At 45.2% G+C, this 57671-nt stretch carries 50 protein-coding genes and 3 rRNA genes (2 of these 53 only partly in view); 51 read left to right on the top strand and 2 right to left on the bottom strand.

Translation table 11 applies throughout. From position 1 onward, the window contains the following. The 43 genes from hslU to rrf all read left to right on the top strand — a co-directional run. Window positions 1–865: the 3' portion of an ATP-dependent protease ATPase subunit HslU gene (gene hslU, locus DESDI_RS12535; protein WP_015262987.1), read on the top strand. It extends 512 nt beyond the left edge of the window; the window shows 865 of its 1377 coding nt (coding positions 513–1377); the start codon falls outside the window, past its left edge; the stop codon is at window positions 863–865. Window positions 866–946: 81 nt separating this feature from the next. After that, window positions 947–1735, top strand: coding sequence for a GTP-sensing pleiotropic transcriptional regulator CodY (codY, locus tag DESDI_RS12530; RefSeq protein ID WP_015262986.1), 789 nt, complete (start codon window positions 947–949; stop codon window positions 1733–1735). Between the two features lie 32 nt (window positions 1736–1767). Next, entirely contained in the window at window positions 1768–2211 is a 444-nt protein-coding gene (locus DESDI_RS12525) for a hypothetical protein (protein ID WP_015262985.1), read from the top strand. 154 nt (window positions 2212–2365) lie between these two features. After that, window positions 2366–3103, top strand: coding sequence for a 30S ribosomal protein S2 (rpsB, locus tag DESDI_RS12520; protein WP_015262984.1), 738 nt, complete (start codon window positions 2366–2368; stop codon window positions 3101–3103). Window positions 3104–3263: 160 nt separating this feature from the next. Beyond that, window positions 3264–3917 (top strand): translation elongation factor Ts, encoded by a 654-nt coding sequence (gene tsf / locus DESDI_RS12515; protein WP_015262983.1) that lies wholly within the window; start codon window positions 3264–3266, stop codon window positions 3915–3917. Between the two features lie 95 nt (window positions 3918–4012). Next, window positions 4013–4735, top strand: coding sequence for a UMP kinase (gene pyrH / locus DESDI_RS12510; protein ID WP_015262982.1), 723 nt, complete (start codon window positions 4013–4015; stop codon window positions 4733–4735). Continuing rightward, window positions 4735–5292 carry a ribosome recycling factor gene (frr, locus tag DESDI_RS12505; protein ID WP_015262981.1) on the top strand — a complete coding sequence of 186 codons (558 nt, stop codon included), beginning with the start codon at window positions 4735–4737 and terminating at the stop codon, window positions 5290–5292. The genes pyrH and frr overlap by 1 nt, the downstream gene beginning before the upstream one ends. 80 nt (window positions 5293–5372) lie before the next feature. Then, window positions 5373–6143, top strand: coding sequence for an undecaprenyl pyrophosphate synthase (gene uppS, locus DESDI_RS12500; RefSeq protein WP_015262980.1), 771 nt, complete (start codon window positions 5373–5375; stop codon window positions 6141–6143). Between the two features lie 10 nt (window positions 6144–6153). Continuing rightward, window positions 6154–6936, top strand: coding sequence for a phosphatidate cytidylyltransferase (locus DESDI_RS12495; RefSeq protein WP_015262979.1), 783 nt, complete (start codon window positions 6154–6156; stop codon window positions 6934–6936). 4 nt (window positions 6937–6940) lie between these two features. Further along, complete coding sequence (gene ytvI / locus DESDI_RS12490) at window positions 6941–8038, top strand: sporulation integral membrane protein YtvI (RefSeq protein WP_015262978.1); 1098 nt, start codon at window positions 6941–6943, stop codon at window positions 8036–8038. Between the two features lie 107 nt (window positions 8039–8145). After that, window positions 8146–9288: a 1-deoxy-D-xylulose-5-phosphate reductoisomerase gene (locus DESDI_RS12485; protein WP_015262977.1), complete on the top strand. Its 1143-nt coding sequence runs from the start codon at window positions 8146–8148 to the stop codon at window positions 9286–9288. A 105-nt stretch (window positions 9289–9393) separates the two neighbouring features. Next, window positions 9394–10458, top strand: coding sequence for an RIP metalloprotease RseP (gene rseP, locus DESDI_RS12480; RefSeq protein ID WP_015262976.1), 1065 nt, complete (start codon window positions 9394–9396; stop codon window positions 10456–10458). 12 nt (window positions 10459–10470) lie between these two features. Further along, a complete protein-coding gene (gene ispG / locus DESDI_RS12475) occupies window positions 10471–11556 on the top strand; it encodes a flavodoxin-dependent (E)-4-hydroxy-3-methylbut-2-enyl-diphosphate synthase (RefSeq protein WP_015262975.1) in 1086 nt (361 codons plus the stop codon). Beyond that, the gene (locus DESDI_RS12470) at window positions 11556–13283 is read left to right on the top strand and encodes a proline--tRNA ligase (protein ID WP_015262974.1); all 1728 of its coding nucleotides are present in this window, start codon (window positions 11556–11558) and stop codon (window positions 13281–13283) included. The genes ispG and DESDI_RS12470 overlap by 1 nt, the downstream gene beginning before the upstream one ends. 208 nt (window positions 13284–13491) lie before the next feature. Continuing rightward, a complete protein-coding gene (locus DESDI_RS12465; protein ID WP_015262973.1) occupies window positions 13492–14799 on the top strand; it encodes a putative DNA modification/repair radical SAM protein in 1308 nt (435 codons plus the stop codon). After that, window positions 14778–15599 (top strand): TIGR03915 family putative DNA repair protein, encoded by an 822-nt coding sequence (locus DESDI_RS12460; RefSeq protein ID WP_015262972.1) that lies wholly within the window; start codon window positions 14778–14780, stop codon window positions 15597–15599. The genes DESDI_RS12465 and DESDI_RS12460 overlap by 22 nt, the downstream gene beginning before the upstream one ends. 273 nt (window positions 15600–15872) lie before the next feature. After that, the gene (gene rimP, locus DESDI_RS12455) at window positions 15873–16331 is read left to right on the top strand and encodes a ribosome maturation factor RimP (RefSeq protein WP_015262971.1); all 459 of its coding nucleotides are present in this window, start codon (window positions 15873–15875) and stop codon (window positions 16329–16331) included. A gap of 61 nt (window positions 16332–16392) precedes the next feature. Beyond that, complete coding sequence (gene nusA / locus DESDI_RS12450) at window positions 16393–17841, top strand: transcription termination factor NusA (protein ID WP_015262970.1); 1449 nt, start codon at window positions 16393–16395, stop codon at window positions 17839–17841. A 9-nt stretch (window positions 17842–17850) separates the two neighbouring features. After that, window positions 17851–18117, top strand: coding sequence for an RNase P modulator RnpM (gene rnpM, locus DESDI_RS12445; protein WP_015262969.1), 267 nt, complete (start codon window positions 17851–17853; stop codon window positions 18115–18117). Further along, entirely contained in the window at window positions 18114–18410 is a 297-nt protein-coding gene (locus DESDI_RS12440; protein WP_015262968.1) for a L7Ae/L30e/S12e/Gadd45 family ribosomal protein, read from the top strand. The genes rnpM and DESDI_RS12440 overlap by 4 nt, the downstream gene beginning before the upstream one ends. A gap of 43 nt (window positions 18411–18453) precedes the next feature. After that, complete coding sequence (gene infB / locus DESDI_RS12435) at window positions 18454–21273, top strand: translation initiation factor IF-2 (protein WP_015262967.1); 2820 nt, start codon at window positions 18454–18456, stop codon at window positions 21271–21273. Between the two features lie 23 nt (window positions 21274–21296). Continuing rightward, window positions 21297–21674, top strand: a complete 378-nt coding sequence (rbfA, locus tag DESDI_RS12430; RefSeq protein ID WP_015262966.1) for a 30S ribosome-binding factor RbfA — start codon at window positions 21297–21299, stop codon at window positions 21672–21674. After that, window positions 21664–22638 carry a DHH family phosphoesterase gene (locus tag DESDI_RS12425; protein WP_015262965.1) on the top strand — a complete coding sequence of 325 codons (975 nt, stop codon included), beginning with the start codon at window positions 21664–21666 and terminating at the stop codon, window positions 22636–22638. Before rbfA ends, DESDI_RS12425 begins: the two co-directional genes overlap by 11 nt. Next, entirely contained in the window at window positions 22625–23509 is an 885-nt protein-coding gene (gene truB, locus DESDI_RS12420) for a tRNA pseudouridine(55) synthase TruB (protein ID WP_015262964.1), read from the top strand. The genes DESDI_RS12425 and truB overlap by 14 nt, the downstream gene beginning before the upstream one ends. Before the next feature lie 81 nt (window positions 23510–23590). Then, window positions 23591–24547 carry a bifunctional riboflavin kinase/FAD synthetase gene (locus DESDI_RS12415; RefSeq protein WP_015262963.1) on the top strand — a complete coding sequence of 319 codons (957 nt, stop codon included), beginning with the start codon at window positions 23591–23593 and terminating at the stop codon, window positions 24545–24547. Window positions 24548–24709: 162 nt separating this feature from the next. Then, window positions 24710–24976: a 30S ribosomal protein S15 gene (rpsO, locus tag DESDI_RS12410; RefSeq protein ID WP_015262962.1), complete on the top strand. Its 267-nt coding sequence runs from the start codon at window positions 24710–24712 to the stop codon at window positions 24974–24976. A 175-nt stretch (window positions 24977–25151) separates the two neighbouring features. Then, entirely contained in the window at window positions 25152–27302 is a 2151-nt protein-coding gene (locus DESDI_RS12405) for a polyribonucleotide nucleotidyltransferase (RefSeq protein ID WP_015262961.1), read from the top strand. A 72-nt stretch (window positions 27303–27374) separates the two neighbouring features. Beyond that, window positions 27375–28127, top strand: coding sequence for a polysaccharide deacetylase family protein (locus DESDI_RS12400; RefSeq protein WP_015262960.1), 753 nt, complete (start codon window positions 27375–27377; stop codon window positions 28125–28127). Window positions 28128–28148: 21 nt separating this feature from the next. Further along, the gene (locus DESDI_RS12395) at window positions 28149–29315 is read left to right on the top strand and encodes a D-alanyl-D-alanine carboxypeptidase family protein (protein WP_041219468.1); all 1167 of its coding nucleotides are present in this window, start codon (window positions 28149–28151) and stop codon (window positions 29313–29315) included. A gap of 5 nt (window positions 29316–29320) precedes the next feature. Beyond that, entirely contained in the window at window positions 29321–30595 is a 1275-nt protein-coding gene (locus DESDI_RS12390) for a M16 family metallopeptidase (RefSeq protein ID WP_041219466.1), read from the top strand. A gap of 105 nt (window positions 30596–30700) precedes the next feature. Next, complete coding sequence (gene dut, locus DESDI_RS12385) at window positions 30701–31159, top strand: dUTP diphosphatase (protein WP_015262957.1); 459 nt, start codon at window positions 30701–30703, stop codon at window positions 31157–31159. Window positions 31160–31286: 127 nt separating this feature from the next. After that, window positions 31287–31589: a hypothetical protein gene (locus tag DESDI_RS12380; RefSeq protein WP_015262955.1), complete on the top strand. Its 303-nt coding sequence runs from the start codon at window positions 31287–31289 to the stop codon at window positions 31587–31589. A 12-nt stretch (window positions 31590–31601) separates the two neighbouring features. Further along, window positions 31602–31883 carry a YlmC/YmxH family sporulation protein gene (locus DESDI_RS12375; protein ID WP_015262954.1) on the top strand — a complete coding sequence of 94 codons (282 nt, stop codon included), beginning with the start codon at window positions 31602–31604 and terminating at the stop codon, window positions 31881–31883. A gap of 107 nt (window positions 31884–31990) precedes the next feature. After that, entirely contained in the window at window positions 31991–32794 is an 804-nt protein-coding gene (gene dapB / locus DESDI_RS12370; RefSeq protein ID WP_015262953.1) for a 4-hydroxy-tetrahydrodipicolinate reductase, read from the top strand. Window positions 32795–32877: 83 nt separating this feature from the next. Continuing rightward, a complete protein-coding gene (gene dpsA, locus DESDI_RS12365) occupies window positions 32878–33813 on the top strand; it encodes a dipicolinate synthase subunit DpsA (protein WP_015262952.1) in 936 nt (311 codons plus the stop codon). Beyond that, window positions 33810–34397 carry a dipicolinate synthase subunit B gene (locus DESDI_RS12360; RefSeq protein ID WP_015262951.1) on the top strand — a complete coding sequence of 196 codons (588 nt, stop codon included), beginning with the start codon at window positions 33810–33812 and terminating at the stop codon, window positions 34395–34397. Before dpsA ends, DESDI_RS12360 begins: the two co-directional genes overlap by 4 nt. 92 nt (window positions 34398–34489) lie before the next feature. Continuing rightward, window positions 34490–35479 (top strand): aspartate-semialdehyde dehydrogenase, encoded by a 990-nt coding sequence (locus DESDI_RS12355; protein ID WP_015262950.1) that lies wholly within the window; start codon window positions 34490–34492, stop codon window positions 35477–35479. Between the two features lie 38 nt (window positions 35480–35517). After that, window positions 35518–36744 carry an aspartate kinase gene (gene dapG / locus DESDI_RS12350; protein WP_015262949.1) on the top strand — a complete coding sequence of 409 codons (1227 nt, stop codon included), beginning with the start codon at window positions 35518–35520 and terminating at the stop codon, window positions 36742–36744. A 30-nt stretch (window positions 36745–36774) separates the two neighbouring features. Continuing rightward, window positions 36775–37650, top strand: a complete 876-nt coding sequence (dapA, locus tag DESDI_RS12345) for a 4-hydroxy-tetrahydrodipicolinate synthase (protein ID WP_015262948.1) — start codon at window positions 36775–36777, stop codon at window positions 37648–37650. A gap of 298 nt (window positions 37651–37948) precedes the next feature. Further along, on the top strand, window positions 37949–39613 hold the full coding sequence (locus DESDI_RS12335; RefSeq protein WP_015262946.1) for a ribonuclease J: 1665 nt from the start codon (window positions 37949–37951) through the stop codon (window positions 39611–39613). A 478-nt stretch (window positions 39614–40091) separates the two neighbouring features. Then, window positions 40092–41755: ribosomal RNA gene (locus DESDI_RS12330) — 16S ribosomal RNA — on the top strand. Between the two features lie 396 nt (window positions 41756–42151). Further along, window positions 42152–45222 (top strand): 23S ribosomal RNA (locus DESDI_RS12325). A gap of 138 nt (window positions 45223–45360) precedes the next feature. Further along, window positions 45361–45477: ribosomal RNA gene (gene rrf, locus DESDI_RS12320) — 5S ribosomal RNA — on the top strand. The 16S, 23S and 5S rRNA genes sit together here, the layout of an rRNA operon. A 1012-nt stretch (window positions 45478–46489) precedes the next feature. On the opposite strand, the gene DESDI_RS12310 is transcribed toward rrf, so the two are convergent. Both DESDI_RS12310 and DESDI_RS12305 read right to left on the bottom strand, forming a co-directional pair. Next, complete coding sequence (locus DESDI_RS12310) at window positions 46490–46807, bottom strand: DUF6951 family protein (protein ID WP_015262944.1); 318 nt, start codon at window positions 46805–46807, stop codon at window positions 46490–46492. A gap of 88 nt (window positions 46808–46895) precedes the next feature. Beyond that, window positions 46896–48893, bottom strand: coding sequence for a hydantoinase/oxoprolinase family protein (locus DESDI_RS12305; protein ID WP_015262943.1), 1998 nt, complete (start codon window positions 48891–48893; stop codon window positions 46896–46898). Window positions 48894–49415: 522 nt separating this feature from the next. Between DESDI_RS12305 and DESDI_RS12300 the strand changes: the two genes are divergently transcribed. The 8 genes from DESDI_RS12300 to DESDI_RS12265 form a co-directional block, all read left to right on the top strand. Beyond that, window positions 49416–50225 (top strand): methyltetrahydrofolate cobalamin methyltransferase, encoded by an 810-nt coding sequence (locus DESDI_RS12300; RefSeq protein WP_015262942.1) that lies wholly within the window; start codon window positions 49416–49418, stop codon window positions 50223–50225. Window positions 50226–50290: 65 nt separating this feature from the next. Next, window positions 50291–50926, top strand: a complete 636-nt coding sequence (locus DESDI_RS12295; protein ID WP_015262941.1) for a corrinoid protein — start codon at window positions 50291–50293, stop codon at window positions 50924–50926. A gap of 105 nt (window positions 50927–51031) precedes the next feature. Next, a complete protein-coding gene (locus DESDI_RS12290; RefSeq protein WP_015262940.1) occupies window positions 51032–52183 on the top strand; it encodes a uroporphyrinogen decarboxylase family protein in 1152 nt (383 codons plus the stop codon). 497 nt (window positions 52184–52680) lie between these two features. After that, window positions 52681–54072 (top strand): sigma-54 interaction domain-containing protein, encoded by a 1392-nt coding sequence (locus DESDI_RS12285; RefSeq protein ID WP_015262938.1) that lies wholly within the window; start codon window positions 52681–52683, stop codon window positions 54070–54072. Window positions 54073–54315: 243 nt separating this feature from the next. Next, a complete protein-coding gene (locus tag DESDI_RS12280; protein ID WP_015262937.1) occupies window positions 54316–54987 on the top strand; it encodes a DUF1638 domain-containing protein in 672 nt (223 codons plus the stop codon). 56 nt (window positions 54988–55043) lie between these two features. Then, on the top strand, window positions 55044–56177 hold the full coding sequence (dctP, locus tag DESDI_RS12275; protein WP_015262936.1) for a TRAP transporter substrate-binding protein DctP: 1134 nt from the start codon (window positions 55044–55046) through the stop codon (window positions 56175–56177). 73 nt (window positions 56178–56250) lie between these two features. Further along, window positions 56251–56766, top strand: coding sequence for a TRAP transporter small permease subunit (locus DESDI_RS12270; RefSeq protein ID WP_015262935.1), 516 nt, complete (start codon window positions 56251–56253; stop codon window positions 56764–56766). Further along, a protein-coding gene (locus DESDI_RS12265) for a TRAP transporter large permease (RefSeq protein WP_015262934.1) crosses the window boundary here: on the top strand, window positions 56763–57671 show its 5' portion. Its footprint extends 414 nt past the window's final position; 909 of the gene's 1323 nt are visible here — the first part of the coding sequence; its start codon is at window positions 56763–56765; its stop codon lies beyond the right edge, outside the window. The genes DESDI_RS12270 and DESDI_RS12265 overlap by 4 nt, the downstream gene beginning before the upstream one ends.

Raw genomic sequence — 57671 nt, 5'->3', positions numbered from 1 at the left:
TAACCTTGTGCGAGAACGCCTGCGCCGTGGCGAACTTGAGGAACAGGTCATTGAAGTCGAAGTGGAAGATAATCAGCCTCTATTTCCTGATATGTTAGGTGCGGGAATGGAGATGAACTCCAATCTTCAAGATATGATGGCAGGGATGCTTCCCAAAAAACGTCATAAACGCAAAGTCACGGTCAAAGAAGCTCGTCGCATCTTAACTACGGAAGAGGCACAGAAGCTCATTGACCAAGATGAAGCGGTGCAAGAAGCCATTCGTCGGACGGAACAAGAAGGAATGGTTTTTCTCGATGAAATCGATAAAATTGCCGGAAGAGACGGAACTTCAGGCCCGGATGTTTCCAGAGGCGGTGTACAAAGAGATATCCTACCGATAGTAGAAGGCTCGACCATTAATACAAAATATGGGCCTATTAAGACGGATCATATCCTCTTTATAGCGGCCGGCGCCTTTCATGTGGCGAAACCCTCAGATCTTATTCCGGAACTCCAAGGCCGGTTTCCCATTCGTGTCGAGCTAGAATCTCTGAGTATTGAGGACTTTAAACGAATACTCACTGAGCCTCAATCCTCACTTATTAAGCAATACAGTGCTTTGCTGGAAACAGAGGGAATAAAGGTCGAATTTACAGAGAATGCTATCGATGAATTGGCAAAGGTTGCTTATGAAGTGAATTCAAATACCGAAAACATCGGAGCGAGAAGACTTCATACCATTGTGGAGCGAGTTCTTGAGGAACTATCTTTTGAGGCTTCAGAGCTTCCTGAAGATTATAAAGTCACGATCAATCGTGAATATATTCAGCACCGTTTAGGAAATATCGTAAGAAATCAAGATCTCTCACGATATATTCTTTAAAAGAAAAGCGAAAAGAAACAGTGTGAAGCAAGAGTAAAGTAAAAAGAAAACAGAGTGTTCCAAAATAAAGGAGGATTTTTTGTGAAAAGCTTATTAGAAAAAACCAGAGGAATTAGTAAACTTATTCAAAAAGCGGCTGGTCATGATGTGGATTTCGACGAAATGGCCAGAGTGCTGAGCGAATCGATTAAATCCAACTGCTATATTGTTGGGCGACGCGGTAAAATTCTCAGTTATCACTTTATGGAAGCCTTCGGCTGTGACACGATGCAAGATATCGTCATCCAGACCGAACGGTTCCCGGAAAGTTATAATGAAGGTTTGTTGAAGGTAACGGAAACACGCACCAACACAGCCCAGGTTGCCAATGGTTGCGTATTTAATGATAAGGAACGCTGCCAATTCAACAATAAGATCACAACGATTGTCCCCATCCTTGGTGGTGGTGAGCGAGTGGGGACCCTGGTGTTGGCTAAGTTTGATCAAGATTTTAGCGAAGGAGATTTAATCCTTGCTGAATATGGCGCTACGGTCGTTGGCATGGAGATTCTTCGCAATAAAGCGGAACGTGCTGAAGAAGAAGCACGTAAAAAAGCAGCTGTGCAAATAGCTGTGGGGACTTTATCCTATTCCGAACTAGAAGCTGTTGAACATATCTTTGCTGAACTAGGTGGCGGTGATGGCCTATTGGTTGCTAGCAAGATAGCTGATCGTGTGGGAATCACCCGTTCAGTGATTGTCAATGCCCTTCGTAAATTTGAATCAGCTGGTGTTATCGAATCCAAATCCTTAGGAATGAAAGGTACTTATATTCGGGTACTGAATGATCATCTCCTCGAGGAATTAGACAAGATTAGTCATAATAAGTAAATAAGTACGGACGCAAAGGTGGAGGGATGGTTATGGAAGATCAAGTGTATTCCTACCAATTAAAACCTTTAGTGATTCCGGGTGTTCTCTATCTCGCGATGGCTCCGATTTTATATGCCGTGTTATATTATGGTCTCAAGATAGCTGCTCTGGAGACTGACATCCTGCTCTGGGTCTATAGTATCACTGCCGTAGGGATTATCGCGATTTGGATGTATGGTCGGAGCAAGAAATTTCGCGTCACTGACAATCAGTTGGTTTTTAGCTCGCTGAGAGGAGAGTATCGTCTCTCTTCAGCAGAGATTCGTAGAATTGCACTCTTTACGACCAAACAGGGGAAGGAAATTGTCCAGATTAAAACCAAGAGTCAGGATTATTATCTAAGCGACCTTTACTTTCCGTTTCCGGAGTTGATGACGGAATTGGAACAGTATATCAAAGAAAACGATATTCGGACAAACTTCTCGCTGACGTAAGCTTTTTGTTGCAATGAAGTCCCAATTATGATATTCTATTCGCAGTGTGAAATTATAACACACGCAGAGGGATTGAAGCTTAGGTTCCCGAGGAATCGGGTAAGTGGAGAGATGAACCTGCGGAGGGAAAAAACAAGAAAGGAGGTGCAACACAATGGCTGTAATTTCTATGAAGCAATTACTAGAAGCCGGTGTTCACTTCGGTCATCAAACTCGTCGTTGGAATCCTAAAATGGCTCGTTACATTTTTACGGAGCGCAATGGTATTTATATCATTGACCTGCAAAAAACCGTAAGAAAGGTAGAGGAAGCCTACAATTACGTTCGGAACTTGGCTGCCGATGGTGGCACGATTCTGTTCGTTGGCACCAAGAAGCAAGCTCAAGAGTCCGTGAAGGAAGAAGCTGAACGTTGTGGCATGTACTATGTCAATGAGCGTTGGCTCGGCGGTATGATGACCAACTTCCAAACCATTCAGAAGCGTGTTAGTCGTCTTCGTGAATTGGAGAAAATGGAAGCTGAAGGAGTCTTCGACGTTCTTCCCAAGAAAGAAGTCGCTGCTCTTCGCCATGAGATGGAGAAGCTCGAGCGTTTCTTAGGCGGAATCAAGAACATGAAGAAACTTCCTGATGCCTTATTTATTGTGGATCCTCGCAAAGAGCGGATTGCAGTAGCAGAAGCTCATCGCCTGAATATTCCTATCGTGGGTATTGTCGATACGAACTGCGATCCTGACGAAATCGACGTAGTCATTCCTGCGAATGATGACGCCATTCGTGCAGTGAAGCTTTTAACCGGTCGCATGGCTGATGCAATCATGGAGGGACAACAAGGAAGCATGGATGAAGCAGCAGAAGCTGAAGCGGCTGCTGAAGAAGTCGTTGCTGAATAATTATCCCCCATACGGGCAAAGGTAGATTAGTAGAGGGGCAGGGTGAAGAAGGGGTGGTTAAAGCTTCCCGGATGCTCATCCTGCTCCTTTTGTATGATGCTTAATAACGTGAATTCTATTACTCAGAGGAATACATATATTTGTTTGGAGGGTTTTATTCATGGCAGAGATTAGTGCAGCTCAAGTAAAGGAGCTCCGTGAGCGGACCGGGGCTGGAATGATGGATTGCAAGAAGGCGCTTAATGAAGTCGGTGGTGACATGGACAAGGCGATTGATTACCTTCGTGAAAAAGGTCTCGCCGCAGCAGCGAAAAAAGAAGGTCGTATTGCAGCTGAAGGTATTGTTGAAGCCTATATTCATGGTGGCGGAAGAATTGGCGTTTTGCTTGAAGTCAACTGTGAAACAGACTTTGTTGCTAATACCGATGATTTTAAACAGTTTACAAGAGACATTGCTCTGCATATTGCTGCAGCAAAACCTCTTTACCTTACCAAAGAAGAAGTTCCTGCAGATGTTATAGAGCATGAAAAGAATATTCTCAAAGCCCAAGCTTTGAATGAAGGCAAACCAGAAAAGATTGTTGAGAAAATGGTTGAAGGAAGAATCTCCAAATACTACAAAGAAGTATGTTTATTGGAGCAAGAATTTGTAAAAGATCCAGATAAGACCATTAACGACCTTGTACTGGAGAAGACAGCTAAAATTGGCGAACGTATTGTTATTCGCCGCTTTACCCGTTATGAAATGGGCGAAGGCATCGAAAAGCGTCAAGAAGATTTTGCGGCAGAAGTTATGAAAGAAATGAACCGCTAAGGTAAGCAAAAAGAGGACACTTAGGTGTTCTCTTTTTAGGATAACGAAGAGGATTATTTTTCATCATGTAGAAATATATAGTTGGAGGTTCATCAATGGAAACACCACGATATCGCCGGGTTGTCTTGAAACTTAGTGGGGAAGCGTTAGCCGGAAGTCAGGGCTATGGAATTTCCCACGACATGCTTGTTAACGTTGCAGAGCAAGTTGCTGAAATACAAAAACTTGGGATTGAAGTGGCATTAGTAGTCGGTGGTGGAAATATCTGGAGAGGGATAGCGGGGAGCAAGCAAGGTATGGATCGAGCGAATGCCGATTACATGGGAATGCTCGCTACTGTAATGAATGCTTTAGCCTTGCAAGACTCCTTGGAAAAGACCGGTGTTGCCACGCGAGTGTTATCGGCTATTGAAATGAGACAAGTGGCAGAGCCCTATATCCGCAGACGTGCAATTCGTCACCTGGAAAAGGGTCGCATTGTCATTTTTGCGGCAGGTACCGGTAATCCATATTTTTCAACAGATACCACTGCAGCCTTACGTGCAGCTGAGATTGAAGCTGAAGCAATACTTATGGCCAAACGTGTGGACGGAGTATATGATTGTGATCCTGAGAAGAATCCGGAAGCAAAAAAATACGATAAGCTGACGTTTCTAGATGTTCTTAATCAGGGTTTGGGAGTGATGGATTCTACAGCAGCTTCGTTGTGTATGGACAATAACATTCCCCTTATCGTATTTGACTTAAATAGACAGGGCAATATCTTAAGAGCTATAATGGGTGAATCCGTTGGGACATATGTAGGGAGGGACAAATAATGATTTCTGACGTTTTAAAGGAAGCCGAAGATCGGATGGTAAAAGCCGGTGAATCGCTCAAGCGAGAGTATACTACCATACGTGCAGGACGAGCTAATCCGAATATGTTAGACAGAATCAGTGTAGAGTACTATGGTACTCAGACTCCCGTAAATCAATTAGCCAATATTTCCGTACCAGAACCTCGTATTTTAGTCATTCAACCCTGGGATAAAACCAGCCTTCCCATGATTGAGAAAGCCATCCTAAAATCTGATTTAGGCTTAAATCCATCCAGCGATGGAACGGTCATTCGCTTAATCATTCCCCAATTAACTGCTGAGCGCAGAACGGAAATTGTTAAAACCGTTAAGAAGAAGGCCGAAGAAGCTCGAGTTGCCGTGCGTAATATTCGTCGCGACGGTAATGACAGCCTGAAGAAGGTTGAGAAGGACCATGCGGCTTCTGAAGATGAGGTTAAAAGGGCTCAAGATGACGTTCAAAAAATGACGGATAAGCACATCAAAGAAATTGATCGTATTATGGATGCCAAGGAAAAGGAAATCATGGAAGTTTAACTTCAGCAGATGTTTTGACCCCCTTGAAACCGAAGGGGGTCTTTAGCCTCTTTACAGGTCTGCCCATTGGAGGTGTGATAATGTGGCATAGATTTTGGGATAAAAAAGAACCTGCCAAAAAGTTAGTTGAGCAAATTGATAAAAACAGGTTGCCACGGCATATCGCCATCATCATGGACGGGAATGGAAGATGGGCTAAAAAACGTGCCTTGCCCCGTTCCCTAGGCCATAAAGCGGGGGTTGAGGCACTGCGCGATATCGTAAAAGCCTGCTCTAATTTAGGTGTTGGAGTCTTGACTGTTTATGCGTTTTCCACTGAGAATTGGAGTAGACCCAGAGAAGAAGTGAATATTCTTATGAGTCTTCTAACCGATTATTTGCGACGTGAACTGGATGAACTTCATGAGAACCAAGTGCGCGTGCAAATGATTGGCAATCGGGACCAGCTTCCTTTAGAAGCTCAGAAGGAATTAGAACGTTCGATGGAAAAAACGAAGCAAAATAAGGGGCTTATCCTGAATTTGGCCTTGAATTACGGTGGTCGTGCTGAAATAACCAGTGCGGTACAACGGCTTTGTGAAAAAGTCGCCCAAGGGCAGATCAAGCCCGAGGAGATTTCAGAAGCTATGTTTGCAAACCATTTATTTACTTTCGACCTGCCTGATCCAGATTTACTCATTCGTACCTCTGAAGAACTTCGTATCAGTAATTTTTTGCTCTGGCAAATTGCCTATACCGAAATAGTTGTCACAGATTGCTTGTGGCCTGACTTTAATCCGGAGCGCCTGACAGAAGCCATTCTTGATTTTCAGAAACGAGATCGTCGCTTTGGCGGGTTGAACAAGCAGTAAGGAGAAGCATATGCTAATTAGAACGCTAAGCGCACTAGTTCTAGTCCCAATTCTGTTGGGGTTAACGTATTTGGGAGGACTATATATTGCGTTGCTAGTGACGATTATATCCCTCTTAGCGCTTAAGGAAACCTTAGCCATTGGACAAAGAATGGGATACAAAGCATGGTATATTAGCACGGGAGTGTTTTCCATTGTCTGGCTTTTGCTGATTTTTCAAGGTGGGACCCAGTGGTTGTTGCCTTTATTGTTGGCATGGTTACTTTTTGCTATGGGAAAAATCGCGATATATTACCCGAATGTGAATCTTGGCGAAGCAGCTTACAATTGCTTTTCCCCTCTGTATACAGTTGCTTTATTATCGCACCTCTATCTCATTCGCGGCTTGACGGAAGGAATGGCTTGGGCTTTATTTACTTTTATTATGGTATGGGCGACGGATACCTTTGCATACCTTATAGGGAGAGCCATGGGGAAACATTTGCTAGCTCCGCAAGTCAGCCCCAAGAAGACCATCGAGGGATCTCTGGGCGGACTTTTCTTTTGTATATTAACCGGTATTATTGGCTGGAAAATCATCGGTGGGGCCCCCTGGAGTGCCTATTTGGTTGTAAGTATTATCGTTGGAATCAGTGCCCAAATTGGTGATTTATTTGAGTCTGCTTTAAAACGCAGTGTAAGCATTAAAGATTCGGGGAACCTTATTCCTGGACATGGAGGAATTCTTGACCGATTTGACAGTCTCATTTTCGTGATTCCTATTATGTATTATTGGGCATTGATTGTGGGGTGATTGTGTGGACCTTCAGGGTGAGCAGAAATTAAAGCAAAATATTAATCGCTTAGCGGTGATTACTTTTGTGTTAGTGTTGCTTAAAGTTGTTACCTTCTTCTTTAAAGAGTTTATGCCAGTCTTTAGTGAACTCATGAGCAGTCTTATATCGGCATTTTTGCCATTTTTGATTGCGTTCTTTATAGCGCTTTTGCTGGAACCTCTGGTCGTAAGGTTTATGCTTAGCTTGAAAGTTCGCAGACCCATCGCAACCCTATTTGCCCTGCTGATTGCCATATTGGGCATAGGCAGTGTGCTCTTTTTAATCGTTGTTCGTCTTTATACGGAGCTATCGGATTTGGCTGTTTCTCTACCAAGCTATGGCCATATGGTAACTATCTTTAATAATATTCTTGATACGGTTGAGAACTTTATCCAGCTCAACCCACAAGTCCAAATTACCCTTAATAATACAACGCAAGGACTCATGGATTCCTTGCAGGGTTGGGCGCTCACCGGAAGCCTGCTTCTGCTGAATTTCATATCTGCCTTGCCTGGAGTGTTTATTGTCTTAGTAATTTCCGTTGTGGCCACCTTCTTTATGAGTGCAAGTTATCCGGTGGTGAAGAGCTTCTTTGGTAGTTTGCTTCCCGGTCGTTGGAGGCCCGGTGCCCAATCCGTAAGTCGTGATTTGGGTGTAGCAGTTGTGGGATTTGTTCGTGCCGAAGCTATTCTCATATCGGTGACAGGTGTTATACTGACGGTTGGCTTAGTGTGGATGGGAAATCCCTATGCCTTTACCATTGGCTTCATTTCAGCTTTCTTAGATTTGCTTCCCATTGTCGGAACGGGCATGGTATTTATACCATGGATCGTTGGCTTATTTATTTTAGGGTCGGTATCAGAGGGTATTAAGCTCTTAGTACTCTATCTAATCGCCACGGTAATCCGACAATTGTTGGAGCCCAAAGTCATGTCTCAAAATATTGGCATCCATCCTTTGGCCACCCTCATTTCCATGTATGTGGGCTTAAAGCTATTGGGTGGTTTGGGTTTGATCCTAGGGCCGGGGTTAGTGATTGTTTATGAGGCCATCAGAAAAGCAGGTTTTCTCAAGAAATAATGTATTGAGCGGGACTTAGACGCATATGGGCCCCGTCCATAGGAGCGGTGGGGCTTAGGTACATAGTTTAGATAAATAATTAGGAATGACTCCCAAGGAGTGATCGTGTGAAGAGGTTGACAATTTTAGGCTCTACGGGGTCTATAGGAACACAAACCCTAGATATTGTCCGTCAAAATCCAGGGAAATTTGAGGTTTATGCATTGGCAGCGGGCAGAAATGCCGAGGAAGTTGAACGCCAGGCCCGGCAGTTTAAACCTCGAGTTATCGGTTTAATGGATGATAAAGCAGCCCGAGAATTAAAACAAAGGGTGGCAGATTTAGATGTCGAAGTCGTTCAAGGAATGGAGGGACTTCTGCGCTCAGTTACCGATGAAGCACCGGATACGATTGTCACGGCCATCAGTGGCCGCATTGGTTTAGAACCTACTTTAGCGGCACTTCAGGCGGGGAAAGATATTGCCTTAGCCAATAAAGAAACCTTAGTTGCTGGTGGGGAATTGGTCATGGAGACGGCTAAGAAGCTTAAGCGACGTATTCTTCCCGTGGATAGTGAGCACTCTGCTATTTTCCAATGTTTAGAAGAAGATGAGCGTACTCTGGAAAAGATCATTTTGACGGCTTCCGGCGGCCCTTTTCGTGGTTGGTCTGCAGAGAAATTAAAGGAAGTAACTCCTGAGGTAGCGTTGAAGCACCCTAACTGGGCCATGGGAGCAAAGATTACCATCGACTCAGCGACGATGATGAATAAGGGGCTAGAGGTTATTGAGGCTCATCATCTTTTTAACATGACCTACGAACAGATTGAGGTGCTCATCCATCCCCAAAGCGCGATTCATTCTATGGTGCAATACTGTGACGGGAGTGTCTTAGCTCAACTGGGCAGACCCGATATGCACCTGCCTATTCAATATGCTTTAAGTTATCCTACCCGCTGGTCTAATCCATTCGAGCGACTTGATTTAAGAGGAAAAACCCTGACATTTTTTGACCCGGATGAATACGATTTTCCTGCTTTAAAGCTTGCTTATGCGTGTGGACGCCGTGGCGGGACCTTGCCCGCGGTCATGAATGCCGCCAATGAAGTTGCGGTTCATGCCTTCTTAGCTCGTCGTATACCCTATCTTGAAATCATACGTCTCGTAGAACGGGTGTGTACAGAGCATGATGTGTTAGATGCCACGGATTTGGAAACCATACTTAGTGCTGATCATTGGGCCAGGATGCGCACGGAAGAGTTCATTGGGTAAGACAAAGTATGATATTTCGGTCATTCTTTCCTTAGGATGACAGATATAAAACTCGTATGACCTAGAAACTGAATGCAGTAAGATAAGGATGGAGGAGGGATAAGTTTGCTTAGTGCGTTATCTGTCGTATTCGCCTTCGGGCTTTTGGTTATTATTCACGAGTTGGGCCATTTTATTGTGGCGCGCCTGAATGGGATCAAGGTACTGGAGTTTGCCTTCGGCTTCGGGCCAAAGATTATCGGCTTTAAAGGAAAAGAGACCAACTACTCCCTGCGCCTTATTCCTTTAGGTGGATTTGTAAAACTCTATGGCATGGACGCCGAGTTCGACGAGAATGGGAATCAAAATATTGCTCCCTCCAATGATCCACGTAGTTTTAATAATAAAAAAGTATGGCAACGGATGTCAGTGATTGCTGCCGGTCCGATCATGAATTTAGTTTTGGCTATTTTTCTTTTTATCATTGTCTTTGCCTATTTCGGAATTGCCACTGCTAATAATACAAATGTGGTGGGTACCTTGATTGAAGGGATGCCGGCTCAAGCGGCAGGGATTCAACCGGGTGATAAAGTGGTATCGGTCAATGGGGTAGATACTACCACCTGGAATGATTTGACTCAAGCCATACATACGATGCCGGAAAAAGATATTACCTTGGTGATTGAACATGAAGGACAACAAAGAGCCTTAACCCTCAAGACGGAGTTAGATGCCGCTTCAGGTCGTGGCCTGGTTGGTATTAGCCCTGAGGTCATCTATGAGAAAGCCTCCCTTTCAGAAGCGGCTCAATATGGATTTAAGCAAACAGTTAGCTTCACGCGCTTGATTCTTGTCACTTTAGCCCAGATGGTTACGGGTGAAACAAAAGCAGAATTGGGAGGACCGGTGGCTATCGTTCAAGCTATCGATCAAAGTGCAGAGTCAGGTTGGGAGAACTATCTGGGCTTTATCGGTATTCTAAGTATTCAGTTGGGGCTACTCAATCTTTTTCCCATCCCAGCCCTTGATGGCAGTCATCTGGTTTTTCTGCTTATCGAAGGTTTAAGGGGTAAACCCATGAATCCGGAACGACAGAGCTTTATTCATTTCTTGGGATTTATTTTCTTGATGGGTTTAATGCTAGCAGTGACCTATCAAGATATCGTAAAACTCTTTTCGGGTAAAGGCTAAGGAGGCCTAGATGTGAATCGAAAAATGACAAAAGCAGTGAAAATTGGTGACGTCACAATAGGGGGAGGAGCTCCAGTCGTCGTCCAATCCATGACCAATACAGATACCCGAGATATTCCTAGTACCCTAGCTCAGATTCACGCCTTAGCTAAAGCAGGGTGTGAGGTTGTACGTCTTGCGGTCTTGGATCGTGATGCAGGATATGCTCTCCAAGAAATTGCATTGCAGAGCGCACTGCCTGTGATAGCTGATATCCATTTTGATTATCAGTTAGCGTTGCTGGCCATAGAACAAGGCGTTCATGGCTTAAGGTTAAATCCCGGCAATATTGGTGCTCGTTGGAAGGTGCAAGAAGTCGTCCGAGCCTGTAAGGAGAGAGAAATACCCATTCGGATTGGGGTTAACGCTGGGTCGCTGGAGAAAGAAATCTTAGCGAAATATCAGGGTGTAACAGCTGAGGGCATGGTGGAAAGTGCTTTAGGACATATTCACCTGCTCGAAGAAGAAGGCTATGACAAAATCAAAGTATCGTTAAAGGCTTCCCATGTGCCCCTGATGTTGGGGGCTTATCGGAAGATGGCGGAGTGTGTTGATTACCCCCTTCATGTGGGAGTCACCGAAGCTGGAACCGTACGCTCGGGGGTTGTGAAGTCGGCCGTGGGAATCGGCAGCCTCCTAGCTGAAGGCATTGGCGATACACTCCGTGTTTCCCTGACGGGAGATCCCGTTCAAGAAATCCCAATGGCATTAGAGATTCTTAGGGTCCTTGGTTTAAGAAATAGGGGAGTGGACCTGATAAGCTGTCCTACCTGTGGTCGGACGCAGGTTAATCTCGCTGAACTCGCCGAGAAGGTGGAGGACAAGCTCTCCAATTTACCTCCCTTGGATCGACCTTTGAAAGTTGCGGTCATGGGATGTGCGGTGAATGGACCCGGTGAAGCACGGGAAGCAGATTTTGGTATTGCCGGCGGCAAAGGAATGGGGTTGCTCTTTAAAAAAGGAGAAATTGTCGCCCGTTTATCGGAAGAAGAACTACTACCCGCTTTGCTCCAAGAAATCGAGAATTATGTGAAACAGTATGGAAAGGATGAACATTGATGCGTGTAAGCCAAATCCTTAATCCGACCCTGCGGGAGGTTCCTGCCGAGGCGGAAGTTGTTAGTCATCAGATGCTGGTAAGGGCAGGGTTAATTCGTAAAGCCGCTGCCGGTATCTATACCTACTTGCCCTTAGGCTTACGTGTATTGCGTAAAATTGAGCAAATCGTTAGAGAAGAAATGGATGTTAAGGGAGGACAAGAAGTCTTACTCCCAATTATTCAGCCAGCCGAGCTCTGGCGGGAGAGCGGTCGCTGGGATATTTACGGACAGGAACTTATGCGCCTTAATGACCGCCATAATCGGGAATTTTGCCTTGGACCAACCCATGAAGAAATCATCACCGATCTAGTGCGGGGAGAAATCCGTTCCTATAAGCAATTGCCCCTGCTTCTCTATCAGATACAAAACAAATACCGGGATGAGCGACGTCCTCGCTTTGGCTTAATGCGTGGTCGGGAATTTATTATGAAGGATCTCTATTCCTTCGACCGGGACGAAGCAGGCTTGGCCGAGAGCTATAAAAAAATGTACGACGCTTATACTCGTGTCTTTACCCGTTGCGGCTTAACCTTCCGCCCAGTTGAGGCAGATGCCGGAGCCATCGGTGGTACAGGTGGCACGCATGAATTCATGGTTTTGGCTGAATCAGGAGAGGCTGCCGTTGTCTATTGCCCAGATTGCGATTATGCTGCCAATGTGGAGAAGGCTGAATGCAAGCCCACGACTGTAGCCAGTGATGCTCCGATCGGTGATTGCCGAAGTGTAGATACACCAGGAACAAAGACCATTGAGCAGGTGGCAGAATTCCTGGGTGTGAAAAAGAGCGATCTTGTAAAATCTCTTCTTTATCAAGGTGATGATAAGCTCTTCCTCGTCCTCGTTCGCGGCGACCGGGAAATCAACGAAATCAAAATGAACAACGCCCTTGGCCCCTTTATCAACTTGCAGTTGGCCAGCCCCGAAGCTGTACTCGAAAAACTGGGTTGCGAACCGGGCTTTGTTGGCCCCATAGGCGCACCGAAGGGTTTAAGGGTCGTGGCTGATTTGGAAGTGCCGCTGATGACTAAGGCTGTTTGTGGTGCCAATGCAAAGGACAAGCATTATGTGGATGCTGTGCCAGAGAAGGATTTTCGTTTCGATCAGGTTCTTGATCTGCGCATGGTGGAAGCAGGGGAGCCCTGTCCCAAATGTGGTAGCCCGCTCAAAGAAGCACGAGGCATCGAAGTCGGTCAAGTCTTTAAGCTGGGAACAAAGTATTCGAAAGCCCTCAACGCCGTATTCTTGGATGAGAATGGTGCCGAGCACCCTTGTGTCATGGGTTGCTACGGTATCGGAGTCAGCCGTACCATGGCCGCAGCCATCGAGCAAAACAATGATAAAGATGGAATCATCTGGCCTATCCCTATCGCTCCTTATCATGTGATTGTGGTCCCAGTGAGTATGAAGGATGAGCAAGTTCGTGAAACCGGCGAAAAGCTATACCAAGAGCTTCAAAAACTCGGGGTAGAGGCTGTTCTTGATGATCGGGATGAGCGTCCGGGCGTGAAATTCAAGGATGCGGACCTTGTCGGCTATCCCCTGCGGGTCACCGTGGGAAGCAAAACTCTCGCCAATGGGGAAGTTGAGCTCCGTGATCGCAAGACCGGAGAAATGCAACTCGTCAAGGTCGAAGAGCTAGCGAAACGAGTGCAGGGGATTATTCAAGAAGCAGTAAGTAAAATGTAAGTCCTTCGTAGAATATCAGATTCAATAGAAATAGCTCCAACATCTTGATGTAGGAGCTATTTTTTTTATTAGGATATGTTCCTATACTTTTTAGAGCACCAGCAGTCTGCTGATAGTACTCGCCTTTAAAAACGCTAAAAGAACACACAATCCCCCCTTGAAAGAATATATGTTCTGGTATATTCTTATCTTGATGGAGGGGATGGAGATGGACATATTTGATAAACTGACCATACTGGCAGATTCGGCAAAATATGATGTGGCTTGTACCTCCAGCGGGGTGGAGCGGAAGGGTAGCTCAGGAAGCATTGGCAGTGCAGCTGCCGCTGGAATCTGCCATAGCTTTGCGGCCGATGGACGGTGCATCTCTCTTCTCAAAGTTTTACTGACCAATTTCTGCGTTTATGATTGTAAATACTGCATCAACCGCAGCTCCAATGATATTCCTCGAGCATCCTTTACCCCCCGTGAGCTTGCAGAGCTTACGATTAACTTTTATCGTCGCAACTATATTGAGGGGTTATTTTTAAGCTCGGCAGTCATTAAAGATTCTAACTATACTTCTGAGCTTTTGATTCGTACTTTAGAACTGTTGCGCGAAGAATACCGATTTGCCGGATATATTCACGTCAAGGTGATCCCCGGTACCGATAATGAAGTTTTGACCCGGCTGGGGTATCTGGCAGACCGGGTCAGTATCAATATCGAGCTTCCCTCACAGGAAAGCTTAAGACTTTTGGCGCCCGACAAAAGCAAGGAGTCTATTCTCCGACCGATGGGCCTTATTAAAGGTAAAATTGCAGAGAATTCTACGGATCTGATCAAATACCGCCATGCTCAGAAATTCGTCCCGGCCGGCCAAAGTACTCAGCTCATCGTCGGTGCGACACCGGATACGGATTATAAGATTCTGACTCTAGCGGAAGGGCTCTATAATAAGTATCAGCTGAAACGGGTCTTTTTCTCGGCCTACATCCCGGTAGCCGAACACAGTCTATTGCCCGCCGCTTCAGCCAAACCGCCGTTGATGAGAGAGCATCGGCTTTATCAAGCGGATTGGCTCTTGCGGTTCTACGGTTTTCAAGCTCAAGAATTGTTGGATGAAAGTCATCCGAATTTTAATCTGCAGGTCGATCCCAAGTGCAACTGGGCCCTTAATCATATGGACCAATTCCCGGTCGAGATCAACCAAGCTCCTTATGAAATACTTCTGCGTGTACCGGGCATCGGTGTCACTAGTGCCCGCCGGATTTTGCGGGCGCGGAAAATATCCCCCCTTGATTTCACCGGATTAAAGAAATTGGGTGTTGTGCTGAAGCGTGCTCAGTACTTTGTTCTTTGCAAAGGAAAAACCCTTGAAGGACTTAAATTAGCTCCCCATAATGTGATGCAAGCCTTAATGTCTGAGCGCGTCATCGCCAGTCTACCTTCTCAAGTTCCCCAGCAGCTATCCTTGTTTGAAGATCCGCCCATTTCTCGAGAGGATGTGGTTCAGTGTTTGACGGGTCAACTCTAGTCTACAAATATGATGGAAGCTTTGAGGGACTCCTATGCTGCGTATTCGAAAGCTATGAGCGAAAAGAAATTCCTCTCGAAATTCTCCCACCGGAAGGTCAACCCGGCCTCTTTGATACTCTCAAATACATCGAGACGGATTCCCATAAGGCTCATCGGGTGTATGACTCCATCCCCATTAAGATATCCCTGGAAGCGCAAGAGATGGTGAAACTTGCTTTCCTGACCTGTGCTTCGCACAAAGAACGTTTGATTTTCTATTTCCTAAGGCTGGGTTACAAGGTGGGCGGGAAGGTCACGGGGATGCTGACCGATGATAATGTGAACGCCTTGCAGAAAGCAGTGCATAACTTAACCTTCGAAAGCCATCGCCTCAAAGGATTCGTCCGTTTTTCCGTTTATAACGAAGGTTTAATCGCCATAATCGAACCCCGTAATTTTGTTTTGCCACTTTTAGCGACTCACTTTTCCAACCGTTTCGGCAATGAAGTCTTTATGATTTTCGACAAGACACATAAAGCCGCTCTCATTCATCAAGCAGGTCGAATGGAAATTGTCGATGTTGAAGATTGGGAATTGCCGGAGCCGGAGGAAAAAGAGGCAGAATATCGCCGATTATGGCAGCAGTTCTATAATACGATTGCTATTGAGAGCAGATATAACCCCCGTTGCCGGATGAACTTCATGCCAAAACGCTTTTGGAAGCATCTGACGGAGTTTTATCCTGAGCAGAAAGCCAAGGTAGGGGCAGTTAAAGAAGATAAGCTCCAAGGGGAAAGAACGCTAATGAGGCGACATTAGGCTCGCTGGACACCGAGCAAGACTAAATTTGGCAAGACTTCATGGGATTCAATAACAAGAGCTTGCTACTAATTATGAATAAGCCAAATCTATGCTCGCATGAAATGGTGAAATGCCTTGCACAACCTCATGCTATATGCTATAGTGTAATGAAGAGAAATTTATGTGCAGAAAAGGAGTGGGTCTTGAACCCACTCTTTCCTTTATTTTGTATAACTCACCGTAACCTCGCAACACTAGTGATAGTGGTTATAAAATAATAGGAGGATGGCTATGGGAAAATCCATTATAGAGCAAGTTGAGGCGATTATTACTCCGGTTATAACCGAACAGGGGCTTGAACTGGTTGATATCGAATATGTCAAGGAGGGTGCCCATTGGTATCTCCGGATTTACATCGATAAAGAAAATGGTGTCGATATCGATGATTGTACGAATGTAAGTCATTTAGTGAGTGAAGTTCTAGATAAAAAAGATCCCATTACCCAGGCTTATATGCTTGAAGTCTCTTCACCGGGATTGGAACGTCCACTGAAGAAGGATGAAGACTTTGAACGTTTTAATGGGAAACTGGTACGCGTGCTGACCAAGGAACCTTTTCAGGGATATCAAGAATTTACCGGGTATCTTGTAGGTTTGATTGAAGAGGACATCGTGCTTGAGTATAAAAAGGAAAAAGTAGTCATTCCTAGAACCATAGTAGAGAAGGCAAATTTGACCTTTGAATTCTAAGTATACCTGAGACTTTGTTGGATAATGTTTTTAAACTTAATATAAGGGGGAAGAATAAAAAATGAATATGGAGTTCATTGAGGCCCTCCATGAATTGGAGAAAGAACGGGGGATCTCAGCGGATATTTTGTTTGAAGCGATTGAAGCGGCTCTGATATCTGCCTACAAGAAAAATTTTGCTTCATTACAGAATGTCCGAGTACATATCGACCGAGCAACCGGTGAGTTTAAGGTATTTGCTCGCAAAAATGTCGTAGAAGACGTTGAAGACTCAAGGACTCAGGTGAGTTTAGAAGATGCCCGTAAGATTGAGCCCAACTATGCGATTGATGATATAGTAGAATACGAAGTTACTCCTCGAGAGTTTGGGCGCATTGCCGCACAAACAGCTAAGCAAGTCGTTGTCCAAAGAATCCGCGAAGCAGAACGTGGCATGATTTATGATGAATACATCAATCGAGAAGGAGATATCGTCACTGGGATTGTTCAGCGTTATGACCAGAAAAACGTGATTGTGGACTTAGGCAAGGTAGAAGCTATCTTAACAGCCCAAGAGCAAATACCCGGCGAGACTTATCAACCCTATGAGCGGCTTAAAACTTACGTGGTTGAAGTTAAGAAAACCACCAAAGGGCCGCAAGTCATGCTATCACGTACTCACCCAGGGCTAATTAAACGGTTATTCGAGTTAGAAGTACCGGAAATCCATGATGGATTAGTTGAAATAAAGGGAGTGTCCCGTGAGGCCGGTGCCCGTTCCAAAATCGCCGTATTTTCTAGAGATCCTAATGTAGATCCTGTAGGGGCTTGCGTTGGGCCAAAGGGTAGTCGTGTTCAAACCATTGTCACAGAATTAAAGGGCGAAAAGATTGATATTGTGAATTACTCAACCTATCCTGAGGAATTCGTAGCCAATGCCCTCTCCCCAGCTAAAGTTATTGGTGTTTATCCAAAACCTAATGAAAAAGTCGCCCTAGTGGTTGTTCCTGATTATCAACTATCCTTGGCGATCGGTAAAGAAGGGCAAAATGCTCGCTTAGCCGCGAAATTAACAAACTGGAAGATCGATATCAAGAGTGAAACCCAAGCTTATGCTCAGAATCTTATTCCTGAGACGAATGGTGAATACGAGGAGTATGACGAATTCGCCGAATATGAGTACGAAGATTATGAAGAATATGATGACTACGAGGAATATGATGAGAATGCAGAATACGTGGAAAACCCAGAGTACTCAGAGGACTATGAGGATGAGTTAGCTTACGACGAGAAAGCTGTGTATACAGAGTCTACTGGATCAGTCGCTGGGAATCTTCCCTACAGTGAGGGTGAGGGCTATGAAGTACCGGCTATAGAGGAAGTGGCCAATTCTGAAGAGGTTATTACTTACACAGAGGCAAATAAGGAAGAAAAGTTGACAGAACGAGACCGGTCAATGCAAAAATACTTTGAGGCCGATGAGAAAAACAGCCGCAAGGAGAATAAGAAAAAAAGCAAAGGAAAAAGGTAGGTGAATGCTATGAAGACACGCAAAATTCCGCAGAGAATGTGTTTGGGCTGTCAAGAAATGAAACCGAAGAAGGATCTTATCCGTGTAGTTCGTACACCGGAAGGAACTGTAGAGCTTGACCCCACTGGCAAACGGAATGGACGTGGCGCATACATTTGCCTGCAAGTAGATTGCTTCAGAGCGGCAGTTAAAGGGAAACGCTTCCAGAAAGCCCTGGAACTTGAGCTATCTCCTCAAGTGATTGAGGAATTAGAAAGGAAGTTGGGCGGTTCGTGATAGATCGAATCTACTCACTCTTAGGTCTGGCCAGAAGAGCGGGAAAAATCACCTCTGGTGAATCACAGGTTGAGGCTATGCTGAAAAAAAGGAAGGGACATCTTCTTATATTGGCAGAGGATGCTCAAGGAACACATAAAAAGTATCAACAGTGGGCTGAAGACCTGCGCTTGCCTGTTATGATTATTGGAACTAAACTAGAGTTAGGAGTGGCTATCGGGCTTTCCCCGAGATCTACGGTTTTGGTAATGGATGTTGGCTTTGCTAAGGCCATCTTAAAGATAAGGAGTTGACGCCTGGAAAGATTATACGTGCTGAATATGTGGGGGTGGTATTTTGAGTATACGTGTTCATGAATTAGCCAAGGAACTAAATTTAAGCAGTAAAGAAGTGATGAGTCGCCTGAAAACTATAGGTGTAGATGTAAAAAACCATTTGAGTACCGTAGAAAATGCAGAAGCCAATCAGCTACGGACTCAAAAGCCACAAAGTAAAGAACAAGTTTCGGATTCTGGAAAATCTGCACCAGCGCAGGAGAAGAGTAGCCCGGTTCAAGGTTCAGAAGAAGGAGATCGTGGCAATTCTTCACAGGTAGCTAGTTCACAAGCACCAAGGACGGAAGGCCGTCCACAGGGACAACGCCCAGCAGGAATGGAAGGCCGTCCGCAAGGACAGCGTCCGGCAGGAATGGAAGGCCGTCCACAAGGACAGCGTCCGGCAGGAATGGAAGGCCGTCCGCAAGGACAGCGTCCGGCAGGAATGGAAGGCCGTCCGCAAGGACAGCGTCCGGCAGGAATGGAAGGCCGTCCGCAAGGACAGCGTCCGGCAGGAATGGAAGGCCGTCCGCAAGGACAGCGTCCACCTGGGATGGAAGGTCGTCCGCAAGGACAGCGTCCACCTGGGATGGAAGGTCGTCCGCAAGGACAGCGTCCACCTGGGATGGAAGGTCGTCCGCAAGGACAGCGTCCACCGGGAATGCAAGGCCGCCCGCAAGGACAACGTCCGCCTGGGATGGAAGGCCGTCCGCAGGGACAGCGTCCACCAGGAATGGAAGGTCGTCCGCAAGGACAACGTCCACCAGGAATGCAAGGCCGTCCGCAAGGACAACGCCCGGCTGGTATGGATGGTCGTCCACAGGGACAACGTCCGCCAGGAATGCAAGGTCATCCACAAGGTCAACGTCCGGGAATGGATGGCAGACCTCAAGGACAAAGGCCACCTCAAAGACCACCTGCGACCCCCAGTGCACCAGCCGTAGAACAACCGCCTAAACGTCAAATTGGCGATAAAAAGAAACCACAAGATCGCAGTTTTGAACGCAAAAAAGAGATGGAAAAGGAAATGCGTTCGCCGCGAAATAATAAACGTCATATGAAACATGCACCACGAGAAGTTCGCGATACAGCGCCTAAGCATATCGTCATTCCGGGGAGTATTACAGTTCAAGAATTGGCCTCGAGAATGAGCCGTAAATCTGGGGAAGTCATTAAGAAGTTGATGGACATGGGAGTTATGGCAACTATCAATCAAGAGATTGATTCAGAAACAGCAACTATTATCGCTGGAGAAATGGGAGTAACGGTTGAAGTTAAGGTAGAGAAGCCAATCTCGGTAATTGAAGAGATTGTTGATGATGAGGCTGATTTGAGCCCTCGTCCTCCCGTTGTTACAGTTATGGGGCATGTTGACCATGGCAAGACTTCACTTCTTGATGCTATTCGGGCAGCCAACGTCACAGCGTCTGAAGCCGGTGGGATTACTCAGCATATTGGTGCTTATCAGGTTGAGATCAAAGGCCAAAAGATTACCTTCCTAGATACCCCAGGCCATGAAGCCTTTACAGCTATGCGTGCGCGGGGGGCTCAAGTAACCGATATTGCTATCCTTGTTGTGGCAGCCGATGATGGGGTTATGCCTCAAACCATCGAGGCCATCAATCACGCCAAAGCGGCTGATGTTCCGATTATCGTAGCAATCAATAAGATTGATAAGGAAGATGCCAACTCGGATCGAGTGAAGCAAGAACTCACGGAGTATGGGCTAGTGGTCGAAGAATGGGGCGGTGATACCATCGCGGTTCCCGTTTCGGCAAAAGCTCGCACGAATATAGAGCAGCTCTTGGAGATGATTCTGCTTGTAGCTGAAGTCAAGGAACTCAAGGCAAACCCCAATCGAATCGCTACCGGAACAGTTATCGAAGCGGAACTCGATAAAGGTAAGGGGCCTGTGGCTACCATGCTGGTTGCTAAAGGGACACTGAATGTAGGGGATATGATTCTGGCAGGTTCTACCTTCGGTCGAATTCGGGCTATGGTGGATGACAAGGGACGCCGGGTGAAAAAAGCTGGACCATCCACTCCGGTGGAAGTTCAAGGACTTAACGAAGTTCCCGTTGCCGGCCAAGTCTTTCATGTTGTGGAAGACGAAAAACATGCCCGCCAAATTGCCGAAGCACGCGCCAATGAGCGTAAAGCTGAGGAAGTACAGCAGATTTCCAAAGTAAGCTTGGAAGACCTCTTTGATCGAATTAAAGAGGGAGAAGTCAAAGAGTTGAATGTCATCATTAAAGCTGACGTTCAGGGTTCAATTGAAGCCTTGAAGCAATCACTTCTCAGGTTGTCCACCAGTGAAGTGCGTGTTAACCCGATCCATGGTGGAGTAGGAGCCATTACGGAAACAGATATTATGCTGGCCGCGGCGTCTAATGCCATTATTATTGGATTTAATGTCCGTCCGGATGCCAATACGAAAGCTACAGCAGAACTGCAAGGGGTTGATATGCGCCTCTATCGTGTCATCTATGATGCTATAGAAGACGTTAAGGCAGCTATGACAGGAATGCTGGATCCCGACTTCAAAGAGGTAGTTCAAGGCAGGGCAGAAGTTCGCCAAGTCTTTAAGGTGCCTAAAGTGGGAGCAGTGGCTGGATCCTATGTCCTCAACGGGAAAATTACACGGCACTCTAAGGTTCGTGTGATTCGCGATAGTATCGTTATTCATGAAGGCGAGTTGGAATCTCTAAGACGCTTTAAAGATGATGCTAAAGAGGTTATGGAAGGCTATGAATGCGGTATTGGGGTAGCGAACTTCAATGATATCAAAGAGGGAGATATAATCGAAGCCTTTATCATGGAAGAAGTTAAGAGACAACTATAATCACTCCTATGGAGGGAGATCACATGGCTAAACATCGTTCGAATAGACTCGCAGAGACCTTGAAACACGAAATATCTCAGTTAATTAGGGAAGATCTTAAAGACCCTCGAATTGGCTTTGTCACTGTAACTAGTGTCGAAGTTGCCGATGATCTTGGCAGTGCCAAAGTCTATATTAGCGTCTTAGGTGATTCTCAAGCAGCCAAGGACTCTATGGATGCCTTGAAAAGTGCGGCGGGATTTGTCCGCAGTGAGATCGGCAAAAGGATCCGCTTGCGTTATGCGCCGGAAATTGTGTTCAAATATGATACTTCCATCGAGCATGGAGCTCATATTGCACAACTACTCCGAGGGGTAAAGCATGAGGAACCCGATATTGAGGGCGAATCCCATGACGAATAGAATCGCTAACCAAATGGCTGAGGAGTTAAGAAAAGCGTCGAGAGTGGCGCTTTTCTCCCATGTTTCCCCTGATGGAGATTGTATCGGCTCGACGCTGGGGCTGGGCTTAGCCTTAGAAGCTTTAGGAAAAGAAGTTTATATGTATAACTCCGACCCGATTCCTCGGAATCTGGGTTTTTTACCTGGAGTGAAAAAGATGAGAACAGAGTTGCCTGCTCCTTTCCCCAAAGTTTTGCTTTTTGTGGATTGTACGGACCTGCAGCGAGTTAATCTGGAAAGTGGAGATTTTCCGGCAGACTCCCTAATTTTGAACTTGGATCATCATATATCTAATCAGAATTTTGGCCATATTAATTGGGTTGATAGCCAGGCTAGTGCTACCGGTGAAATTGCTTATGAGTTGATTCGCTTGCTTGGGGTAAAGTTATCCCAAGACATTGCGACAAATCTGTATACAGCGATTCTGACGGATACTGGATCTTTTAAGTACTCAAACACCACATCGAAGACCCATCAGATCGCCGGAGAGTTGATGGATTCAGGAATTGATTTTGGGGATATCCATCATCATGTATTTGACAGAACTCCTCTGGCAAAACTCGAGCTGCTTCGTCGTGGCCTGAATCAGTTGCAGGTTTTAGCGCAAGGACAGTTTGCCATGATGACTTTGCACAAGGTTGATTTTGAAGAAATCGGTGCGGAGGAAAGCTTGGGCGAAGGCCTTATCGATCATGCGAGGACCCTTGAAGGGGTCGAAGTAGCGGCGCTGCTGAAAGAAGTCAATGCCGTTATTCGAGTGAGCCTCCGCTCTAATCGTTGGTTTGATGTGAATAAGATTGCCAGTCATTTTGGTGGCGGAGGACATAAGCGGGCTGCGGGATGTACCCTTGAAATGCCCTTAGAAGAGGCTAAGGAGCTTCTTTTGCAGACAATTGAGGAGGAGCTGGCGCTTGGACGGAGTTAGTAATGTTCTCAAACCAGTGGGTATGACATCCTCTGATGTCGTCGTTCGCTTGCGGAGGATACTAAGCACCCGTAAGATTGGGCACACGGGTACCCTAGATCCCGATGTAATGGGTGTATTGCCTATCTGCGTGGGGAAAGCAACTCGTTTAGCAGAATATCTTACCAATCAAGGGAAAACCTACCATTGTGAAATAACCTTCGGGATCACAACCGATACGCAGGATGCTTCAGGTCAAAAAATAACTATAAAACCGGCCAAAGTAAGCGAGGAGGATTTCCAACGCATCATCTCGGACTTTAGTGGTCCGATTCAACAGATTCCTCCTATGTATTCAGCCGTAAAGTATCAGGGGAAACGTCTTTATGAATTGGCTCGTCAAGGGGTGGAAGTAGAGAGAAAGTCCCGAGAAATTCACATCGATCGGATTGAACTTGAGGAATGGACGGCGGGAGAATTTCCCAAAGCTGTCTTTGAAGTCGATTGTTCAAAAGGGACATACATACGAACACTCTGTCATGATATAGGAATAGCCCTAGGATGTGGAGCCCATATGTCAGGCCTTGTTCGACTCCGCTCAGGACCTTTTCGTATAGAAGACAGTATATCCCTTGAGGCAATCCAAGCGTGTATGGAAAGAGAAGATTATTCATTTTTGATTCCTTTACCGAAAGCTTTGGACTTACCGCGTGTGAGTTTGCCTCCCCAGCGAGCTGCAGCTTTCCGCAATGGGCTTTCTACGGCGAAGAATCAAGTTGAAGAGATGACTCAAGATGATGAAGGAATGGAAGTCCAAGTCTTTAGTGAAGGGAACTTTTTAGGGATAGGCATTTGGAGAGAGCAGCAACTATGTCCTCACAAAGTCTTTTAACGGATTTCGATGCATCTTTTTTAACCACCCTTTAAAGAATGAGAATAATGTATCGACTAAGGTAAAGTTAGGTTGGGATATATGCAAATCATACGAGAATTTCCATCAAGCCATGAAAGCCAGTGTGTGCTGGCCTTGGGGAATTTTGATGGAGTGCATTTGGGACATCAACGCTTATTGCAAAGCGGTTTATATCAAGCAACTCAAAAAGGGGTGGAGCTTGCAGTTCTCCTTTTTGAACCCCACCCATTGAAATTGCTATTCCCGGAGCGTGTCATGGGTTTTTTGACGACGCAAAAGGAGCAGATACGCTTATTTTCAGAAATGGGTGTGGATCGAGTGTATCTAATGCCTTTCACAAAGGAGATGGCAGAAACCTCTCCTGAGGGGTTTGTCAAAGACATCCTCGTCAAGCTCAATGTAGTTCATCTTGTCGTGGGTTTTAACTATTCATTTGGAGTCTTTGGTAAAGGGACACCTGAGGATTTACAGCGTTACGGTCAAGAATACGGGTTTGAGGTCAGCGTGCTACAACCTCAGACTCTTAACGGCAAAGTGATATCTTCCACAGCCATCCGTAAGGCTTTGCTTAATGGAGATATGTTAGTGGCCAAGAGGCTATTGGGTAGAACACATAGCCTTTGTGGGATTGTGGTGGAAGGCGAAAAACGTGGACGTCAATTAGGCTATCCCACAGCAAATCTAAAGGTGTTCGATGATTTACTTGTCCCCAAACGGGGGGTCTATGCAGTTTGGGCTGAGGTTGAGGGGCAGATTGTGCAAGGCATGATGAACATAGGAATGAAGCCTACTTTCCATGAGGAATATGCCCTAACTGTAGAAGTTCATTTTTTTGATTTCTGCGGAGATATCTATGGTCTAGAGCTTGCCGTGTTCTGTGAAGAAAAAATTCGTGACGAGAGGAAATTTTCTGAGATAGAACAACTAAAGATGCAGCTTGAGCGGGACGCCTTAGAAGTAAAGAGAAGGCTACACGGCATTACTAGCGAACACCATCAGTCTCTTAGCGCCACTTAATGTTGCTGCTAAGGATTTTCTTGGGTTTATTTTCGCTATAACTTTACAAATTGTAATTTATCTTGTAAAATACATGAGAACATGTGAACCGCTCGCTCGGGATCGCGTTCTCCGTCGCAACCCTGGGCAGCAGGCGATTAAATTATTGGAGGTAGATTACTCATGATGACACCAGAAAAGAAACAAGAACTTATTGTGAAGTTCCAGCAACACGAAGGTGATACTGGTTCTCCGGAAGTCCAAATTGCGTTGCTTTCCGAACGTATTGCGTATTTAACAGAGCACTTCAAGACCCATAAAAAAGACCATCATTCCCGTCGTGGTCTCTTTAAGATGATTGGAAAACGTCGTGCCCTGCTTAACTATCTTAAGGACACGGATTTCAATCGTTATCGTCAAATTATTTCTGACCTTGGCTTACGCCGTTAATCCTGGCGAGTCTAACACGAAAAATGGAGAGAAGAGAGAGGCAGTTTTCTGCTTCTCTTTTTTATATACGAACAGTAGTTTTTTTAACCATAATGCAGGAAATAATAAGAATATGTCGAAGATGGTTCAAGTTAAGAATGAAAATGATTATGAGTGAATTTAAGGAGGTTCCATAGTGCAACAGGAAGTATTTGAACGTTCGATCCAGGTCGGCGGCCGAACCATGACCTTTCAGACGGGGAAAATCGGCAAACAAGCAGGTGGCGCTATTTTCTGTCGGTACGGAGATACAGTTGTTTCAGCATTTGCTACCGGAAGTTCTCAACCAAGAGAAGGTATTGATTTTTTCCCATTGACCGTTGAATTTGAAGAGAGACTCTACGCTGCCGGGAAGATTCCCGGAGGATTTATTAAACGCGAGGGACGCCCTAGCGAAAAAGCTATCCTTTCCGCTCGCCTCATCGATCGCCCGATTCGCCCTCTTTTCCCGGCAGGTTATCGCAACGATGTTCAAGTAGTAGCTCAAGTAATGTCTGTGGACCAGGATTGTGCATCGGATATTACAGGGATCAATGCGGCTTCAGCGGCCTTAACGATTTCTAATGTACCCTTCGAGGGACCGGTAGCTGCCGTGACGGTAGGTTTAATCGGTGAAGAATTGATTATTAACCCCACAGTTGAGCAGTCTGAACAGAGTGTGATGCACCTTACAGTTGCGGGAACCAAAGATGCAGTAATGATGGTCGAAGCAGGAGCTCAAGAGGTATCCGAAGCTCTCATGCTGGAAGCCATTATGTTTGGTCATCGAGAAGTTCAGCGCATTGCTGAATTTCTGGAGGAATATCGCAGGGAAGCTCTCGAAAGGAATTTGGCTAAACCCAAGCAAGAGGTTGTAGCTCCACAGCTTCCGGAAGACATTGTCATAGCCGTCAGAGAATTTGCTTATGACAAAATGGATCAGGCTGTGCGTACCGAAGAAAAGAAAGCAAGAGAAGAAGCTATTCGACAAGTTAAGGAAGAGGCTTTGGCTCACTTTTCCGAGCAATATCCTGAGGATTTGAAAACCATCAATAAGATATTGGAAGACTTTGTACATAAAATTGTCCGCCGCTTAATTACCGTTGAGCATATTCGGCCTGATGGACGGGCTTTAGACGAGATTCGCCCTATCAGTGTCGATGTGGGTATCTTGCCGAGAACCCATGGTACAGGTCTCTTTACACGGGGACAAACCCAAGTACTCACTGTAGCTACCTTAGGAGCAGTGGGTGATGAACAAATCTTAGACGGATTGGGTTTAGAAGAATCAAAACGCTATATGCATCATTATAATTTCCCTCCTTATAGCGTCGGTGAAACTCGCCCGATGCGCGGACCCGGCCGCCGAGAAATTGGTCACGGGGCTTTGGCAGAACGAGCTCTCGTACCGGTGATTCCCGATGAGAATGAATTTCCCTATACCATCCGTCTAGTATCTGAGGTTTTAGAGTCTAATGGCTCCAGTTCTATGGCTTCGGTCTGCGGAAGTACGCTATCCCTGATGGATGCGGGAGTGCCGATTAAGGCCCCTGTAGCAGGGATTGCCATGGGCTTGATTAATGAAGAGGAACATATCGCTATTCTGTCTGACATCCAAGGTATGGAAGACCATGATGGAGATATGGACTTTAAGGTAGCAGGGAGCAGTCAAGGTGTCACAGCCTTACAGATGGATATTAAAATTAAAGGTGTATCCCGAGAGATTTTGGAAAGAGCACTTACACAAGCGAAAGCGGGTCGGCTTTTTATCTTGGATAAAATGTTATCTGTAATCGAAACCCCCCGTGCTGAACTATCCCCTTATGCACCCAGAATCATCTCATCATCGATTCATCCCGATAAGATTCGTGAGGTTATTGGGCCCGGAGGCAAAACCATCAAGAAAATCATTGACGAGACCGGTGTTAAGATTGATATCGAAGATGATGGCCGTGTCTTTATTTCGGCAGTCGATGGCGAAGCTGGCGAGAAAGCCCTCAAGATTATCCAATCGCTCACTCAAGAAGTGGAAGTTGGCCGGATCTATAATGGCCGCGTAACTCGCGTTATGGACTTTGGAGCTTTCGTAGAAGTCATTCCTGGGGTATTGGGCTTAAACGGTAAGGAAGGACTCGTTCATATTTCTCAACTAGCCCATAACCGCGTTGAGAAAGTAGAAGATGTCGTTAAAGAAGGAGACGAAATCCTCGTTAAAGCTACAGGTATTGATAAACAGGGGCGGTTGAATCTTTCGCGGAAAGAAGCATTACCCAAGCCTAATGGGAATGCCCCTAATCAGAAGGAATAGTTAAAGAAGTCCATTTGGAAATATTCTGCATTCGTCTACCCTTGCATAACCTTAAAGGAAGGGGGTAGACGAATGCATGTTTTTAGGGTTTCCTTTAAGAGTTTAAAAATTTTTGGACTTGTACTGATTTTGGCGGTTAGCTTGCTGATTCATCAGAGAGTGATAGGAATTGTATCGAACCTTCCGCTTCCTATCGAACAAGTAAAGACTGAACAAAAAGTCATAGCCTTAACCATCAATGTGGATTGGGGTGGGGAATATCTTCCCGGTATACTTGAGGCATTAGACCAACATAAAGCCAAAGCCACCTTTTTTCTTACCGGTCGCTGGGCAAAGAATAATCCCGAATTGGTCAAAGAGATTCAGGCTCGAGGGCATGCTATTGAGAATCATGGTTATTCTCATCCTCATCCTGACCAGATATCGATTCAGGCCAATCAAGAAGAAATCCTCAAGACAGAAAGCATCATTCAGGAGATTACTGGACAGAAGACCAAGTATTATGCTCCACCCTATGGCGAAAGAGGAGCATCAGGTCTCAGAGCAGCTGAAAACCTTGGTTATAGCACCATCCTATGGACTTTAGATACGGTAGATTGGCGGCCAGAAAGCACGCCTGAGGTAATTACCAAACGGATTGTTGATCCGGCCGTACGCTTTGGGGTCAAGCCGACCCATTTAGGTGCTATTGTATTAATGCATCCTAAAGAGAATACGGTGAAAGCTTTGCCAAGTATTTTAAGCCAACTCGCCAATAAAGGATTCCAATTCATTACAATAAATGAACTGATAACATTGACAGGAGTCGGAAATACTACCTCATAGACTTAAAAGTGAGGTGGTAGAATGATGAGGCGGAAATGGACGCAAGCTTGGCTTTGCGTTCTTATTGCAATGATTGGGTTAGGAATCAATGGTGGACCTGTGTTCGCTCAAACTGAAGAAATAAATCATGGATTAATTGCGTCCCATTCGATTAATATAAGCGCAGACGCAGCCATTCTGATGGATGCGGCTACTGGCGAGACTCTCTATGATAAAAATGCTCATAAACAAAGACCTCCAGCCAGTACGACCAAAATCCTAACGGCTATTCTAGGTCTTGAATTAGGAGGACCTGATGAATTAGTTGTTGTGAGCGAAAAAGCGGCCGCAGTGGGTGAATCCACCATTCATTTGGACCCGGGGGAGAAGATTCTCCTCTATGAGTTGATTACTGGAGCCATGGTGAAATCAGGAAATGATGCCTGTGTGGCAATTGGGGAGCAGATTGCTGGGAATGAAGAAGATTTTGTTCGGCTCATGAATCAAAAAGCGTTTCTGATCGGGGCTAGAAATACCCATTTTGTCAATACGAATGGTTTACCCAACAAGAACCACTATTCAACAGCGTATGATCTGGCTCTCATGGCACGCTATGGACTGCAACTCCCCGCCTTTACATCGATTACACGACTAAAAGAGACGGAGATTCATTTTATTGAGCCTGACTTTTTTATGAATTTAAGAAATACCAATAAATTATTATGGAATTACCCCTATACCGACGGAGTGAAGACAGGGACCACCACTGCTGCCGGTAAATGTCTAGTGGCAGCTGCGACCAAAGATGGCCGTCAGCTTATTGCTGTGGTACTTCATGCCCCGAATCGCTTTGGAGACGCCCAGAAGTTATTGGAATGGGGTTTTTCAGAAACAGAAACGTTGAACTTTGCTCAAGCAGGAGATGTTGTCGATGTCTCTAGGGAGGGTTCAGAGCCCGTAAAGGCATTTGTACAGCAGCCCTTGCAGGTAAGTATCCTTAAGAAAGATAAGGAGAAGATAGAAAAGAGAATTCAGTGGACAAGGGATTCTCGTCTCCCGATGGACGGTGGCGAAGAAATTGGCGTTTACGAGGTGTGGTTAAACGAGAAAAAGTTGGATAGCACACCATTGTATGTGGAAAGTCGAGCCAAGATAATTGACGGCTGGGATTTAAAAGGGAGACTATCGAATCTCTTAGAGGGGAAGTGAAGAGAGTGTATCAAAAAACAGAATTGCCTAATGGGGTTCGCATCATCACAGAGGAAATTGATTATGTTCGTTCAGTCGCAGTGGGAATATGGGTAGGAGCAGGCTCTCGTGACGAGAGAGCAGGATATGAGGGAATATCTCATTTCATTGAGCACATGTTCTTCAAGGGAACGAAGAATCGCACGGCCAGAGATATTGCGGAATCCTTGGAGGCTGTGGGGGGACAGCTTAATGCCTTCACGACCAAGGAGTATACTTGCTACTATGCCAAGGTTCTCGATGAAGATATGGATTTAGCTATGGATGTCCTCAATGATATGTTTTTCGAATCCTTATTTGATGAAAGCGAAATCGAGAAAGAAAAACGGGTCGTCATTGAAGAAATAAAGATGTATGAGGATTCACCTGATGAGATCATCCATGACTTGTTTTCCGATTATGTATGGAATGACCACCCTCTAGGGAGGCCGATCTTAGGAACCGAGGAAAGCATCAAAGAGCTCAGTCGAGAGAAAATCCTAACTTACATGGATCAACATTACGCACCAGATAATCTTGTCATTGCTGTTGCTGGGAAAATCAAGCATGATGAGGTCTTAAAGAAACTTGTTCCCCTTTACGGAGAGTTTAAACGGGGAGGAAGAAGAGTATTAGAGGGTACACCAAAGGGTAAGCAGGTTCAAAAAATGGTTACCAAGGATACAGAGCAAATGCATATAATCCTAGGTGTTCCGGGATTAGGTCAAGAGGACGATGATCTCTATCCCATGCATATCATCAACAACATCTTAGGTGGTGGGTTGAGTTCCCGTTTGTTTCAGGAGATTAGAGAGCAGCGGGGAATGGCCTATACTGTTTTCTCTTACCACTCCACCTATGTGGATACAGGATTATTTGCCATCTATGCTGGGACAACCCCTTCTAATTCTCAGGAAGTAGTAGAATGCGTGCTTGCAGAAATTTTAGATATGAAGAGGAATGGCATCACTCAGTCTGAGCTTGATCGAACAAAGTCTCAAATCAAAGGTGGCTTATATTTAGGGCTGGAATCAGCTAACAGTCGGATGAGCCGTTTAGGCAAGACTGAATTAACCTACAACCGCATCATCTCACCAGAAGAGGTCGTCGAGAAGCTGGAACGAGTTACGCTCGAGGACGCACAAAGGATTGTGAATCGCTTGTGGAAGAGGGAGAATGTCAGCCTCCTCATGTTAGGACCGGAAGGCCATGAAGTTAGTTTAGAAGATATCTACGAAAAAATTGGTTGGACAGAAGAATAAAGCAGAAGTTCAGTATCGATTAACGTTCAGTGGGGGAATCCCCATCTGAACGAAGTCTCGTTCAATCTAGAACGCATGGAGTTTAGAGACACGGAGGGAAGGATTTTGAGTTCAATTACTGTGAAAATCACCAGCGTGAGAAAGAATAAGCCGCTGAATGTCCCCAAATACGCAACACCAGGAGCAGCGGGGGTTGACCTTCGGGCCGCATTAAGCGAGGAACTTGTTGTCGAGCATGGACAGATTGTAACGATACCGACCGGGATAGCGATTGAGCTTCCCCATGGGGGAGTCGGAGCCTTTGTTTTTGCTCGCAGCGGGCTTGCCTCCAAATACGGTTTAGCCTTAGCTAATGGGGTGGGTGTTATTGATTCAGACTATCGGGGTGAGATTCAGGTCGCAGTGATTAATCAGGGTAAAGATTCCTTTAAGGTGAAGGATGGGGATCGTATTGCTCAAATGGTTTTTCTGCCTGTGTTTATTGGAAATTTTGAGGTGGTAGAGCAGTTAGATGAATCCTCGCGGGGAAGCGGAGGATTTGGTTCGACTGGTGTTTCCGGTTAACATCGCCTGGCCAGTTCTAAGTTCCCGCGTACAATCAACAAACCTTAAGAAATATAATCGATAGGGAAGATTAAAAGTTCTAGTGAGCTTGAACTTGTCATACAAATCCCATAGAGGAGGTATGGCTATGCAAGTCCTAGGGCTTTTTTTGCTTAGTGTAGGTATTTTCGCCTCACTTCGTTCTCGGCGGTATCTACTGATGTGGCGCTCAGAGAACAGATCAAGTTTGTTGTCGGCTTCTATAACCCAGTTAGTAGGCACTGCAGGGGGGATTTATCTTTCCCTTGAACTTTTATTTTCCTTTTTAAGAATTCCGGAAGATTGGTGGAATCCATCCACCTTTGTCGTAGAGCCCCTCGCTGTTATTTCTCTAGTCCTAGCCATTCTTCAACCCTTTGTCATCCAGTTATGGCTAAAAGTAAGGAAATAAGGAGGAAATAAAATGCTACTAAGCGACTTAGCGGGAAAAGAAATTATCAATCTGCATGATGGTTCAAAACTTGGTTTGGTGGGAGATGCAGATTTAGCTATAGCAGCAAGTGGTTCCATTGAAGCCATTATCCTGACCTCCCGTTCAGGGTTTTCTGGTTTTTGGGGAAACCCCAACGATCGGGATCGAGATTTGCTCGTAATCCCTTGGGAATCCATTAAAAAAGTGGGTGCAGAGGTTATCATTGTGGATATGAGTAGTAGAACAGAGCGAATGAACAAATATTCTGTTTGACATGAATACGTTAATTAACTAAAATAGTAAAAAAGGTTGGGCAACCCCGAATCGCCATAGGCTGCGGGGTTGTTGCCTATAGGTAAGGCTCTTAGGAGGGGTTAGCATTGAAGAAAATCCGGGTTTTTGTTTCTGGAGCCGGTGGGAAAATGGGAAAAGAAGTTATGCGTACGATCCTAAATCAAGGAGATATGCTCCTTGTGGGCGCATCCGATGCGCGTCAACAAGGTAAGGATATTGGCGAGGTTCTTGGCGTTACTCCCCTAGGGATTGGAATATCTGGTCCTCTGGAAGCGGCCCATCTTCGCGAAGTTCAAGCCGATGTGATGGTAGATTTCACGAATCCCCAATCCGTTTTGAAAAATGCCAAATGTGCATTATCTGCTGGAGTGATTGCAGTTTTGGGCACAACGGGGTTGGACGAAGCCGACATTGCCGAAATCCGCGACCTTGTGGATCAAACTAAAGTCGGAGCCTTTATAGCACCGAATTTTGCGATTGGTGCGATTCTCATGATGCGCTTTGCTCAAGAAGCTGCGAGATATTTTCCAAATGTAGAAATTATCGAATTGCATCATGATCAAAAGTTGGATGCACCTTCAGGGACTGCCTTAAAAACTGTAGAGTGGATATCAGAAGTCAGAAAACCTTTAGTGCAGGGACATCCAAATGAGTACGAAAAAATTAAGGGCTCCCGGGGTGGTGATGTAGAAGGCATCCATATCCATTCGGTACGGCTGCCTGGGTTCATTGCCCACCAAGAAGTTATTTTCGGCGGCCTTGGACAAGCTTTAACCATTCGCCATGATGCATTTTCTCGGGAAACCTATATGCCAGGAATTATGTTAGCTATTCGCAAAGCAAGCCAGCTCACAAAATTAGTCATAGGACTAGAGAATTTTCTCGATTAGGAATTGATATCGGGAACCGCACTCAACTTTCCCTCATATACTGGATAGTAGTCATGGGACACAGTCTCAAAGGGGGCTTAAAGATGAGTGCGGGTTTAACTGGAATTCGACTAGCTGTAATTGGAGGGGATGACCGAGAAATTTATATGATCCCAGAGCTGCAAAGACTCGGTGCCTACATAGTCGGGGTCGGATTTGAAAAGGCAGCTCCGATGGAAGGAGTAACTCTACTTTCTTCACCTATAGAAGCGGTGGCGAAGGCAGATGTTTTGCTTTTTCCAATGTATGGTACTGATGAACGCGGCGGTGTCAAAGCTAAGTATTCGGAGTCAGCTATTGTGCTGAACAAGGAATTTTTGAAAGAGGTTCCACCCCATGTGCCCCTTTTTATTGGCTGGGCTCGACCCGCTTTAAAATCTGCAGCAGAGTTGTTGGGGATTCAGGTTGTGGAGACAGCGAATCTTGACCAACTTGCAATTCTTAATTCCATTCCATCGGCTGAAGGGGCCATACAAATGGCCATGGAAGCATCACCTTTGACAATCCACGGCAGTGAAAGCTTTGTGCTTGGCTTAGGAAGATGTGGATGGACACTTGCCCGGACATTAAGGGGTATGGGAGCTCATGTCACAGGAGTCGCTCGTAAACCTGCGGATTTAGCAAGGGCGATAGAAATGGGGCTGGAAGCAATTCATTTTTCTGACTTGGAAGATAGGGTCGGGAAAGCGGATATGATTTTCAACACCGTCCCCCACCAGATCCTTGACAAAGCGCTTCTAGAGAAATTGAATAAAGAAGCGGTTATTATTGACATTGCTTCTATTCCCGGCGGCACGGATTTCGAATATGCGAAGGTTTTAGGCATCAAAGCTTTGCTTGCGCCTGGTTTGCCTGGTAAGGTTGCTCCCAAAGCAGCAGGGAAAATATTAGCTCAAGTTTACCCGCAACTTATTCTTCGCCACCTGACCACAAGTATGAATACTTCTTTAAGGTTAAGAAGTGGAGGTGACGAAGTATGAAATTAGACGGGTTAAAGATTGGCTTTGCAGTCACAGGCTCCCATTGCACCTTACATGAAATCACTGGGGTCATGCGTAAGATGGTCGAAGAAGGAGCGGATTTGACTCCCATCATCTCCTATGCTGTAGATACAATGGATACTCGGTTCGGCAAGGCGGAAGATTGGAAGAGCAAATTTGAAGAAATAACTCAAAAGAAAGTAATCCAAACCATTCCAGACGCGGAGCCGATAGGGCCTCAGAAAAAATTTGACTGTCTGCTGATTGCACCATGTACAGGGAATACATTGGCGAAATTAAGCAATGGAATCACAGATACTCCGGTGCTTATGGCAGCAAAGGCTCATCTTCGTAACCAGCGGCCTTTAGTGATTGCCATCTCAACGAATGACGGACTTGGTATAAACGCAAGGAATATTGGAACACTTTTATGTACAAAAAATTTATTTCTCGTTCCATTTGGGCAGGATAGCCCAGCTACAAAAGCGAATTCATTAGTGGCGCATATGGATATGATTCCAGATACAATCCTAATGGCCTGTGAAGGGAAACAAATTCAACCTATTTTAGTTGATTATCACTAAAAACTCAGACGGATCGCCTTGATTATGGTGCTGTGCTTTTAGGGCAGCACCATCTTCATACATCCGATGCAGAGATCTAAGGAGGATCATTTATGCCGAATGTTGCAATTGTTGGTGCTACAGGTGCAGTTGGACAAGAATTCTTGAAGATTCTTGCTGAGAGGAACTTCCCCGTGGGGGAATTACGCTTGTTAGCAACGAAGCGTTCTGCGGGTAAGAAGATGGTTTGGCAAGGAAGGGAGATCGAAGTTCAAGAAACAACTCATGATAGCTTCAAGGGGATTGATATAGCTTTATTTGCCGGTGGGTCATCCAGTGCGGAATATGCTCCCTCGGCAGTGAAGAGCGGAGCTGTGGTCATTGACAACAGCAGTGCCTATCGCCTTGACCCAGACGTTCCTCTTGTCGTGCCTGAGGTCAATCCAGATGATGTAAAGTGGCATAAAGGGATCATTGCTAATCCTAACTGTTCGACAATTATTATGGTCGTAGCCATGAAACCCATCTTTGATCTAGCTGGGATTAAGAGAGTAGTCGTATCTACTTATCAAGCGGTTTCTGGGGCAGGTCGTGAGGGGATCGAAGAATTGGAAAATCAAGTCCGCAGTTGGGCAAACGGAGATGAATTGAAGAATCACACCTTCCCCTATCAAATCGCTTTCAACGTCATTCCACGGATTGATGTGTTCCAAGAAGGAGATTATACCAAAGAAGAGTGGAAGATGGTCAAGGAGACCCAAAAGATATTCCATGTAGATGATATGGCGATTACAGCTACCACAGTTCGTGTGCCTATTCTAAGAAGTCATTCCGAGTCCATTAACATAGAAACAGAAAGAAAAGTAGCTATAGAGGAAGTTAAGACCGCTTTCCAGAAAGCCCAGGGTGTGATTGTGGTCGATAATCCGGCAGAAGATCAATATCCCATGCCTTGGTTTTCTTCAGATAGCGATGAAGTCTATGTAGGGCGTATTCGCCAAGACTTTTCAATCGAGAATGGGATTAACCTTTGGGTTGTCGGTGACCAGATTCGCAAAGGTGCGGCAACCAATGCCGTACAGATTGCCGAACTCTTATTATAGAAAATAATAGATAGCTTTTGGCGTCAGGAGGAGTACAGGTGCGTGTTTTAGTCCAAAAGTTTGGGGGAACTTCGGTATCTAGTGCTGAACGTCGTGCTCAAGTTGCCGCAAAAATCTCTGAAGCGGTGCGGGAAGGGTATTCACCTGTGGTTGTGGTGTCTGCCATCGGGCGCAGTGGTGACCCATACGCCACAGACACCTTTATCAATATGGTAAAAGGAATCGCGGTTGAATCTCCTAAGCGAGAAATGGATTTACTCATGAGCTGTGGAGAAATTATATCCGGAGTTGTCTTGACCAGTACTTTAAAGGATTTAGGTCTCGACGCTGTCTTGTTGACCGGAGGGCAAGCGGGGATTATTACTAATAATTGTTTTGGCGATGCTCGAATTATTCGTGTAGAACCAAAGAACATTCTTAATCATTTAGAGGCAGGACGCATTGTCGTCGTCGCAGGTTTCCAAGGGGTTACGGAAGATGGTCAGATTACGACCTTAGGCCGCGGAGGAAGTGATACCACAGCCGCCGCCCTTGGGGTAGCGTTAGATGCAGAGGATATCGACATCTATACAGATGTGGAAGGGATTATGACCGCCGATCCACGCATTGTTGAAGATGCCCGTATCTTAGATGTAGTAACCTACAACGAGATTTGCCATCTCGCCCATCAGGGAGCAAAGGTAATCCATCCCCGTGCCGTTGAAATTGCTATGCAACGTAATATACCCATTAGAATTAAATGTACTTTTTCAGATGCTCCCGGTACCCTAGTTACCTGTTTGCAGCCGGATATGGGTGTCGGAACAGATATAACGGGGGATCGAACGACCACAGGAATTGCCTATACACCTAACGTAACCCAAATACAAGTACCTACTGTAGATATTCCCGATCAATTGCAAGCCAATAAACAGATATTTAAGGGCATGGCATTGGCAGATATCAGCGTAGACTTTATTAGTGTTCAACCTGAGGGTGTACTTTTTACCGTGCCAGATGATTTAGCTGAAAAGGCTGTAAAGATCCTAGAGAACTTAGGATTCAATCCCTCATCTGTACCAGGATGTGCCAAAGTATCTGTGGTTGGGGCCGGTATTGCAGGAGTACCTGGTGTCATGGCTGACTTAGTGCATGCATTATCGGATGCGGGAGTTCGTATTCTCCAATCAGCAGACTCTCATACTACAATATGGGTTCTTGTGAATAAAGAGGATATGATTTTGGCTGTGCAAGCACTCCATAAGAAGTTTCTATTAGGCACATGATAAAAACTAGTAAATGAGGAGCTGAAAAGTATGGCCTTAAATAGAATTATGACGGCAATGGTCACTCCCTTTGATGAGAAAATGGAAGTTAATTATGCCGAGGCAGAGAGATTAGCTCTTTACCTCATAGAACATGGTTCTGATGGGATTGTCGTATGTGGCACCACAGGTGAATCGCCAACGGTTACGGCCGATGAGAAGCTTGAACTTTTTAGAGTGGTCAAAAAAGCAGTGGGCAATAAGGCTACAGTAATAGCCGGTATTGGTTCAAATACAACAGAAGGTAGCATCAGTCTAGCTCGTAAAGCTGAAGCTACCGGGGTTGATGGGCTTATGGCCGTTGTGCCATACTACAACAAGCCTTCTCAAGAGGGTATGTTCCAGCATTTTCGCGCTATTGCTGAAGCTACAAGCTTGCCTCTGATGGTGTACAATATTCCAGGGAGAACGTCTGTTAATCTCTTTCCAGAAACAGTGCGCAGACTCAGCGAGATTCCCAATATCACATCCATTAAGGAAGCTGCCGGTTCTATGGACCAGGTCAGTGAACTGAAGCGTATTTTACCGGGTGACTTTGTGGTCTATAGTGGGGATGATTCCTTAACCATACCCATGCTTGCCTTAGGTTGTAGCGGGGTCATTAGCGTTGCGGCACATGTTGTCGGCGATGAAATGAGGAAGATGGTAGAGGCTTGGTTCGCTGGGGACCTCCAAACTGCTCTTCAGTGGCATTTGAAGCTTATGCCCATGTTTAAAGGTGTATTTGTAACTACGAACCCCGTTCCTGTAAAATACCTACTAAAGAAAGTTGGCATCAACGCCGGTGGAGTAAAACTTCCACTCGTTTGTGCATCTCCCAAGGAGGAAGCTTTCTTAGATAACCTTTATCAAGAAATTAAAGGATAATGTCAGCGGCTAGACAATTCATTGTTGATTTGAGATATGAGCAGAAATTCACCGTTATTTCGGTCGAATTTCTGCTTTTTCTTACTCTTGTTATTCCTTTATATATTAGCTATAATAAGACCAATGTATTGTGCGGTGAGTTTAATATTATTTCACGGAATACCGGCGAGTACCAAGGGCGTTGTATTCGTTACGGCATTTCGAATCTTTTTTGTTCCATTTTTGCGAATATAAAAAGTATCTAGAAATAGGCACAATAAAGCTATCATAAGGAAAAATATGGTGGAGGTGTAATAGTTTGCCAAAAGAACATAAAGTTCAGATTATCCCATTAGGCGGTTTAGGCGAGATCGGTAAAAATATGACCGTGATTCGCTATGATAATCAAATGATCGTTATTGACGCGGGTTTAGCTTTTCCTGAAGAAGAAATGTTGGGGATTGATGTTGTTATACCAGATTACTCCTATCTCTTAGAACATAAAGAAATGGTTCAAGGAATACTAGTAACGCATGGACATGAAGATCATATTGGAGCGTTACCTTATCTGTTAAAGGATTTGGATGTCCCTCTTTATGCCACTCGTTTAACCTTAGGAATCATTCAATCGAAATTAAAAGAAGGAAATTTAAATGGTATAAAAACAACGGTCGTCCAACCTAGAGATACAGTAAAAATGGGTGTTTTTAAAGTAGAGTTTTTAAGTGTCAATCATAGCATTCCTGACGCGGTGGCCATAGCAATCCATACTCCTCTTGGAACCATAGTGCATACTGGTGATTTTAAAGTAGATCATACTCCGGTCACGGGCGAAAAATTTGATGTTCATAAATTCTCTGAACTGGGTGACAGAGGCGTTCTTTGCTTAATGTCGGATAGCACCAATGTGGAGCGCCCCGGTTTTACCAAGTCTGAACGAAGCGTTGGTCACATGCTTGAGGAAGCATTTAAAGGAGCCAAGGACCGCATCATCATTGCCAGCTTTGCTACCAATGTGCACAGACTACAGCAAGTGATTACAGCAGCCTATAATACCAGCCGTAAGGTGGCGGTCGTCGGACGAAGTATGATTAACATTGTGGCGATAGCCTCTGAATTAGGCTATCTAAAAATTCCCGAGGGCACATTGGTCGACGTGGACGAAATCGTCAACTTACCAGGCAACCAAGCCTGTATTTTAACCACCGGTAGTCAAGGCGAACCGATGTCAGCTTTAACACGTATGGCCATGAGCGACCATCGGCGTATTGAGATTCAACCGGGGGACACCGTCATCATTTCTGCTAACCCGATTCCGGGTAACGAAAAATCAGTATCAAAAACAATCGATCTCTTATTCAAATTAGGGGCCAATGTCATCTATGAATCGTATCAAGGGATGCATGTTTCAGGGCACGCTAGCCAAGAAGAACTAAAGCTCATGCTTAATATGATTCGTCCCCAATATTTCATTCCTGTTCATGGCGAATACCGTATGCTTATTAAGCATGCGGAGCTAGCTGAACAGTTGGGAATTGCGAGAGAGAATACTTTTGTTGCCGATAATGGCACGATTATCGAATTCACTCGCTATGGAGCAAGTATTGCCGGTAAGGTACAAGCAGGTAAAGTGCTCATCGATGGACTTGGGGTCGGTGATGTCGGTAATATTGTGCTGCGTGATCGCAAGCAGCTTTCTCAAGATGGAATCTTGATTGTGGTGATGACCATTAGCCGTACTTCAGGTGCAATCGTCGCAGGTCCAGATATAGTGACCCGTGGCTTTGTGTATGTGCGTGAATCAGAATTGATGCTTGACGAAGCAAAAGAAAAGGTAAGACAGACTATGACGCGCTTAAGAGAAAATCATGTTTCCGAATGGGCAGTGCTAAAAGGTCAAGTCCGTGAAACGTTGAGTAAACATTTTTATGAAAAAACACGCCGCCGTCCAATGATTCTACCCATTATTCAAGAAGTCGAGTAGTCTATCTCTGCGCGCAGGTTTGAGAGAGCTTATAGGGCTCTCTTCATACTAAGCTGCAGACAAGTTTTAGAATGAATATTCTGGTATCTAGGGTGTGAATAATAATGGAGGTTCAGATGTTGGTTAAAAGCTAAAGAGATAAACAACAGTACTAACAGATTAAAAACCTTATCTAAAAAACAGTTCTGAAAAACAGTTGACAGGGGTCGCTCTCCGGTGGTATTATAACAAAGTTGCCGCTGGGGAAACCCCAACGGAGAAACAACAAAAGAATAGATTCTAAAAAAGATATTGACTTCCAAGTCAAACTCTGATAGAATCTATAAATGTCGCCACTAAGTGCGACGGCGCCGAAATGAGTCACCAAGAGTGGCGAAAATAGGAGCCAAGATGGTCTTTGAAAACTAAACAACAAGGAACAGCCAATGACTCGTCAATGAGTAAAGACAATTTGAGCAATCAAATTTTCTTCATAAATTTTATGGAGAGTTTGATCCTGGCTCAGGACGAACGCTGGCGGCGTGCCTAACACATGCAAGTCGAACGGACTAGCGTTTAGCACTGAGTGTTCAGTGATGTTGGATAAAGCGAGAGCTCGAACGAAGAGAGAGCTCCACGCAATATAGAGTACCAACACAGTGGATTAGAAAAGAACACTGAGTGCTAGACGTTAGTTAGTGGCGGACGGGTGAGTAACGCGTGGATAACCTACCCATTAGACCGGGACAACCCTTGGAAACGAGGGCTAATACCGGATAAGAATATTTCGCGGCATCGCGAGATAAGGAAAGATGGCCTCTGAATATGCTATCGTTAATGGATGGATCCGCGTCTGATTAGCTAGTTGGTGGGGTAAAGGCCTACCAAGGCGACGATCAGTAGCCGGCCTGAGAGGGTGAACGGCCACACTGGGACTGAGACACGGCCCAGACTCCTACGGGAGGCAGCAGTGGGGAATCTTCCGCAATGGACGAAAGTCTGACGGAGCAACGCCGCGTGTACGACGAAGGCCTTCGGGTTGTAAAGTACTGTCTTCAGGGACGAACGGTATTTATGTAAATAATGTAGATACATGACGGTACCTGAGGAGGAAGCCCCGGCTAACTACGTGCCAGCAGCCGCGGTAATACGTAGGGGGCAAGCGTTGTCCGGAATCATTGGGCGTAAAGGGCGCGTAGGCGGATAATTAAGTCTGGTGTGAAAACCTAGGGCTCAACCCTGGGACTGCATCGGAAACTGGTTATCTTGAGGACAGGAGAGGAAAGTGGAATTCCACGTGTAGCGGTGAAATGCGTAGATATGTGGAGGAACACCAGTGGCGAAGGCGACTTTCTGGACTGTAACTGACGCTGAGGCGCGAAAGCGTGGGGAGCAAACAGGATTAGATACCCTGGTAGTCCACGCCGTAAACGATGAGTGCTAGGTGTAGAGGGTATCGACCCCTTCTGTGCCGCAGTTAACACAATAAGCACTCCGCCTGGGGAGTACGGCCGCAAGGTTGAAACTCAAAGGAATTGACGGGGGCCCGCACAAGCGGTGGATTATGTGGTTTAATTCGACGCAACGCGAAGAACCTTACCAAGGCTTGACATCCTACGAATCCTGAGGAAACTTAGGAGTGCCCTTCGGGGAGCGTAGAGACAGGTGGTGCATGGTTGTCGTCAGCTCGTGTCGTGAGATGTTGGGTTAAGTCCCGCAACGAGCGCAACCCCTATGTTTAGTTGCTAACGAGTAAGGTCGAGCACTCTAGACAGACTGCCGGTGACAAACCGGAGGAAGGTGGGGATGACGTCAAATCATCATGCCCCTTATGTCTTGGGCTACACACGTAATACAATGGCCGGTACAGACGGAAGCGAAGCCGTGAGGTGAAGCGAATCCGAGAAAGCCGGTCTCAGTTCGGATTGTTCTCTGCAACTCGAGAACATGAAGTCGGAATCGCTAGTAATCGCAGGTCAGCATACTGCGGTGAATACGTTCCCGGGCCTTGTACACACCGCCCGTCACACCACGAAAGTCTGCAACACCCGAAGCCGGTGAGGTAACCCGAAAGGGAGCTAGCCGTCGAAGGTGGGGCCGATGATTGGGGTGAAGTCGTAACAAGGTAGCCGTATCGGAAGGTGCGGCTGGATCACCTCCTTTCTAAGGAGACATGCTTGACTTTTAGTTGAGCATATCCTAAGGTCGAGCTCTGGATGACGTCACGCAAGTGAAACGAGGTCAGAGTGGTAGAAGTCCTAGAGACTTCTAAAAATGCCGAAGAGGCGAAACAGGGGAACTGAATAAGTAAACCTGATAAACGAGAAATGAAACTGTTTTAAGCGAAAGCTACTTGTTGTTTAGTTTTGAGGGACCAGCAATGGAAACTCACTATTTTTTGACCAAATCTAAGTTATAAGGGTTTGCTTTGTAAGAAGTGAATTTTTGTAACTAAAGTGATGGACAAAGGATTGTTGTTCTTTGAAAACTGCACAGAGAAGAAATAACTGTAAATTAGGATTACATCTAAAACCTAGAAGTGGCGGCGTAAAAATGTTTGGTCAAGCTACTAAGGGCGTACGGTGGATGCCTAGGCGCTAAGAGTCGAAGAAGGACGCGGCGAGCGGCGAAACGCCACGGGGAGCAGTAAGCATGCATTGATCCGTGGATATCCGAATGGGGCAACCCATCCAGAGTCATATCTGGATATCTTAAGCTGAATACATAGGTTTAAGAAGACAACCCGGGGAACTGAAACATCTAAGTACCCGGAGGAAGAGAAAGAATAATCGATTCCCTGAGTAGCGGCGAGCGAAACGGGAAGAGCCCAAACCGAACCCTTCGGGGATCGGGGTTGTAGGACCCTCTTTTAGGGATGAATTTCTAGCTGAAGCGATCTGGAAAGGTCGAGCAAAGAAGGTAACACTCCTGTAAGCGAAAGAAAGACATTCTGTGAGGGTATCCTGAGTACCGCGGGACACGTGAAACCCCGTGGGAAACTGGGAGGACCACCTCCCAAGGCTAAATACTCCTTAGCGACCGATAGCGAACCAGTACCGTGAGGGAAAGGTGAAAAGCACCCCGGGAGGGGAGTGAAAGAGAACCTGAAACCGTACGCTTACAAGCAGTCAAAGCACCCTTGAGGTGTGATGGCGTGCCTTTTGTAGAATGAACCGGCGAGTTACGGTATGTAGCGAGGTTAAGACGAGAAGTCGGAGCCGGAGCGAAAGCGAGTCTGAATAGGGCGATTAGTTACATGCTGTAGACCCGAAACCGTGTGATCTACCCATGGACAGGGTGAAGGTGAGGTAAAACTCACTGGAGGCCCGAACTCACTGTCGTTGAAAAGGCAGGGGATGAGCTGTGGGTAGCGGAGAAATTCCAATCGAACACGGAGATAGCTGGTTCTCCCCGAAATAGCTTTAGGGCTAGCCTCAATTGATGATTCTTGGCGGTAAAGCACTGAATAGGCTAGGGGCCTTACCGGGTTACCGAACCTTATCAAACTCAGAATGCCAAGAATTTAGATTGGGAGTCAGACTGTGGGGGATAAGCTTCATAGTCAAAAGGGAAACAGCCCAGACCATCAGCTAAGGTCCCAAAGTATACGCTAAGTGGAAAAGGATGTGGAATTGCATAGACAACCAGGATGTTGGCTCAGAAGCAGCCACCATTTAAAGAGTGCGTAATAGCTCACTGGTCGAGTGGTTCTGCGCCGAAAATGTAACGGGGCTCAAGCGTATCACCGAAGCTATGGCTTGGAACGGAATTATTAAGTCTTTAGATTAGAGCATAAGAAGAGAGTTGCATCAGGAATTTTGCTTCCGATGAGGAAGACAAAAGCTTAAATAAGAGCAAAATTTCCAAATGTCCTCGGGGGCTCAAGGAGAGTAAACACTCCAAAGAAAGGCTAAGGGTTTAATAATTCCGTTCCAGGGGTAGGGGAGCGTTCCATCAGCAGAGAAGCTCAACTGTAAGGTTGTGTGGAGTGGATGGAAGTGAGAATGCCGGTATGAGTATGCGAAAAGGTGAGTGAGAATCTCACCCGCCGAAAACCTAAGGATTCCTGGGGAAGGCTCGTCCGCCCAGGGTAAGTCGGGACCTAAGCTGAGGCCGAAAGGCGTAGGCGATGGACAACTGGTTGAGATTCCAGTACCACTCTTAAGCGTTTGAGCAATGGGGTGACACAGAAGGATAGGTTAAGCGTGCCGTTGGTTGAGCACGCCCAAGCCCTTAGGGTGTGAGATAGGCAAATCCGTCTCACAATAGCCTGAAAGGTGATGGGGAGCGAAAACAAGTAGCGAAGTAACCGACTCCAAGCTGTCAAGAAAAGCCTCTAGTGAGCAAGAGAGTGCCCGTACCGTAAACCGACACAGGTAGGTAAGGAGAGAATCCTAAGGCGCGCGAGAAAACCCTCGTTAAGGAACTCGGCAAAATGACCCCGTAACTTCGGGAGAAGGGGTGCTCTAGCAATAGAGCCGCAGAGAAGAGGTCCAGGCGACTGTTTATCAAAAACACAGGTTCCTGCCAATCTGAAAAGAGAAGTATAGGAGCTGACGCCTGCCCGGTGCTGGAAGGTTAAGAGGAGAGGTTAGCCGCAAGGCGAAGCTTTGAATTGAAGCCCCAGTAAACGGCGGCCGTAACTATAACGGTCCTAAGGTAGCGAAATTCCTTGTCAGGTAAGTTCTGACCCGCACGAAAGGCGTAACGATCTGGACACTGTCTCAACGAGGGACTCGGCGAAATTGTAATACCCGTGAAGATGCGGGTTACCTGCGACAGGACAGAAAGACCCCATGGAGCTTTACTGTAGCTTGACATTGGACTTTGGTATGAAATGTACAGGATAGGTGGGAGACTAAGAAGCTAGGGCGCCAGCCTTGGTGGAGTCAATGGTGGGATACCACTCTTTTTGTACTGAAGTTCTAACTTAGACCCCTGAATCGGGGTTGAGGACCGTGTCAGGTGGGCAGTTTGACTGGGGCGGTCGCCTCCTAAAGAGTAACGGAGGCGCCCAAAGGTTCCCTCAGCGCGGATGGAAATCGCGCGAAGAGTGTAAAGGCAGAAGGGAGCTTGACTGCGAGACCAACAAGTCGAGCAGGGACGAAAGTCGGGCTTAGTGATCCGGTGGTACCGAGTGGAAGGGCCATCGCTCAACGGATAAAAGCTACCCTGGGGATAACAGGCTTATCTCCCCCAAGAGTCCATATCGACGGGGAGGTTTGGCACCTCGATGTCGGCTCATCGCATCCTGGGGCTGTAGTAGGTCCCAAGGGTTGGGCTGTTCGCCCATTAAAGCGGTACGTGAGCTGGGTTCAGAACGTCGTGAGACAGTTCGGTCCCTATCCGTCGCAGGCGCAGGAAATTTGAGAGGAACTGACCCTAGTACGAGAGGACCGGGTTGGACGGATCACTGGTGTACCAGTTGTCTCGCCAGAGGCACAGCTGGGTAGCTATATCCGGATCGGATAAGCGCTGAAAGCATCTAAGCGCGAAACCGGCCTCAAGATGAGATTTCCCACAGCATAAGCTGGTAAGACCCCTGAAAGATGATCAGGTAGATAGGCCCGAAGTGGAAGTGCCGCGAGGTATGGAGCTGACGGGTACTAATAGGTCGAGGGCTTGACCTAACAAGACGCCATGAAAGGTGACTCACTGAAGGGCTCAAATCTGCAGTGAGGAAGATGGAATCTAAAGTTTACAGTTATATAAGATCTGTGTAGTTTTGAGGGAACAGGGTCCCGAGAGGGACGCTATAACTTCAACGATCTGGTGATTATTCCGGAGGGGTTCCACCCGTTCCCATCTCGAACACGGAAGTTAAGACCTCCAGGGCTGATGATACTTGGACCGCAGGGTCCTGGGAAAGTAAGTCGTTGCCAGATAATGCAGGAGACCATCGTTTAGATGGTCTCTTTGCTTTTCACTAAAGTGAAAACGAAGATGACGAAGTGCATGATGTTTTGGGGTCAGTTCCACCCGTTTGGCCGGCGCCACGTAGCATGTTTATATGGCCGTGTGGCTTGGCCGAAACAGTCCACTGGACTGTTTCGTATCCCGAACACGGAAGTTAAGACCTCCAGGGCTGATGATACTTGGACCGCAGACGTAACAGTCCGGTGGACTGTTACGCGGCGTGCGGGCTGTGGAAAAATGATACTGAACGCGCCGCCTACCTGGGAAAGTAATATCCACACTGCAGGAGTATTCGCCTGTGGACGCAGTGTGGCGAAATGCTCGTCCGCATTTCGTGTTGCCAGATAATGCAGGAGACCATCGTTTAGATGGTCTCTTTGCTTTTCACTAAAGTGAAAACGAAGATGACGAAGTGCATGATGCTCTGGGGTACCTGGGAAAGTAATATCCACAATGCAGGAGTATGCGTCAGGGGACGCAGTGTGGCGAAATGCTCAACCGCATTTCGTTTTGCCAGATAAACGAATCCATCGTCTTCAGGAGGAACGTTATCATCTAAACATTTGCTGTATGTCCACCACCTGTAGCTACGTAGAGGACCTCTTCCTTTCCATTCGCACAAGCCATCTCAACAAAATATTCAAATCGCTACCTTTACGGTGTAAATCGCTATTTACAAAAAGATTTGCACTACGACCAAATTGTTTTTTACATCCTCTTAATTTCCCATTATTACACCCTTCCCACTTCAAAGCTTGTAAAGAGCACGCTATCCTTATAATACTCTACTATGCTTGGGCTATAACGTGAATAAGCTCCATGCCAAAATACAGAATGAACGAACTGGTAGCCCCTTCATACATTAAAAACTATCTAAGAGGTCTCTTAAATAGCCTAAGAGCGAAGGCTTGTTTTGTTGTGCCCAAATTTAGTTGCAAACAAGATGAAATAAGAACGATATGGCTAATTTCAGCGACTCACTCACTCGAAAATGATTTCGGAATTTCTAGGGAGGGCTAATTGGCATTCAGCCTCGGCGCACTTGATAATACCTGCAATAACAGGGCAAGCAGCGTGAACCGGAAAATGCTGAGATGCGAATCCAAACAACGGCCCATTGCCAGGCTTGGTCAAGCATAACTCAAAAGCATCAAATGTGTCTCCCAGTTCCTTCATCATCTTTTGTACAGCTTCGCAGTCTGACGCGACTTTAAGTGTTACCTCTTCTCCATCTCTGCTTGAAGCTTCAACCTTCGTAATAAAGCCGCAGATACCGGGATTGATAGTTACTTTCGTCATAAATGCCTCCTTTTTTATTGTTAAAAGCAAATTGGTTCCAACTAATTATGCGATTTGTTAGGCTCTAAGTCATCATTCAACTCCCATACTATATGAGGATCCGTCCGTTTGCTGTTGCTTTTACTTTTATAGTGACGACAGAATCGAGAGACTTAGAAGGAAATGCGGCACCTTCTATATCAAGGGTCACGATGATGTCTCCTACCGCTCCTCGGTTTAAAGCCTCAATCCGGGCAACTTCTCTAGCTTCGGTCTTGGCTAGCTCCAGGGCTTCGTCCATATCCATAGTATAGTAGTTGCGTGATTTACCAAAGACGATATAAGGTTGGTCTTGTTCTTGATGAATTTCCACCACGGTTGTTGCTGAAATATTGCCTACGACTGCACCAAGGGCATTAGCCACACTAGCATTTTCGGGGATTACATAGTGAGTATGTAAAGCCTTGGCAACATCCGGAAGGAAGACATGAATAGGTGCTCCGATTCCTACGAGAGTGTAGGGGATGGAAAAATCTACATTAAGTAGATTTTTATTCATCGACGTTTTTGCAGCATCCCAGTTTTTGCGGATCAGCCTGTCAAATTCAACGGGAACTCCTTTACTCTTAAAGTCCGGGTATGTATGCGCTAAGCTTATTCGTAGGATATTGGCATACAAAGTAAACTTGACCTTTTCATACACTAGATCGGCAAGTTGATCCGCAGTAATACGTAAGTACTTGGCCGCATATTCGACGCCGAGACGCGAAGCCTTGCGATCAAAGCGGTCGAAATCACCTTTGACATGCATAATGTCTGTTGGAGTTAAACCGCAACGCATGATGATGCCTTCCTTTTCTAACCTTTCTAAGGGAAGCTGATAAGGCTTGATTTGGAGCTCTGCCGCGAGCTCGGAGGGAATACGCGGTTCGGTCTTTAGGGCTTGGCAAAGAGCCATCTCCATTTCCGTATAGTAAGATGGATTAGTAGGCTCCTTAACCAGATAGAAAAAGTCGCCAGCGTCATTACTTGAGCTGATTCCAGACTTAACCAAAAGTTCAAGCTTATCGGTGACTATGGGCCATGTTGCAGCAGCTATGCACAGGGGTACCACGCGGGCGGATAGTAGTTCGATGGGAGTGCCGAAGCGGTTATATCTAATGGCACTGTCTCCACCGAGCCCGAAGGTATCGATATAGACTGCTTTGACAAAAGTACGCCATTTCCCGACAGCAACGCCGTTCTCTGCCTTAACGGGAATACCGTCCTGGATTATGGCAAGGTCAGTCGTCGTACCGCCCATGTCGATAATCAAACAGTCCTGCTCTAAGGTCAGCTCTACACCGCCTTTTACACTAGCTGCAGGACCAGACAAAAGGGTTTCCACCGGGCGTACGGTTGTGAAGCGTTCGGACATCAGGCTGCCGTCACCCCTCACTATGACGACGGGGGCGCTGATACCCCTTGCTTCCAGCGCATATTTAATAGATTCAAGGAATTCGGCAATGACAGGGATAAGGCGGGCATTCAACAGGGCGCTAGCTCCACGTTTGATATAATTTAGATCACTAAACAGCTCATGGCCGCAGATGGTATTTAATCCATAGTTTTTCTCAATCAATACCTTGGCCTTTGTCTCGCACTCATGGTTCCAAACCCCTGCCTGTTGGACGACGGCGACTGCATCGACATCTTTGAGCTGTTCCTTGCAGTCTTTAACAAACTTATCCCAATCTGGTTCCTTCACAATTTCTCCGCTAAGGCTGACCTCCCCTTCAACGAAAAATATCTCCCTGGAATCCGGTAGCCCGTAAAGCTTCCCTGTCCGGTCCACCACTTCTCGGTCGGCTCCAATGAAAATCAGCTTACCCCGACCGCCTTTCTCTTCGACGCAGGCGTTGGTGGCTAGGGTTGTCGAAAGTGAAACAAGTTCCGCCTGCTTTAATAGATCCTTAGAGAGGCCGTCAAGAGCTCCGCCAATACCCTTAGACAGGTTGTCGCGTGTTGTTAAGGACTTAGCCGAATGCAGAATCTCTTTTTGATCAAAATCATAAATAACAGCATCGGTGTAGGTACCTCCGGTATCAATTCCGATTCCAATTCTCATAGATGCCTCCTCAGTTATATATTACTTTTGGTCAATCCCCGTGGTAGTTTCTTAGATATTCTCTCCTTTCTTATTTATTCCTTCATGTGGGTAAAGATTTTCCTGCAAGTACAGGGCATACCACAGATGCAATGACAGAGCTTAATGTGTTTTCCTGGTACAATTCGATTATTCTAGAGAAACTGGCCTAAGCGGCTACTGATTCCATTGGTTATCAAGATGAACACATTAGTAATCACCTATTAAATTGCTGAATGATGAAAGGGTTCTTCATCTAAGCTTAACATTAACAGCATACAGGTGATTATTATCCTAATCAGGGTCTTCGCCAAAGTATTGAATACTCTGAATTTTCCGTTGGCATGAATATTGCAATAATTATATGTGACTTTAAACAGAGAAGGAAGGGGTAACAATTAATCTATCGGAAATTTGTACCCGTCCATCCAAGTTAGTCTCCTTTTGTTGATATGGGGAGGAGGCTGTTTTATACATCTAGAATAAGGGGAGGAGGATTTATTCGTGATAATTATTGGCGAAAAGATTAACGGCTCGATTCCATCAATGGGAAAAGCCATTCGCGAAAGAAATGAAAACTATATTCGTGATTGTGCTAAGAGGCAAATGGAAGCAGGTGCGCATTATCTCGATGTGTGTGCCTCGGTTGAAGTAGAATCTGAGGTTGAGACATTAAAATGGCTGATTGACTTGGTGCAGGAGGTTTCGGATCTACCTATTTGTGTTGATAGTCCAAGTCCGCAATCTTGTGTAGCTGCTTTGCCCTTCTGTAAAAGGCCGGGATTAGTCAACTCAGTATCGATGGAAGGGGATAAAATAGATACTATTTTCCCTGTAATAGCCGAAACAGATTGGGAATGTGTTGCACTACTTTGCGATGACCGAGGGATACCGACTTCTGTAGAAAGACGCTTAGAAGTTTTTGAAAATATTATGAAGAGGGCGCAAGAGTTCAATATCGATCCATCTCGCTTGCATATAGATCCGTTGGTCGAGACCTTAGCTACGAGAGAATCGGCTTTAGCAACCTTTGTGGAATGTGCTAAGGAAATTAAAAAACGCTATTCAAACGTTCATATCACTAGCGGTCTAAGTAATATTTCTTTTGGTTTGCCGGCTCGCAAACTAATTAACCAGACATTCTTGGTTTTAGCTATGAACGCCGGCATGGATAGTGCCATCATGGATCCTACGAACAGAGATTTATTAGGGATGATGTATGCGGCTGAAGCGCTACTACAAGTGGATGAAGACTGTTTAGAGTATATTTCTGCTTTCAGAGAGGGCCTTATTGGACCATTGCCAAAAGCTTAAACTTAAAGTATAGGGATTAAAGTCGGTTATAGAAAAATAGACCTATAAAAGATGGAGGGATTAAGATGTCTAAAATTCAGGAGATTTCCAATGCGATTGAATTGGGTAAGAAAAAAGTCGTCTTAGAGCTTGTTGAACAAGCCCTAGCAGAAGGTTACAGTCCCCTTGATATTTTAAATCAAGGCATGATTGATGCCATGGGTGTTGTTGGTGAGAAGTTTAAAAGCAATGAAATTTATGTTCCGGAAATGCTTGTCGCAGCCCGTGCAATGAAGGCTGGCGTCGAAGTTTTAAGGCCCCATTTAGGTGAAAATGAAGGCGAATCATGCGGTAAGTTTATAATTGGTTCAGTTGAAGGAGATTTACATGATATCGGCAAAAACCTTGTTGCAATGATGGTGGAAAGCACAGGGTATACAGTAATCGATATCGGAGTAGACGTTTCTGCAGAAAAATTAATCGAAGCTATCAAGGAAAATCCTGATTGCAACCTGATCGGTTTATCTTCATTGTTAACCACAACCATGCCAGCTATGAAAAGATTAGTAGCAGCCGTCAAAGAGGCAGGGTTGCATGAACAAGTCAAGATCATGGTGGGTGGGGCACCGATTAGTCAGGAATTTGCTAATTCTATCGGAGCAGATGCCTTTGCAGCAGATGCAGCAACAGCCGCAGCTATAGCTAAAAAATTGGCTAGCTAAGCAGGCAATTAAGGAAGATTGTTTTAGGTGGGGCCTTAAATCCATCTGAAGGTTAGTTGACTTGTCTATGCGGTGAGTAAATATTAAATTTATGGAGGGATGGAGATGGATAGTCGCGAAAGACTTTTAACTGCTCTAAATCATAAGGAACCGGACCAGATACCTCTTGATTTAGGTGCCGGATGCTCATGTAAATTTACTGTGTATTTTTATAAAAAGCTATTGGATTACTTCGGGATTAAAGAAGAGCACATTGAAATGTGCCACATTCCTTATCAACTTGTTTACGCTTCGGATAAAGTGCTGGACCTTTTAGGCTGTGACGTTCGGGCAGCACGAATAAAACCGATCCCACAGGTTCAGAGCCCTTATGCAAAGAAGTGGGAAGATGAGCAATATAACCACTTTATTAATGATTGGGGAACCCACTACAGAATGCCTAAGCAAAACGGCTTGTACTATGACTTAGCCGGGTGCGTTCTGGAAGATGCCGAGGATGAGGAGGACGATAAGACATTTGTTTGGCCTACACCACCGAAATTTGATATGGCGGGACGTAAGGAATTAGAAGAATATCTAAAAGCAGGATACGCTACTACTATATCGGAGCAGTTTGGTAACGGTTTCTTACAGATGGGTCCTTTGATCTGGGGATTTGAAAATTGGCTGGCTATGCTTGTGGCGGAGCCGGAGCGTTGTACTCCTTTCATGGATACCTTGCTGGAAAAGAAAATAGAGTTTTATGATAACATTTTTGAAGTCTATGGTGGATTGATTGATGTTACCTGTGAAGCCGATGATTTTGGTACTCAAAGAGGAACCTTTGTTTCTCCAAAAATCCTCAAAGAGATGATTCTCCCCTATCATAAGAAGTTAAATGATTATATTAAGTCCAAGGGTGATATAAAAATAACCTTGCACTCTTGCGGTTCTGTAGAAGCGGCATTACCTGATATTATCGAAGCAGGATTTGAAATTCTCAATCCTGTGCAGATCACAGCTGCAAATATGAGTCCCGAACATTTGAAGAGCACCTATGGTAAAGACTTGGTATTCTGGGGTGGTGGTATCAATACTCAGTTCACCCTGCCTAACGGAACACCAGAGCAAGTTAGAGAGGAAACCAAGAGAAACATTGATGCATTTGCTAAGGACGGAGGTTTTGTGTTCTCGACTGTTCACAATGTACAGGATGATGTGCCAATCGAAAACTTTATCGCTATGTGGGAAACCTTCCAAGCCAATTGTAAATACTAAAAAACTACTTATTAAGGGCAATGGCTGAAATTTAATAGCATTGGAAATTGTTATTAAAAGGGGACGCTTCGCTTGGCTTTGAGCCACGCGAAACGTCCCTTTGGCCACATGTCCTAGCTTTAGTGTTGATCTAGTGAAGGAGGAAGCTGAAATTGTCGAAATATGTAGATATGGCATTCGAATTAGGAGCTACTAGTGCAAAAGATATCACAATTTGTTTATGAGACGGTAAGTCAGCTAGGATTACCAATCTATGTATTGCATTCCGTGGAAGAGAACAAATCGGTATGCTTTCGTAATGATAAAATAAAGTTATCCATGCGTATCGTAAGCCCTACTAATGCCTTTTAAGAAATCTTTCTCTGAGATAAGTAATCAGAATATTTTTATTGTGTCGACAATTAAAGGCTTTAAAAGATATTTGTCGAATAATTATTTAATATATTTTCAATTTTTAGAAATTTTTGATATGAGGATTCTTAAAAGGGGTGGCTTCAATGGCAATAGAGCAAGATGCGCAAAAACTCAACAAGGAACTAAATGACATAATAGATTCGGTCGATGATGGTATTGTTGTTGCCGATGCAAATTGCTATATTGTTCGGGCTAACAAAGCGTACCAACGTATGACAGGAATTACGGCCAAAGAATTCGTGGGTAAACATGTTGGGGTTCTGCTTCAGGAAGGTTATATGAACATTTCAGTGACTGAAATGGTTCTGAAAAGAAAAACCAGGGTAAATGTTATCGATATACGTAATAGTAAAGAATTTCTTTTTACGGGCAATCCAATTTTTGATGAATCTGGGGAGATTAGCCTTGTGGTGACTGCAGTTAGGGATGTTTCAGAACTTGAAAAATTAAAGAGTCAATTAGCTAAATTCGAAGAAGAGAAAGATACCTATTTGCAGGAATTAGAGCATTTTCGCTCCCAGCAACCCTTTAAAAAGATCATTACAAGAAATCCCCAAATGCAAGAGAAAATTGATATGGCGCACTATGTGGCCAAAGTCGATTCTACAGTCTTAATTTTGGGGGAATCGGGTGTTGGGAAAGAGCTTTTTGCTCAGCTCATTCATCGAGCCAGTAAACGCTCTAAAGGCCCTTTCATAAAAATCAATTGTGGGGCTGTTCCCCCTAGTCTTATCGAGTCGGAATTTTTTGGGTATGATTCCGGCGCTTTTACAGGGGCATTAAAAGATGGAAAACCTGGTCTATTCGAATTGGCCAATGGCGGTACCTTATTTTTAGATGAAGTGGGGGAGCTACCCCTTGATTTACAGGTTAAGATTCTGAGATCTATTCAAGATAAAGAAATTGTTCGACTAGGAGGCAAAAAGGCGATTAAGCTGGATGTTCGTATCGTTTCGGCTACAAACCGCGATCTTGAGGAAATGATCAAAGAAAAGCTGTTTCGTGAAGATCTTTATTACCGGTTAAAGGTGGTTCCGATACTTATTCCCCCTTTAAGACAACGCAAAGATGATATCCTACCTTTGGTGACAGAATTCCTTAATCATTTTAATAAAAATTATAGTCTGCAAAAGTGGATTCATCCGGATGTTATCGGTCTATTACTGGAATATGATTGGCCCGGAAATATTCGTGAACTCGAGAATATGATCGAAAGACTTATTGTAACAAGTCGGGCAGATTGTATCGGCGAAGAAAATATCGACCAACTTTCTTTGGCAAATTTGAGACAAAGTGGCAGGAAGCCCGCTTTACTGAATGAATATCTGGAATATGAAGAAAAAAAGATGATTACGGAAGCCTACCAAATGACAAATAGCACTCGTCGGGCGGCTAAACTTCTTGGAATCAGCCAATCTGCCTTAGTTAAGAAGATGAAAAAGTATGCTATAAAAGCTAGCACAACACAGTCTTAAAAACGATTATCAGTGGAATCTTAGCGATTATTAATCGAATCACCCTCCGGTTGCGCTCTTTATGAGCGATTTGGGGATGTCGAACACGATTTGATTACCAGATCAGTGATTCTAAATAGAATCAAGGAGATTTCCGAATCCCAAATAATCTGAGAATTTAGAATTGGCATAAAAATTGCATTAGTTATAAGGAAGGAGAAAGTTATTATAATACTTTGTATTCTTAACGAAAGGAGGGCTATTTTGCATACAAACCCCAACGGGTTAGTCATTGCTTGTAAGGTACTAAAAGACCAGCTGGAGGTGCTCGGAGATCTTCCTTATGAAACGATTTATCTTGAGCAGGGTTTGCATAGAACTCCTAAGTTACTTACTGAAGAAATTCAAGGAGTTATCGACAAGAACCCCCACTACAATCTAATCATTTTGGGTTATGGGCTATGCAGCAGAGCAGTTATTGGACTTCGAGCACGACCTCATCAAACGATGATTATTCCCCGAATTGATGATTGCATAGGTTTAAGTCTAGGTGAGCGTGCTAAGTATTTTGAACAATTTAAACTTTATCCCGGCACTTACTATTTTACCAAGGGCTGGACAGAGGTGGGAGAAGATCCTTTAAAAGAGTATAAAAGGACAGTGGAAAAGTATGACGAGGAGACTGCTGAATGGACCATCAGATCTCTCTTAGCGAACTATGTACGAACAGTGTATATTAAAACCTCAGAATTAGATGACAAGCTCGCAGTGGATTACATCAAGGAATTTGCACGATTCTTTAACTTACGGTACGAGGAGATGACGGGTTCCTTGGATTATCTGCAGAAGCTCATTTTTGGGCCCTGGGATAAAGATTTTATTGTCGTCAAAGGTGAGGCACTAACCGATGAGAGGTTCGCGTCGCCGAATTTGTAAAAACGGTTTATGTTCAATAAAATAATATTTTTAGAATTAATATGAGGAGGATTAGAATGAAAAAGGTTTTTAAAAAGGCATTGGGTATCGCAGTTATTGCAGCCCTCATGCTAACCGGATGTGCTAAAGTTCAAACTGCTCCAGCGTCTGGTTCAGCTTCAAGCGGAATGCAAGCTACCCCGGAGTTTAACTGGAAGATGCAAGTAATTCATACTACCGGTCAAAGTGACTTTGAACAGAATAAACAAACCGCTGAAGATATCTATAAGATGTCCAATGGTCGCTTGAAAATCGAAGTGGTTCCTAATGGAACCTTTGCCAGCAGTTCAGAAGGCTTCCAAGCCGCCGGTGATGGAGTATTCGAGATGCACTCCAGCTGGCCTATCTACGCCAAAGGGATTGAATATGCACTGCTTCCTCTCAGCACGGGAAGTATGAGTATGGATGCCATGGATAAATGGACCTGGATGTATGAGCATGGTGGTTGGGATCTAAGTCAAAAAGCCTTTGATAAGCTGAACCTGCAATTAGTTGGCTTGGAGATCTGGGGTAGTGAAGTGATGATGTCGAAGAAGCCCTACAAGGGTCTTTCTGATATGGCAGGGAACAAGATGAGGACCTCTGACCCCCGCATGATCGCTAAGTATGGCGTTGCCGGTATTTCCATGCCCCTTGAAGAAGTCTTTACAGCCATGTCTCAAGGCGCCGTGGAGTCCGCGGAATTTGGTCACCTTAAATACGATGAGAGTCTAGGCCTTGTAGATATTTCCAAATACGGGATTTATCCTGACTTCTGGAATGTCCATTTCGCAACCACCGTTGTTGTTAACAAAGATGCTTGGAACTCATTACCACCCGATCTACAGCTGATTGTAGAAATGGCCTTCAAAGCTCGTGAGCTACAACACTGGACCAAGAGCCAATATGAAAGTGCTCAAACCATGAAGAAGCTGCAAGAATCCGGTGACATGGAGTTCATCCGGATGAATAAAGAAGACTTTATCAAAGCTAGAGAAGAAATGGTTAAGATCGAACAAGAAGATGCTGCGAAATATGGCGGCTTAACTGCGGAAGTCTATGACTCCATCAATGAATTCCAAGAAATGTGGTATCCCTATAAAGACATGTCCTCATGGTGGGGAGCAGGCTTAACTCCAGAGCAACAGCTTGGTTACCCACTGGAAAAATAGCAATTCAAGACTGGTGTATACAAAGGCTGCCCTCCGGTAGCCTTTGTATACACCGTATGAGGAGGGGAAAGTTATGGTACAAAAACTAGCCAAAGTCTTGAAGGGCATTGATAAAATTAGCGAATTTACAGCAAAATCCTTTAGCTACATTGTTTTGCTAATTGTTGCTCTTCAGGCTTTCGAAGTTGTTCGCAGATATATCTTAAAATCCCCCACCGACTGGAGTTGGGAATTAGCGACCATGCTTACCGGCGTAAGCTGGATGGTTGGGGTAGCTTGGGTTTTAAAAGAAGGCAAGCATGTACGTACAGATATTATCTATGGCAGACTCTCAAAGAAGTGGCAAGCTATTATTGACATCGTTTTCTTCGGTTTTATTTTTACTCCGTTTGTGGGAGTGCTTTTATGGAAAACTACCCAGAATGCATTTTTTGCCTGGTCGATTGATGAAAGAACTTTCTCCATGTGGGGACCTCCTATCGCCCCATCAAAGACAATATTTGCACTGAGTTTTTTTCTCCTGGCTCTCCAAGGTATAGCCAAACTGCTTAGGGATATCATCTATGTGGTGAAAGGAGAAGAGGTATGACGCCAGAAACAGCATTAATTATCGTTGCCATGGGGTTCTTAGTCGTATTGTTGCTGGGTTATCCCCTCACCTTTACTCTTGGGGGTCTTGCAGTTATCTTCGGATTTACTATGTGGGATAATCCAGGTGTCTTGAACTTGTTTAATCGTACCATTTTAAATGTTGGTTCTAATGTTAGCTATGTAAGCTGTATTCTCTTTATCTTCATGGGTTGTATCCTCGAACGGTCCGGTGCCGCCGATGATATGTTTGAATCTATGTATATTATCTTTGGCCGGATTCGTGGGGGATTAGCCATTGGAACTGTTGTTATTTGTACCCTGTTAGCGGCGGCTACCGGAATTATCGGTGCCTCCATCACCATGATGACCATGCTGGCTTTACCGACCATGATGCGGTATAAATACAACCGCAAGCTCTCCTTTGGAACGATTATGGCGGCTGGTTGTTTGGGAACAATCATTCCTCCAAGTATTATCCTCGTCATCTATGGAGCTCAAGCTCAGATTTCTATCGGCAAACTTTTTGCAGGGGGCATAGGAGCAGGACTTCTCTTGTCAGGATTGTACTTGGCCTATATCGTTATCCGTACCTTAATTAATCCCGAGATGGGGCCGCCGATTTCTAAAGAGGAGGCAGATAAATATTCCACTCGCGATAAGCTTATCTTAATCCTTAAAACTATTGTACCTACCCTAGGCTTGATCGTCTTGGTGCTTGGCTCAATTTTAAAAGGAGTAGCTACTCCGACAGAGGCGGCAGCCTTGGGTTGTGTAGGATCTATGTTCATTGCTCTTGCCTATAAACGTTTAAACTGGAAGATGATCCAAGAGGCATGCTTTGAGACCATGAAGACCAACGCCATGATCATGTGGATTATTCTCGCTGCTTCCATGTTCACAGCA

Origin of the sequence: Desulfitobacterium dichloroeliminans LMG P-21439 (assembly GCF_000243135.2) — a bacterium.
GTDB classification, from domain to species: domain Bacteria; phylum Bacillota; class Desulfitobacteriia; order Desulfitobacteriales; family Desulfitobacteriaceae; genus Desulfitobacterium; species Desulfitobacterium dichloroeliminans.
The sequence above is the reverse complement of the archived record's forward strand: the minus strand, read 5'-3'. Positions and strand labels throughout refer to the sequence as shown.

Coding starts and splice junctions, on each gene's coding strand:
- DESDI_RS12525 (WP_015262985.1), top strand. CDS start 1,768: ATGGAAGATCAAGTGTATTCCTACCAATTAAAACCTTTAGTGATTCCG.
- rpsB (WP_015262984.1), top strand. CDS start 2,366: ATGGCTGTAATTTCTATGAAGCAATTACTAGAAGCCGGTGTTCACTTC.
- tsf (WP_015262983.1), top strand. CDS start 3,264: ATGGCAGAGATTAGTGCAGCTCAAGTAAAGGAGCTCCGTGAGCGGACC.
- pyrH (WP_015262982.1), top strand. CDS start 4,013: ATGGAAACACCACGATATCGCCGGGTTGTCTTGAAACTTAGTGGGGAA.
- frr (WP_015262981.1), top strand. CDS start 4,735: ATGATTTCTGACGTTTTAAAGGAAGCCGAAGATCGGATGGTAAAAGCC.
- uppS (WP_015262980.1), top strand. CDS start 5,373: ATGTGGCATAGATTTTGGGATAAAAAAGAACCTGCCAAAAAGTTAGTT.
- DESDI_RS12495 (WP_015262979.1), top strand. CDS start 6,154: ATGCTAATTAGAACGCTAAGCGCACTAGTTCTAGTCCCAATTCTGTTG.
- DESDI_RS12470 (WP_015262974.1), top strand. CDS start 11,556: ATGCGTGTAAGCCAAATCCTTAATCCGACCCTGCGGGAGGTTCCTGCC.
- DESDI_RS12465 (WP_015262973.1), top strand. CDS start 13,492: ATGGACATATTTGATAAACTGACCATACTGGCAGATTCGGCAAAATAT.
- rimP (WP_015262971.1), top strand. CDS start 15,873: ATGGGAAAATCCATTATAGAGCAAGTTGAGGCGATTATTACTCCGGTT.
- nusA (WP_015262970.1), top strand. CDS start 16,393: ATGAATATGGAGTTCATTGAGGCCCTCCATGAATTGGAGAAAGAACGG.
- rnpM (WP_015262969.1), top strand. CDS start 17,851: ATGAAGACACGCAAAATTCCGCAGAGAATGTGTTTGGGCTGTCAAGAA.
- rbfA (WP_015262966.1), top strand. CDS start 21,297: ATGGCTAAACATCGTTCGAATAGACTCGCAGAGACCTTGAAACACGAA.
- DESDI_RS12425 (WP_015262965.1), top strand. CDS start 21,664: ATGACGAATAGAATCGCTAACCAAATGGCTGAGGAGTTAAGAAAAGCG.
- DESDI_RS12415 (WP_015262963.1), top strand. CDS start 23,591: ATGCAAATCATACGAGAATTTCCATCAAGCCATGAAAGCCAGTGTGTG.
- rpsO (WP_015262962.1), top strand. CDS start 24,710: ATGATGACACCAGAAAAGAAACAAGAACTTATTGTGAAGTTCCAGCAA.
- DESDI_RS12400 (WP_015262960.1), top strand. CDS start 27,375: ATGCATGTTTTTAGGGTTTCCTTTAAGAGTTTAAAAATTTTTGGACTT.
- DESDI_RS12395 (WP_041219468.1), top strand. CDS start 28,149: ATGATGAGGCGGAAATGGACGCAAGCTTGGCTTTGCGTTCTTATTGCA.
- DESDI_RS12380 (WP_015262955.1), top strand. CDS start 31,287: ATGCAAGTCCTAGGGCTTTTTTTGCTTAGTGTAGGTATTTTCGCCTCA.
- DESDI_RS12375 (WP_015262954.1), top strand. CDS start 31,602: ATGCTACTAAGCGACTTAGCGGGAAAAGAAATTATCAATCTGCATGAT.
- dpsA (WP_015262952.1), top strand. CDS start 32,878: ATGAGTGCGGGTTTAACTGGAATTCGACTAGCTGTAATTGGAGGGGAT.
- DESDI_RS12360 (WP_015262951.1), top strand. CDS start 33,810: ATGAAATTAGACGGGTTAAAGATTGGCTTTGCAGTCACAGGCTCCCAT.
- DESDI_RS12355 (WP_015262950.1), top strand. CDS start 34,490: ATGCCGAATGTTGCAATTGTTGGTGCTACAGGTGCAGTTGGACAAGAA.
- dapA (WP_015262948.1), top strand. CDS start 36,775: ATGGCCTTAAATAGAATTATGACGGCAATGGTCACTCCCTTTGATGAG.
- DESDI_RS12310 (WP_015262944.1), bottom strand. CDS start 46,807: ATGACGAAAGTAACTATCAATCCCGGTATCTGCGGCTTTATTACGAAG.
- DESDI_RS12305 (WP_015262943.1), bottom strand. CDS start 48,893: ATGAGAATTGGAATCGGAATTGATACCGGAGGTACCTACACCGATGCT.
- DESDI_RS12295 (WP_015262941.1), top strand. CDS start 50,291: ATGTCTAAAATTCAGGAGATTTCCAATGCGATTGAATTGGGTAAGAAA.
- DESDI_RS12290 (WP_015262940.1), top strand. CDS start 51,032: ATGGATAGTCGCGAAAGACTTTTAACTGCTCTAAATCATAAGGAACCG.
- DESDI_RS12285 (WP_015262938.1), top strand. CDS start 52,681: ATGGCAATAGAGCAAGATGCGCAAAAACTCAACAAGGAACTAAATGAC.
- dctP (WP_015262936.1), top strand. CDS start 55,044: ATGAAAAAGGTTTTTAAAAAGGCATTGGGTATCGCAGTTATTGCAGCC.
- DESDI_RS12270 (WP_015262935.1), top strand. CDS start 56,251: ATGGTACAAAAACTAGCCAAAGTCTTGAAGGGCATTGATAAAATTAGC.